Genomic DNA, 57,671 nt, shown 5'->3' on the forward strand with positions numbered 1-57,671 from the left:
GTGGTCGTCAAGGACGGCAAGCCCAGCTCCGAGAAGAAGTACGGCGGCCCCTGCTCCCAGGTCGTGGCCATCGACCTGAACAAGGGCGAGAAGCTCTGGCAGAAGACCGCCAAGGCGGGCGACCAGGACATCCGCTTCGACGAGGTCACCGTCGGCGGCGGCACCGTCGCCGCGGGCGGCACCAGCGGCGGCGCCGCCTGGGCGCTGGCCGACGGCAAGGAGCTGTGGAAGCCCAAGCCCGGCGAGGACTGCCGCGACGACGGCTACGGCGGCGGCGGCAAGCTCGTCGCGGTGCGCCGCTGCGGCGACTACTCCCGCCCCCAGATGCAGGTGCAGACGCTCAACCCGGAGTCGGGCGCGGTCAAGTCGGTCTACAAGGTCCCCGCCGGACTGCAGTACGTCCACATCGCCTCCACCGACCCGCTCGTCATCGCGGTCGACGCGGGCGGCTCCACCGGCAGCTCCGCCTCCGACTTCCTCGTGATCGACGACAGCGCCAAGGAAGGCAAGCTGCGCTCCAAGATCTCCACGGAGAACGGCAAGTTCACGCCGAGGTGTCCCTCCACGGACGTCGAGGGCTGCCTGAAACTGGCCATCACCAAGGACACGCTCTACCTGCCCTCCGAGGAGCACGCGAGCGGCAACACCCAGCAGGTCGGCCGCGTCAACGAGATCGTCGGCTTCGACCTGGCCACCGGCCAGTCCAAGGGCAAGGCCGAGGGCACCCCGGGCTCCACGCTGATCCCGCTGGGCGCCGACAAGGACGGCTACCCCATCGGCTACCAGGAACCCACCTACAAGGCGGGCGGCAAGGTGGTCCGGATCGATCCCAAGTCGTTCAAGACCGATGTGCTGCTGAAGAATCCGGCCGCCACGGCCGACAGCGAGCGCAGGCTCACGCCCGGCTCCCACTACGGCCTGTGGTCGCAGGGCCGGCTGTACCTGGGCAGCAGCTACGCCAACAAGGCCAGGTCGGTGAGCTTCGGCAAGGAGTATCTGGCGATGATCTTCGGCGGCAGCTGATAATGATCGTTTGACGAGCGCTCCAGCCCGTATCCCTGTCCGTCGCGCGTACATGCCTGAACGATCCGTTTCAGTCTCGAAGTACACGTGATTGGCAGGGATTTCGGCATTCCGGGGGACTTCTCACCGGTAAGGGGCGCGGAACGTCGAACAAGCGTGTAGCTTCCGGGGCAAGAGGGTGCCGGGGAGACCTGCGCGGGCGGCAGAGGGCGGCAGCGGGCGACAGGGGGGTTAGCGCATGGGCGTGCGGCTCATGGTGGTCGACGACCATCGGCTGCTGGCCGAGGCCCTCGCCTCGGCACTGAAGTTGCGCGGCCATCGCGTGCTGGCCGCGGCCGCGCCCAGCGCCGGGGCGGCGGAGCTGGTGATCAGCAGGGCCCCCGAGGTGTGCCTGCTGGGCACCGCGACCCCGGCCGAGCCGGGGGCCTTCGACCCGGTCGTACGGATCAAACGGGACCGCCCGCAGGTCGCGGTCGTGGTGCTCGGCCCGGTGCCCAGCCCGCTCGGCATCGCGGCCGCCTTCGCCGCCGGCGCCTCCGGCTACGTACGCCACAACGAACGCATCGAGGGCGTCGAGCGCGCCATGATGAAGGCCCGGGCGGGCGAGGCCGCGGTGGACCCGCAGCTGCTGCAGGGCGCCTTCGCCGAGCTGCTCAACCCCGCCGCCCAGCCGGACGACGAGGGGGCCCGGCTGCTGCAGCTGCTGACCCCGCGCGAGGTCGAGGTCCTGGTCCGGGTCGCCGAGGGCGAGGACACCCGCCTGATCGCGGCCGGCATGGGGATAGCGCCCAGCACGGCCCGTACGCACGTCCAGCGCGTCCTGATGAAGCTCGGCGTGGGCTCCCGCCTGGAGGCGGCCGCCCTCGCCGCGCGCACGGGCCTGCTCGACCGCGCCACGGGCGGCGCCACCGTTCCGCCCCAGGCCGCCGGCCCCTCCCGGGGCCCGGGCCCGGCGGGGCCGCCGGGTACGGCCGGCGGGCCGAGGCCGCCCACCGGCTGACGGGCGCGCCACCCTTCACGCACTGTTGACCCCATTGTGGGGTCATGGTTCCTTGTGTTCGGTTGTGTGCGGGGGTGTGTGAGGAGGGCGGCGTGAAGAAGACGGCGACTCGGCTCGCGGACGGCCGCGAGCTGTTCTACTACGACTCGCGGGACGACGCCGTACGTGACGACGTCGACCAGCGCCCCCTCGAACGGCCCACGACCACCGGCGAGATCCGCCACGACCGGCTGCTCGGCGACAGCGTCGCCATCGCCTCCCACCGCCAGTCGCGCACCTACCACCCGCCGCCCGGCCAGTGCCCGCTGTGCCCCTCCCGCGACGGCCGGCACACCGAGATCCCCGCCGCCGCCTACGAGGTCGTCGTCTTCGAGAATCGTTTCCCCTCGCTGACCGGCGACCACGGCCGCTGCGAGGTCGTCTGCTTCACCGACGACCACGACGCCTCCTTCGCCGCCCTCGACCCCGACCGGGCCGCCCTCGTCCTCGCCGCCTGGACCGACCGGACCGCCGAACTGGCCGCCCTGCCCGGCGTCGAGCAGGTGTTCTGCTTCGAGAACCGCGGCCGGGAGATCGGCGTCACCCTCGGCCACCCCCACGGACAGATCTACGCCTATCCCTTCGTCACCCCGCGCACCACCCGCATGCTCGCCTCGGCCGCCGCCCACCGCCAACGCGGCGCCACGCGCAACCTCTTCGACGACGTCGTCGCCGACGAGCGTGCCGACGGCCGGCGCATCGTCCTGGAGAGCGAGCACTGGACCGCCTTCGTGCCCTACGCCGCGCACTGGCCCTACGAGGCCCACCTCTACCCCCGACGCAGGGTGCCCGACCTGCTCGCCCTCGACGACGCCGCCCGCGCGGACTTCCCCCGGCTCTATCTGGAACTCCTCCGGCGCTTCGACCGCGTCTTCGGCGCGGCCGAGGGACCCACCCCGTACATCTCCGCCTGGCACCAGGCGCCCTTCCGCCACCCCCACAGGAGTGAATTCGCCCTCCACCTCGAGCTTTTCACCATTCGCCGCACCGCCGGAAAGCTGAAGTTCCTCGCCGGTTCGGAATCCGGCATGAACGTGTTCATCAACGACGTGCCGCCCGAGGACGCGGCGAAGCGACTGCGAGAGGTAGCGAGCGAATGAGCAGCACCATCAAGAAGTGCCTGGTCACCGGCGGCGCCGGCTACATCGGCAGCGTGGTCGCCGCGCACCTGCTGGCCGCCGGGCACACGGTGGACGTGCTCGACGACCTCTCCAGCGGGCACCGCGACGCCGTCCCCGACGGCGCCCGCTTCATCGAGGGCCGGGTCCAGGACGCGGCCCGCTGGCTGACGCCCTCCCACGACGCCGTCCTGCACTTCGCCGCCTTCTCCCAGGTCGGGCAGTCCGTCGCCCAGCCCGAGTCCTACTGGCGCAACAACGTCGGCGGCACCCTCGAACTGCTCGCCGCCATGCGCGCGACGGGCGTGCGCACGCTCGTCTTCTCCTCCACCGCCGCCACCTACGGCGAGCCCGCCACCGTCCCCGTCACCGAGGACGCCCCCACCGCCCCCACCAACCCCTACGGCGCCACCAAGCTCGCCGCCGACCACATGATCAGCGGCGAGTGCGCGGCCCACGGCCTGGCCGCCGTCTCCCTGCGCTACTTCAACGTCGCCGGAGCACACGGCCACTACGGCGAGCGCCACACCCCCGAATCGCACCTCATCCCCCTCGTCCTCCAGGTCGCGCTGGGCGAGCGCGAAGCCGTCCTCGTACACGGCGAGGACTACGCCACCCCCGACGGCACCTGCGTACGCGACTACATCCACGTCGCCGACCTCGCCGAGGCCCACCTGCTCGCCCTCGGCGCCGCGCGCCCCGGCGAGCACCTGATCTGCAACCTCGGCAACGGCAACGGCTTCTCCGTCCGCGAGGTCGTCGAGACCGCCCGCAAGGTCACCGGCCACGCCATCCCCGAGCGGAGCGCCGCCCGCCGCCCCGGGGACCCGGCCGTGCTCGTCGCCTCCGCCGAGCGGGCCGGGCGCCTGCTCGGCTGGCGGCCCGCCCGGCCCGACCTGGCCGCGATCATCGAGGACGCCTGGACGTTCGCACGCCAGCGCGCCAGGGCGCGGGGATGAGCGCTCAACGAGCCGCCCGGGCCTTCCACGCCGTCCACGGCGCCCCCTGCGCTGGGGTCTGGGCCGCTCCCGGCCGCGTCAACCTCATCGGCGAGTACACCGACGTCAACGACGGTTTCGTCATGCCGTTCGCGCTGCCCCACCTGACCTGGGTGGCCGCCCGCGCCCGCACCGACGGGCGGCTGCGCCTGCACTCGGCCGCCGCGGGCCCGGCCGCCGAGCTCGACGTCGGGCACCTCGCGCCCGGCACCGTGCCGGGCTGGGCCGCCTACCCCGCCGGTGTCGCCTGGGCCCTGCGCGCGGCCGGGCACGGCATCACCGGCGCCGACCTGCACGTCGAGAGCGAGGTGCCGGCCGGGGCGGGCCTGTCGTCGTCCGCCGCGCTGGAGGTCGCCACCGCCCTCGCCCTGGACGGGCTGTTCGGACTCGGCCTCGCCCGGCCCGAGCTGGCCCGGCTGGCCCAGCGGGCCGAGAACGCCTTCGTGGGCGTCCCCTGCGGGGCCATGGACCAGATCGCCTCGGCGTGCTGCACCGACGGCCATGTGCTGCGCCTGGACGCCCGCGACCTGTCCCGGCGGCAGATCCCCTTCGACCCGCAGGCGCACGGCCTGACCCTGCTGGTGGTCGACACCCGGGTCGCGCACGAGGTGGGCGACGGCGGATACGCGCGGCGGCGCGCGGGCTGCGAGGCGGCCGCCCGCGCGCTGGGCGTGCGCGCCCTGCGGGATGTGCCGTACGTGCAACTGTCCGCCGCGTTGGAGGAATTGGCCGGAATCGGCGGTGCGGGGGACCTGCCGGCGCTGGTGCGGCACGTCGTGACGGAGAACCACCGCGTCGAGGAGGTGACGGCCTGCCTGGAGGCCGGCGACGTCCGGGCCGCCGGGCCGCTGCTGAGCGCCGGGCACGCCTCGCTGCGCGACGACTTCGCCGTCTCCTGCCCCGAACTGGACCTGGCGGTCACGGCGGCGCTCGGCGCGGGCGCGCTCGGGGCCCGCATGACGGGGGCGGGGTTCGGGGGCTCGGCGGTGGTGCTGGCCGAGCGGACGGGGCCGGCGGGGGCGGCGGCGGTCGCGGAGGCGGTCACCAGGGCGTTCGCCGGGGCCGGGCACCGTGGGCCACGGGTCTTCGCGGCGGCACCGGGGGCGGGCGCGCGGCGGGTGGCCTAGCCCTGTGGCGGAAACGGCCGGTGTTCGGTCACGGCGGGGACCACATCGCGTCGTTCCGAGTCGTTCACCGTCCCAATACTGAACATAAAGCTCACGATAAACACCCGGGTCAAGCAGTTTTGCCAATCGGCTTCCGTTGTCGGACCCCGCCCGTACGCTGATGCACAGTGCCGGTGGGGGCCGGCGCTGATCAGGGGGCGAGACAGGCAGGTACGACGCCCGGGGTGGGGTAGTTGTCAGGGCACGGCGGCGGCCGTGCGCGTGTGGCGGCCCCGGGTCCGGGCGCCGTACCCGCACTGCCCTTGCCTACCGGGATATGGGGGTGGTTGTGGCACGTATTCGGGTATTGGTGGTCGACGACCACCGCATCTTCGCCGAGTCGCTCGCCGCCGCCCTCGCGGCCGAGCAGGACGTGGACGTCTCGGCGGCCGGCAGCGGGCCGGCGGCGCTGCGCGCACTGGAGCGCGCGGCGGGTGAGGGGCGGCGGTTCGACGTCCTGCTGATCGACGCCGACCTCGGCACGGTCGGCTCGGACGTCGCGCACGTGCCGGGCCAGCTCCGGGGCCAGGACGGCGGTCAGGCCCAGGGCGAGGGCACGGTCGACGGGATCTCGCTGGTGGCGAGGGTGCGCTCGGGTCATCCGGGGGTGCGGACGGTGGTGCTGGCCGAGCGCGACGACCCGCGCCGGGCCGCGGCCGCGCTGCAGGCGGGCGCGGGCGGCTGGGTCGCCAAGGACTGCTCCCTCTCGCGCCTGCTGTCGGTCATACGCGGTGTGCTGCGGGACGAGACGCACCTGCCGCCCGCCCTGCTGACGGGCGTGCTGCGGGAGCTGACGGCCGCGCGCAAGCACCGCACGGAGAGCGAGCGGCTGGTGGAGTCGCTCACCCCGCGCGAGCGCGAGGTGCTGCGCTGCATGGTGGCCGGGCTCGGCCGCAAGGCCGTCGCCGAGCGTCTCTTCCTCTCCCCGCACACGGTCCGCACCCATATGCAGAACGTCCTGGGCAAGCTGGGTGTGCACTCCACGCTGGCCGCCGTCGCGCTGGCCCGGCGGGCCGGGGTCGGCCCGGTGGACCTAGCCGGGGACGTTGTCGAACGGGGCGGTCAACTGGCGTAGCAGGGCGGCCAGTTCGCCGCGCTGGGCGGAGGACAGCTCGGCGAGGATGGCGCGCTCCTGCGCCAGCAGCCCGGCGAGTGCCTGGTCGGCGCGGTCCTGCCCCTCGGCGGTGAGCCGGACGAGCACGCCGCGCCGGTCGGTCGGGTCGGGCTCGCGCTCGACCAGGCCCTTCTTGGCGAGCCGGTCGATGCGGTTGGTCATGGTGCCCGAGGTGACCAGGGTCTGGGTCAGCAGCTGCCCCGGCGAGAGCTGGTAGGGCGCTCCGGCGCGGCGCAGGGCGGTCAGGACGTCGAATTCCCAGGGCTCGAGCTCGTGCTCGGCGAACGCGAGCCGCCGGGCGCGGTCGAGGTGCCGGGCCAGCCTGCTGACCCGACTGAGCACCTCGAGCGGCTCCACGTCGAGGTCCGGGCGCTCCCGGCGCCATGCTGCGACCAGCCGATCGACCTCGTCCTCCATGACGATCAGTGTAGATGGTGTGTCGACATGAAGTCTCTTGATGTCAAGACAAGACCGGATCGCTCATTCGGGTGAGCGGACGGCATCTCAGCTCTTGCGGTGGCCCACCAGGCGCGGCTTGGGCTCCAGACCGTCCAGGCCGTGCCAGGCCAGGTTCACCAGGTGCGCCGCCACCTCGGCCTTCCTCGGCTTGCGGACATCCAGCCACCACTGCCCCGTCAGCGCCACCATGCCCACCAGCGCCTGCGCGTACAGCGGGGCCAGCTTCGGATCGAAGCCACGGGCCTTGAACTCCAGGCCCAGGATGTCCTCCACCTGTGTGGCGATATCGCTGATCAGCGACGCGAAGGTGCCCGTCGACTGCGCCACCGGGGAATCACGGACCAGGATGCGGAAACCGTCCGTGGACTTCTCGATGTAGTCCAGCAGGGCGAACGCCGCCTGCTCCAGCAGCTCCCTCGGGTGCCCCGCCGTCAGGGCACCCGTCACCATGTCCAGCAACTGCCGCATCTCGCGGTCCACGACCACCGCGTACAGCCCCTCCTTGCCGCCGAAGTGCTCGTAGACCACCGGCTTGGACACCCCGGCCTTCGCCGCGATCTCCTCCACCGACGTGCCCTCGAACCCGCGCTCGGCGAAGAGCGTGCGACCGATGTCCAGCAGCTGCTCACGGCGCTCGGCGCCGGTCATCCGCACCCGGCGGGGCCGCGCGCGCCTGCCCCCCGACGTAGGGGGCAGGTCCTTGTCACCGGTGGTATTGCTATCGATCGCCACGCTGTCAATCATGCCTCCCCCGGCCACCGCCGGGGTCACCCCCGGGCGGAACCGCCCTCATGCCCCGGACTGCCGCCGGGACCGGATACGGTCCGCGTTCGGCCAGCGCACGTCGTACGCCCAGCCCGCCTTCTCAAACCAGCGGATGATGCGGGCGCTGGAATCCAGCTGCCCCCTGAGCACGCCGTGCCGCGCCGACGTCGGATCCGCGTGATGCAGGTTGTGCCACGACTCACCGCACGAGAGCACCGCCAGCCACCACACGTTGCCCGACCGGTCCCGCGACTTGAACGGCCGCTTCCCGACGGCGTGGCAGATCGAATTGATCGACCACGTCACATGGTGCAACAGCGCCACCCGAACCAGCGAACCCCAGAAGAACGCCGTCGCCGCGCCCTGCCACGACCACGTCACCAGCCCGCCCACCAGCGCCGGCAGCAGCAACGAGACCGTCGTCCACAGCACGAACTGCCGCGAGATCGTCCGGATGGCCGGATCCTTGATCAGATCCGGCGCGTACTTGTGCTGCGGCGTCTGCTCCTCGTCGAACATCCACCCCACATGCGCCCACCACAGGCCCTTCATCAGCGCCGGCACGCTCTCGCCGTACCGCCACGGCGAATGCGGGTCACCCTCGGCGTCGGAGAACTTGTGGTGCTTGCGGTGATCCGCCACCCAGCGCACCAGCGGCCCCTCGACCGCCAGCGACCCCATGACCGCCAGCGCGATCCGCAACGGCCGCTTGGCCTTGAACGCGCCGTGTGTGAAATACCGGTGGAAGCCGATCGTGATGCCGTGGCAGCCGATGTAGTACATCGCCACCAGCAGCCCGAGATCCAGCCAGCTCACGCCCCAGCCCCAGGCCAGCGGGACCGCCGCGAGCAGCGCGATGAACGGAACGGTGATGAAGAGCAGCAACGAGATCTGCTCGATCGAACGCTTGCTGTCACTGCCCAGCGTGCCGGCGGGCAGCTGGGCCTCCTGGGCCTTCGGCGCGTCTTCGATCACGTCGGGGCTTGCAGTCATGGGTTCCCTCATGGGGGTCGGAGCATGGCTACGGTTCCGTAACCTACGGCTTCGTAAGTATGACAGGGCGGAGGGGGTCGGCAAGAGGGCTGTGGACAACCGCGCGTCGTGCGGAGACCTATGCTGGGGACGTCGGACAGCGCGGTCCGCCACCCCTCCAGACGTGCTCGGAAACACCGCAAGGAGCCGCACCTGTGAGCAGTGCCGACAACACCAACGCCGCCCTGCGCGCCGACATCCGCCGCCTCGGTGACCTGCTCGGCGAGACACTCGTCCGCCAGGAGGGCGACGAGCTCCTCGACCTCGTCGAACGCGTCCGCGCCCTGACCCGCACGGACGGCGAGGCCGCCGCCGAGCTGCTCGGCACCACCGACCCGCAGACCGCCGCCAAGCTGGTGCGGGCCTTCTCCACCTACTTCCACCTGGCCAACGTCACCGAGCAGGTCCACCGCGGCCGCGAGCTGCGCGCCAAGCGCGACGCCGAGGGCTCGATCCTCGCCCGCACCGCCGACCAGCTCAAGGAAGCCGACCCCGAGCACCTGCGGCAGACCGTCCAGCACCTCGGCGTCCGCCCCGTCTTCACCGCCCACCCCACCGAGGCCGCCCGGCGCAGCGTCCTGAACAAGCTCCGCCGCATCGCCGAGCTCCTCGACACCACCGCCGCGGGCGCCGGCGACAAGCGCCGCACCGACCTGCGCCTCGCCGAGAACATCGACCTGCTCTGGCAGACCGACGAGCTGCGCGTGGCCCGCCCCGAGCCCACCGACGAGGCCCGCAACGCCATCTACTACCTCGACGAGCTGCACACGGGCGCCGTCGGCGACGTCCTGGAGGACCTCGCCGCCGAACTCGACCGCGTCGGCGTCCCCCTCCCCGCCACCACCCGCCCCCTGACCTTCGGCACCTGGATCGGCGGCGACCGCGACGGCAACCCCAACGTCACCCCCCAGGTCACCTGGGACGTGCTGATACTGCAGCACGAGCACGGCATCACCGACGCCCTCGAACTCGTCGACGTCCTGCGCGGCGCCCTGTCGAACTCCATCCGCAACAGCGGCGCGACCGAGGAACTGCTCACCTCCCTGCAGCGCGACCTCGAACTCCTGCCCGAGATCAGCCCCCGCTACAAGCGGCTCAACGCCGAAGAGCCCTACCGGCTCAAGGCCACCTGCATCCGCCAGAAGCTCGTCAACACCCGCGAACGCCTCGCGGCCGGCACCACCCACCAGGAAGGCCGCGACTACCTCGGCACCGGCGAGCTCCTCGCCGACCTCCAGCTCATCCAGGACTCCCTGCGCGCCCACCGCGGCCGCCTCATCGCCGACGGCCGCCTCGACCGCGTCCTGCGCACCCTCGCCGCCTTCGGCCTCCACCTGGCCACCATGGACGTCCGCGAACACGCCGACGCCCACCACAACGCCCTCGGCCAGCTCTTCGACCGCCTCGGCGAGGAATCCTGGCGCTACGCCGACATGCCGCGCGACTACCGGCGCAAGCTCCTCGCCAAGGAGCTGCGCTCACGCCGCCCGCTGGCCCCCAGCCCCGCCCCGCTCGACGCCGCCGGCGCCAAGACCCTCGGCGTCTTCCACACCATCCACGAAGCCCTCGAACGCTTCGGACCCGAGATCGTCGAGTCCTACATCATCTCGATGTGCCAGGGCGCCGACGACGTCTTCGCCGCCGCCGTCCTCGCCCGCGAGGCCGGACTCATCGACCTCCACGCCGGCTGGGCCAAGATCGGCATCGTCCCGCTCCTGGAGACCACCGACGAGCTCAAGGAAGCCGACCGCATCCTCGACGAGATGCTCGCCGACCCCTCCTACCGCCGCCTCGTCGCCCTGCGCGGCGACGTCCAGGAGGTCATGCTCGGCTACTCCGACTCCTCCAAGTTCGGCGGCATCACCACCTCCCAGTGGGAGATCCACCGCGCCCAGCGCCGCCTGCGCGACGTCGCCCACCGCTACGGCGTACGCCTGCGCCTCTTCCACGGCCGCGGCGGCACCGTCGGCCGCGGCGGCGGCCCCACCCACGACGCGATCCTCGCCCAGCCCTGGGGCACCCTCGAAGGCGAGATCAAGGTCACCGAGCAGGGCGAGGTCATCTCCGACAAGTACCTCATCCCCGCCCTCGCCCGCGAGAACCTCGAGCTGACCGTCGCCGCCACCCTCCAGGCCTCCGCACTGCACACCGCGCCCCGACAGTCCGACGAGGCCCTGGCCCGCTGGGACGCGGCCATGGACACCGTCTCGGACGCCGCGCACGGCGCGTACCGCCGCCTCGTCGAGGACCCCGACCTGCCGGCGTACTTCTTCGCCTCCACCCCCGTCGACCAGCTTGCCGAACTCCACCTCGGCTCCCGCCCCTCCCGCCGCCCCGACTCCGGCGCCGGCCTCGACGGCCTGCGCGCCATCCCGTGGGTCTTCGGCTGGACCCAGTCCCGCCAGATCGTCCCCGGCTGGTTCGGCGTCGGCTCCGGCCTCAAGGCCGCCCGCGAGGCGGGCCTGGACACCGTCCTGGACGAAATGCACACCCACTGGCACTTCTTCCAGAACTTCCTGTCCAACGTCGAGATGACCCTCGCCAAGACCGACCTGCGCATCGCCCAGCACTACGTCGACACCCTCGTCCCGGACGAGCTCAAGCACGTCTTCGACACCATCAAGGCCGAACACGAGCTCACCGTCCAGGAAGTCCTGCGCATCACCGGAGAGACCCAGCTCCTGGACTCCAACCCCGTCCTGCGCCAGACCTTCCACATCCGCGACGCCTACCTCGACCCCATCTCCTACCTGCAGGTCACCCTCCTGCACCGGCAGCGCGAGGCCGCCGCCCGCGGCGAGAGCCCGGACCCCCTGCTGGCCCGGGCCCTGCTGCTGACCGTCAACGGTGTCGCGGCCGGACTCCGCAACACCGGCTGACCACACGAAAAAGGGGCGCCCCCTCCGCCGAGCGGAAGGGGGCGCCCCTTCTTTCTGGTTTTTCTGGTTCTTCCGGGAGCCCGCTACGCGTTGTACGTGCTCTGGGCGCGCTCCAGCCCGTCCAGGATCAGCGTCTCGACCGCGTCCGCGGCCCGGTCCACCTCGAAGGCCAGCTCCTTGCGCTCGGCGGACGAGAAGTCCTTGAGCACGAAGTCCGCCACCTGCATCCGCCCCGGCGGCCGGCCGATGCCGAAACGCACCCGGCAGTAGTCCGGGCCCATCGCCTTGGTGAGCGACTTCAGACCGTTGTGGCCGTTGTCGCCGCCGCCCAGCTTCAGCCGCAGCTGACCGAAGTCGATGTCCAGCTCGTCATGGACGGCGACGATCCGCTCCACCGGCACCTTGTAGAAATCACGCAGCGCCGCCGTGGGGCCGCCCGACAGATTCATGAACGACATCGGCTTGGCGACGACCACCCGGCGGCCCGAAGGCCCCGGAGCGCCCAGCCGGCCCTCCACCACCTGCGCCCGCGCCTTGTGCGCCTTGAACTTCGCCCGCATCCGCTCGGCGAGCAGGTCGGCGACCATGAAGCCGACGTTGTGGCGGTTGCCCGCGTACTCGGGGCCGGGGTTGCCCAGGCCCACGATCAGCCAGGGGCTCGAGTCGTCCGTCATCTGCATATCTCCTTCATAGCCAACCGCCGCCCCGCTCCAGTGGAGCAGGACGGCGGTCGCAAAGAAAAACCCGTGAAGGGGCGAGGATCAGGCCTCGGCGCCCTCGGCCTCGGCGGCCGGGGCCTCGACCGAACCGGCGACGACGTGCAGCACGACGGCGTCGGCGTCGACGGCCAGCGCGACACCGGCCGGCAGGACGACGTCCTTGGCCAGGACGGAGGCGCCGGCCTCCAGGCCCGCGATGGAGACGGTGACGGCCTCAGGGATGTGGGTGGCCTCGGCCTCGACCGGCAGGGCGGTCAGGGTGTGCTCGAGCAGGTTGCCGCCGGGGGCCAGGTCGCCCTCGGTGTGGACCGGAATCTCGACGGTGACGGTCTCGCCGCGCTCGACGACCAGCAGGTCGACGTGCTCCAGGAAGCCCTTCAGCGGGTCACGCTGGACCTGCTTGGGGATGACGAGCTCGTTGCGGCCCTCGATGTCCAGGGAGAGCAGGACGTTCGGGGTCTTCAGCGCCATCATCAGGTCGTGGCCCGGCAGGGACACGTGGACCGGCTCGCCGCCGTGACCGTAGATGACGGCCGGAACCTGGTTGGCGCGACGGGTACGGCGGGCGGCGCCCTTGCCGAAGTCGGTACGGACGGCAGCGGTGAGCTTGACCTCAGCCATGGTGCACTCCTCGTGAGCAGTTCAAATGGGGCGGTTACCCGGCCCACGACAGGCCTGCTACGAAGAGCGCGTCGATAACGGACCGCCGCACACTGCGTCGTACAACGCGGTGCGGCCTCCCTCGCCGAGCAACTCGGGTGAGTCTACCCGGCGGGGAGGCCGCCCAGAAATCGATCAGTGAATGATCGTTACAGCAGGGGTGGAGGGATCAGCCCAGCTCGTCGAAGAGGCTGGTGACCGAACCGTCCTCGAACACCTCGCGCACGGCGCGGGCGATCGTCGGCGCGATGGAGAGCACCGTGATCTTGTCGAGCTCGAGCTCGTTCGGGGTGGGCAGGGTGTTCGTGAAGACGAACTCGCTCACCTTCGAGTTCTTCAGCCGGTCCGCGGCCGGACCCGACAGCACACCGTGCGTGGCCGTCACGATCACATCGGCAGCGCCGTGCGCGAACAGCGCGTCGGCGGCGGCGCAGATGGTGCCACCGGTGTCGATCATGTCGTCGACGAGTACACAGACGCGGCCCTTGACGTCACCGACGACCTCGTGGACCGTGACCTGGTTCGCCACGTCCTTGTCACGCCGCTTGTGCACGATCGCCAGCGGCGCGCCCAGCCGGTCGCACCAGCGGTCGGCCACCCGCACCCGGCCGGCGTCCGGGGAGACCACGGTCAGCTTGTCGCGGTCCACCTTCGCACCCACGTAGTCCGCGAGGATCGGCAGCGCGAACAGGTGGTCCACCGGGCCGTCGAAGAAGCCCTGGATCTGGTCCGTGTGCAGGTCGACCGTCAGGATGCGGTCGGCACCCGCGGTCTTCATCAGGTCCGCGATCAGACGGGCCGAGATGGGCTCACGGCCACGGTGCTTCTTGTCCTGACGGGCGTAGCCGTAGAACGGCAGGATCACGGTGATGCTCCGGGCCGAGGCCCGCTTCAGAGCATCGATCATGATCAGCTGTTCCATGACCCACTTGTTGATGGGAGCCGTGTGGCTCTGCATCAGGAAGCAGTCGGCGCCGCGCGCCGACTCCTGGAAGCGGACGTAGATCTCGCCGTTGGCGAAGTCGAAGGCCTTGGTCGGGACCAGGCCGACGCCCAGCTGGTGCGCGACCTCCTCGGCAAGCTCGGGGTGGGCGCGGCCGGAAAAGAGCATCAGCTTCTTCTCGCCGGTCGTCTTGAACCCGGTCACAGCACAGTCTCCTTGGATGTCGCTTTGGGTGCGCTTATCACGGTACGCCCCAGACGGCGTCCCGCGTCACGGTCACTGCTCGTCGTCGGCTTCCCGGCGAGCTGCGGAAGCGGCCTGAGCGGCGGCGCTTCCCGGGCGCTTACGAGCCACCCAACCCTCGATATTCCGCTGCTGGCCACGGGCGACAGCGAGCGAACCCGGGGGCACATCCTTGGTGATGACCGAGCCGGCGGCGGTGTAGGCGCCGTCCCCGATCGTGACCGGAGCCACAAACATGTTGTCCGATCCGGTCCGGCAGTGGGAGCCGATCGTCGTGTGGTGCTTGTTCACGCCGTCGTAGTTCACGAAGACGCTCGCGGCGCCGATGTTCGTGTACTCCCCGATCGTGGCGTCGCCCACGTACGACAGGTGCGGCACCTTGGTGCCCTCGCCGATCTCGGCGTTCTTCATCTCGACGTACGCCCCCGCCTTCGCCTTCGCGCCGAGCCGCGTACCGGGCCGCAGATAGGCGTACGGGCCCACGGTCGCGCTCGCGCCGATCAGCGCGGAGTCCGCGACGGTGTTGTCGACCCGGGCGCCCTCGCCCACCGTGGTGTCCGTCAGGCGGCTGTTCGGGCCCACCTCGGAGCCGGTGGCCAGGTGGGTGGCGCCCAGCAGCTGGGTGCCCGGCTGGACGACCGCGTCCGGCTCGAACGTCACCGTCACGTCCACCCAGGTCGTCGCCGGGTCCACGACCGTCACACCGCTCATCATCGCGGCGTGCAGCAGCCGCTCGTTGAGCAGCCGGCGGGCCTCGGCGAGCTGCACGCGGTTGTTGATCCCGAGGATCTCCCGGTGATCGCCGGCGACAGCGGCGCCCACCCGGTGACCGGCCTCGCGCAGGATGCCCAGGACGTCGGTGAGGTACTCCTCACCCTGGCTGTTGTCGGTGCGCACCTTGCCGAGCGCGTCCGCCAGCAGCTGCGCGTCGAACGCGAACACCCCGGAGTTGATCTCACGGATGGCGCGCTGCGCGTCGGTGGCGTCCTTGTGCTCGACGATCTCGGTGACCGCGCCGGTCGCCTCGTCACGCACGATGCGGCCGTAGCCGGTGGAGTCGGGCACCTCGGCGGTGAGCACGGTCACGGCGTTGCCGTCGGCGGCGTGGGTGCTCGACAGGCGCCGCAGCGTCTCACCGGTCAGCAGCGGGGTGTCGCCGCAGACGACCACCACGGTGCCGTCCAGGACGACGCCGCCGTTCGACAGCTCCTCCAGGCCCATGCGCACGGCGTGGCCGGTGCCGTTCTGCTCGTACTGGACGGCGGTACGGACGCCGGGGTCGATCTCGGCCAGGTGTGCGGAGACCTGCTCGCGGGCGTGCCCGACGATGACGACGAGGTGCTCGGGGTCGAGCTCGCGGGCGGCGGCGACGACATGCCCGACGAGGGAACGGCCGCAGATCGCGTGCAGGACCTTGGGGGTAGCCGACTTCATGCGGGTGCCCTCACCCGCTGCGAGGACGACGACGGCTGCCGGGCGGTTGGCGCTCACGGGTGTGCCCTTCGGCTTCGAGGGGGTGGACACCCGCAGGATACCGGGGCGTAAGAGGGGGGAAACGCGCAAGGGTCCTGACCTGGGAGGTCAGGACCCTCGGACGACGAACTTCGAGCTCCCGGGGAAGGAATCGAACCCTCATTCAATGGACCAAAACCATTTGTCCTGCCATTAGACGACCCGGGATGGTTCGCCCCGCTATGTCCAATTTTCTTGATCGGACAAGCGCGCAGAGACCACTATGCCGTACCACCGGCCTTCGACGCGACGGTACAGCTCGGCTCCGGCCGGAACCCGGCCGGCGAGGCATGCCTGGTAGTCGTCGTACGAGCGGGAAAACGGGTGGCCCCCGCCCGTAGTCTGGGTGGTATGAGCACAACGGGGGCAATCGCGGAGGAGGGCGCGCGGGGCGCGCCGGTGGGGCCGTGGTGGTGGGCGCGGCGGCGGAGCATGGTGCTGGATGTGGCGCTGGCTCTGGCGTCGGTTCTGGAGTGTGTGCTGGAGGGGGTCGCGTTCGCGCACGACGTGGGGATTCCCGCCGTGCTCGGCGGGCTCATAGGCGTGCCGGCGGGCGCCTCGCTGGTGTTGCGGCGGCGGTGGCCGGTCGCGGTGGTGCTGGTGTCGATCGCGACCACGCCGGCGGAGATGGGATTCCTGCTCAGCATCGTGGGCCTGTACACGCTGGCGGCCTCGGAGGTGCCGCGCCGGATCATCGTGGTGCTGTCGGGGGCGTCGCTGGCGGGCACGCTGGTGGTGGCGATCGCGCGGTTCCACCGGGACATGGCGGAGGACGGCTACACGCCGGGGCTGTGGCCGATGATCGCGTTCTCGGTCGTGATGGCCCTGGGGCTGACGGCTCCGCCGGTACTGACCGGTCTGTACGTGGGGGCGAGACGCCGGCTGGTGGAGAGCCTGCGGGAGCGGGCGGACGGGCTGGAGCGGGAGCTGTCGCTGCTGGCGGACCGGGCCGAGGAGCGGGCCGTGTGGGCCCGTAACGAGGAGCGGACCCGGATCGCGCGGGAGATGCACGACGTGGTGGCGCACCGGGTGTCGTTGATGGTCGTGCACGCGGCGGCGTTGCAGGCGGTGGCGCTGAAGGACCCGGAGAAGGCGTCGAGGAACGCGGGTCTGGTCGGTGACATGGGCCGGCAGGCGCTGACGGAGCTGCGGGAGATGCTGGGTGTGCTGCGGAGCACTCCCGAGGCGGCGGCGCAGCCGTCGGCGTCCGCGCAGTCCGAGCGGCTGGCGGCGGTGGCCGCGGCGGCTTCGGCGCGGGTGCGCTTCCCGGCGGCCGGTGCCGCGGCGGACGCGGGGGACGGCGGGCCGTGTCTGGACGGGCTGGAGGATCTGGTCGGTCAGTCGCGGGAGGCCGGGATGGCCGTGGAGCTGACGGTGATGGGGGAGGAGCGTGCGTATGCCCCCGAGGTGGAGCAGACCGCGTACCGGGTGGTGCAGGAGGCGCTGACGAACGTCCACAAGCACGCTCCGGGCGCCAAGGCGCTGGTGCGCCTGGCGCACCGGGATGCGGAGGTGGCGCTGCAGGTGGAGAACGGTCCCTCGGATGCCGGCGCGGACGCGGGGCCGGGGCTGCCGAGCGGGGGGAACGGCCTGGTCGGCATGCGTGAGCGGGTGGGTGCGCTGGGTGGTGTGTTCGTGTCGGGGCCGACGGATGCCGGGGGGTTCCGGGTGTCGGCGGTGATTCCCGACCGTTCGTGACCGTCGGTGACCGGGGGCGCGTCAGCGGGCGGGGGCGGCGGCCGAGAGGCGGGAGGGCCGGGTTCCGGTGATGAGTGCGCCGATGGCGTGATCGATGTCGGAACCGAGGTACCAGTCTCCGGTGTGGTCCAGGCTGTAGACGCGGCCGTGGGCGTCGATGGCGAGGAGTGCCTGGCCGTCCAGTTCCTGGCCGAGGGGGCAGACCTCGGTGCCCAGCGCGCGGCCGAGGTCGGCGACGGTGCGGGCGAGGTGGAGGCCGTGCAGGGGGTCGATGTGGAACGGCGTGGGGGCCATGTGGCGGCCGGTGCCGGACGGGGTGATGTGGAGTCCGCCGAATTCGGCCCAGGCTTCGACGGCGGCGGGGAAGACGGTGTGCCGGTGACCGGCGGGGGAGGTGTGAGCGCGCAGGGCGTCGGCCCAGTTCTCGGCGGCCTTGATGTCCCAGCGGCCGGGTTGCCAGCCGGCTTCGCGCAGGGCCGCGTCGACGTTGACGGGGAAGCGGGTGGCTGCGGTGCGGTCGAATGCGCGCATGGGTGGTGGTCAGTTCCTGCCGTTGGTCGTGGTGCCGGGGTCGACGGGCCGTACGCCGAAGTGGGCCAGGAGCTCGGTGCAGGAGCGGCAGGGCGGGGCGTAGGCACCGTGGCGGGGGTCGCCGTCCTCGCGGATGTGGCGGGCGGTCAGTTTGGACTGCTTGAGGGCGCGGCGGGCCTCGCCGTGGGTGAGGGGTTTGCGGGCGGCGCGTTTGCTGCGGCCGGTTTCGAAGCCGGTGAGGTAGCGGGTGAGGAGTACGGCTTCGGGGCAGCGGCCGGTGAAGCGTTCGCGGCGTTCGTTGGTGAGGGTGTCGAGGAAGTCCTGGACGAGTGGGTGGAGTCTGGGCGGTTGGTCGGATTTGCCCGCTGTGCAGGTGAGGGTTTCGCCGCGTACGGACAGGGCGGCGGCCACGGCGGGCAGGATGCCGTCGCGGCGGTGGAGCAGGACGGGCGGCCGGTCGGCGTCCTCGGTGGAGCTCCAGGTGAGCCGGGGATCGCCGGGTGCGGCGGCGCCTTCGTCGGCGGGCCGGCGGTCCTTGGTCGTGTGCATGGCGGTTCTTCCCTCCCGTGCAATCCCCCTGTTGCGGGGATCAGCCTGCCAAATGGGGTGGCGGGTACGGAAGGCAGGTCGGCGTTGCGTGCGCCTGGTGTGTCGAATGATCACTGTGGGGTCACGAGTTGTCGCGGGACGACGTCGGACGACGCCGGAACGACAACCGTTGGTGCGGGTTCGTACGCACCTGCAAGCGTGTGCGCACGGCCCGGCGGGGCCCGGCCGCCCGTTGCCGGGGACACCCTTCTCACGGCACCGCATAGGCTGTCGTCCACGAGTGTTCCCGGCGTCCGCCGCATGTCCGGGTCTTCAGTAGTCCTGTAGGAGACACAGTCAGCAGGGGGCTTCCGCCATGACGACAGGTCGGCTCGGGCAGCACGCCGCGCCACCGAACGCGGCCTACGCCGGGCAGGTCGTGCACTTCCCGGACCCGGTGCGGCGCGGCCGCCACCCCAAGGGGGTGCGGATCGACGACGAGGGTTTCCCGGACTTCTCGCCGTACGCCCGGGCCGCCGCGGAGATCGCCGAACCCCCGGAGGGGTTCGGCGTCGACGAGTTGCGGCTGACCGACTACGTGTCGGCCAACGCCGCCCAGCACGCCGCCGGCCACGAGCTGTGGGCCAGCCTGCCGCCGGTGGCGACGCCGCACGGCTGGACCTGGCACCACGTGCCCCGCACGCGCCGGCTGGAGCTGGTCCCGGCGGAGGTCAAGGCGCTGCTGCGGCACCACGGCGGGCTCGCGACGGCGGCCGTGGACCACGCCAAGCGCGGCACGCGTCCGCTGCAGGAGACCCGGCCGGTGCACTTCGCGCTGCCGCAGCGGGACCTGGCGGTCACCGAGGAACAGGTCCAGGGCGTCGAGGAGGACCTCGGCTATCGGCTGCCCGGCGCGTACCGCGCCTTCCTGAAGGCGGCCGGCGGCTGCGCCCCGGTGGGCGCCGCGCTCGACGCGGAGCTGGGGCTGCTGGTGGACCAGCCGTTCTTCACGGTGCGCGACGAGGCGGCGGTCAACGACCTCGTCTATGTGAACAAGTGTCTGCGCGACCACTTCACCAAGGACTACCTGGGCGTCGGCTTCGTGCAGGGCGGCGTCCTCGCGGTGAAGGTGCGGGGCGAGGCCATCGGTTCGGTCTGGTTCTGCCCGTACGACGACGCCCGTGACCAGGACGGCTGGACGGTGAACGAGCGCGTGGAGCGGCTGATGCTGCCCTGCGGCGAGGACTTCGACGCGTTCCTGTCCCGCCTGGCGGGCGGCCCGCCGGAGCTGGAGACCGTGGCGAACCTGATGGTGGACGGCGGCTTCGCGTACGCCGTCGCGGTGGAGGGATGAGCGGCGCAATGGTGACGTTCGCGCAGGCGCAGGAGCGCGCGGAGCGCTGGGTCAACGGCGATGTGCCGGCCTATCTCCAACGCGAGGTACGGGTACGGGAGTTCGGCCTGGGCTTCGTCGCCTGGGCCGAGGACCGCGAGGACGGCCCGACGGGCGACGGCGCCCGCGTCCGGCTGGTCATCGCCCGGGACAGTGGCGAGACGACGCTGTGGCCGGGACTGCCGGTGGGCGAGGTGATCCGGCGGTACGAGGAGGAGTACGGGTCCGTGGACGAACCGGAACCGGCCCCGGCGGACGAGGCCCCGCCACGGCGCGTGGACCTGAACGCGACGTCGTTCCTGCTGAGCCCGCCGCAGTGGTTGCAGGACGCGGCGGACGCGATCGGGATCCCCGACCGGCGGTCGGACTCCGCGAAGTCGGCGCCGGAGGCGCCGGAGGCGCCGGCGACGGATGGCGGGGTGGACGTACCGTCCGGCGTGCCGTCCGACGTGCCGTCGGCGTCAGGGGACACGTCCGAGCCCGTGTCCGTGGCGTCGCCGGCGGCGGACGCACGGTCGGACGCGACGTCCGACGTGCCGTCGGCGCCCGAGGGCGTGTCCGGGGCGCGGGACGGTGCGGATGTGCCCTCCGGCGTGCCGTCGACGCCCGAGGCCGCGCCGTGGGCCGGGGCTGACGTGCCGTCGTCCGAGGCTCCGGCCGAGCCGTGGGCCGGTGCGGATGCGCCGGCGCCTGAGGCTTCGGCCGAGCCGTGGGCCGGTGCGGATGTGGGGGCGGCGGACGACGACCGTTCCGTCGGCCTGCCCGCCACCGTGCTGGCCCCCGCCCTGTCGGGCTCGGACGCCGACGACACCCCGCCGCCGGGGGTTCGCCCCGACGCCAAGACCGAACTGATGCCGAAGGGCAGCGCGCTGCCCCGGACGGCGATCGCACCGGCGATCGACGACCCGGCCGCGGCGGCCGTCATACCGCCGGCCGAACCCACGGCTCCGCCCGCGGGCCGGTACGTGCGCACCCAGCTGGTCTCCCAGCTGGACGAGGCAAGCCTCGGCGCGGGCATGCCGGGCGCTGCCGCGATGCCGCCTGCGCCGCCTGCGGCTCCGGGTGCGCCGGGTCAGCCGCACGCGCCGGGTGCGCCCGGTGCTCAGGTGCCGGGTTCCGCCATCCCGGGTGCCCCGGGTCAGCCGCCGGCTGCCGGTCAGCCCGGTGTCCAGGTGCCGGGTGCCCCCGGTGCGCCGGGTCAGCCGCACGTGCCGGGTGCGCCTGGTGCCCCCGGTGCGCCGCACGCGCCTGGTGCTCAGGTGCCGGGTTCCGCTTTCCCGGGTGCCCCGGGCCAGCCGCAGGGGCCCGGTGCGCCGCACGCGCCCGCTGCCCCGGCCCAGCCCCCCGCTTCCGCCGCTCCCGGCGGCCCGCAGGTTCCCGGTCAGCCCGGGGCCCCCGCCTCCCCGGGTGCCGCGGGCGCCGCTCCCGGTGCCCCGCGGCCCCCGCAGGCTCCCGGCGCCCCCGGTGCCCCGCAGGGCCCCGGCGGTGGGGTGCATGCCGCCGCGACGATGCTGGCCGGGCCCGGGACTCCGGGCATGCCTGGCGCACCCGGCGCCCCCGGGGCCCCGCGGCCCCCGCAGGCGCCCGGGGCTCCCGGGCAGCCTCCCGGGGCCCCGCAGGGCCCCGGTGGTGGGGTGCACGCCGCCGCCACGATGCTGGCCGGGCCCGGGACTCCGGGCATGCCCGGAGCGCCCGGTACCCCGCCGGGGCCGGCGCCGGCGCCCGCTTACGGGTATCCGCCGGCGGCTCCCACCGGTGTGCCCACCGTGGGGCCCGGGTACATGGCCGTGCTCCGGTACCGGGCGCAGGACGGGTCCGAGCAGCAGGTCATCCGGCGCAGCGCGCCGGGGACGCCGCATCCGGAGTGGCAGATCCTGCATGAGCTGCGGGCCATGAACGTGCCGCCGCAGCAGGTGCTGGAGCTGCACACGGAGCTGGAGTCGTGTGATCTGCCGGGCGGGTACTGCGCGCGGATGATCCGTGAGACGTGGCCGCAGGTGAGGATCAGTCACACGGCCGCGTACGGGCGGGACCATGCCACCCGGCAGCAGGGTGTGCGCCACCTGGTGGAGCACCAGGGCGAGCTGCACCAGGTGGCGGACGGGCCTGCGCGGCCGGCGCCGAACCGGGTGCCGCTGCCGCATCCGGGCAGCGTGCAGCCGGCGCCGCCGGTGGGGCCGGACGTGATCGGGCGGGAGCTCGTGGAGGCGTTCGGTCCGCAGGGGGTGTTCCGGTTCGACCAGCGGGCGGTGTCGCGGCAGGGCGTGCCGGACATCGTCGCGCAGACGCTCGTGTGGGCCGGTCTGCCGGTCGACTTCGGGCCGTTCTTCTGGGGCCAGGCCCAGCCGGGCCGTCCGGTGCCGACGCTGGCGGAGCTGGCGGCGGAGCGGGGGGTGCGGGCGGCGTCGGACGCCGGTTCGTACCTCGTGATGGGCAGCGACTACGGCCGTCAGCTGTGTGTGCAGTACGGCACGGCGCACATCGTGGCGGTGCCGGTGGAGGCCGGGCCGGACGGCCACCCCGTGCCACCGCAGTTCGTCAACACGAGCCTCCCTCAGTTCGTTCGCTCTTTGGCGCTGCTCGGAAAGATGTGGCGCTGGCGTTACGGGCTGACGCCGGAGCAGGCCGGGCGCTGGACCGTGGACTTTCAGAGTCAGCTGGCCGCGCTCGACCCGGCGGCACTGGCCTCGCCGGAGAACTGGTGGGCCGTGTTGCTGGAGCAGATGTGGGACGGTCTCTTCTAGCGGCCGGCTTGGTGTGCGTGGACGGCGCAGGGGGCCCCGGCCCCGTCCATGGGAAGGGTCGGGGGCCGGGCGCCCCGCGCCCGCGCTGCGGAGTGTCGCGTCATGGGCGCTTCGCTTGTCCGGGAATGATGTACGCCAGACCTGTCGCATACCGGATTTCCGGATATAAGGGGCTACAAGGATGAGTTCATCGGTGTCTCCTGACGGTTTCGCTGTCGTACGAGGCCGCGGTTACCGGCCGGAGCAGGTCGACAGCGCGATGGCGGAGTGCGCCCGGCAGCGGGATTCCGCTTGGGAGCGGGCCGCGCGCCTGACCGTCCTCGCGCGCGAGATGGAGGACGAGGTACGGCGTCTGGCGCAGGTGGTGGCGAAGCTTCCGCCGCAGACGTACGAGACCCTGGGGCCGCGCGCCCAGGGCCTGGTGACCACGGCCGAGCTGGAGGCCGCGGGGCTGCGGGAGCGCGCCGAGGCCGAGGTGGCCGCCGTGCAGGAGGCTTCCCAGACGCACACCCGTGAGCTGCGGGACGCGGCGCACGAGTACGCGGTGGCGGTGCGGGCGGAGGCGGAGGAGTGGGCGCGGCAGGCACTGCTCGCGGCGCAGACCGTCGCCGACGACCTGCGGGCGACGGTGAGCCGGGAGGTCAAGGAGCGGGGCGAGGAGGCCCTCGCGGCGCTGAAGGACATGCGGCAGCGCTGCGCGCATGTGCTGGCCGAGCAGGAGAAGGAGCACGCCGAGCGCTGGGACGCGGCGGGCCGTGAGATCGCCGAGCGCGAGGCGGCGATGGACGCCCGGGTGGCGGCGCTGGAGGAGTACGCGCGGACCGCCCTCGGTGAGGCGCGGCGGCGCTACGCCGACACGGAGGAGGCCGCCCGGCACGGCCAGGAGGACGCCGAGGCGCAGGCGGCGGCGGTCATCGCGCAGGCGCGGGTGCGTGAGGAGCGCATCGCGCGGGACACCGAGCGGGTGCTGCGCGAGCACGAGGAGCGGCGCGAGGAGCTCAAGTCGCACATGGCGCACGTCCGGCACAGCCTGGCGGCCCTGACGGGCAAGCCGGTGGCGGAGGACGCGGACGCCGGCTGACGGGACGTCGGCCGGGCGGCGTCGCCCCGCCCGCGCGCGGCGGGCGGGGCGACGCCGTCGCTCACTGGACGGGCTTGGCGGCGCCGGAGGGCGCCGGGCTGCCGGAGGGCTCCGCGGCGGGCGGGGCCGTGACGGTCAGTTCCAGGGTGAGGGTCGTGCCGTCGGCGGTGGCCAGGCGCAGGACGAACGTGCCGGCCTGCTCGTCGGTGAACAGTTCCGGCAGGGTGACGGTGCCGTCCTTGCCGGTCTTGGGGAGGGCGAGCGTGCGCAGCTGCTTGCCGTCCGTGTCCTTGAAGTACGGGCCGGTCTTGGCGGGCGTCTTGCCGTCCTTGGCGAGCACGGTGGCCGTGATCGCGGTTTCGGCGATGGGCTGGTCCTTGCCGAGCGCCTTGATCTGGATCTTCTGGGCGAAGGTGCTCTTCGGCGTGGCCTTGAGCGGGTCCTCGCCGACGCGTACGAGCGTGTCCGCGCGCCGGGCGGGTGCGGTCTTGACGTTCGCGTGGAAGTCGACGGGGGTGATGTCGCGGCCCTCGACGGTGGCGCGGACGGTGAACTGACCGGGCCAGTCGCCCGCGTGGATCTCCGGTGCGGTGGCCAGCCCGCTCCTGTCGGTGGGGACGGTGACCGAGAGGGCGGAGCCGAGGAAGCGCGCGTGGGTGTCGCCGATGATCTCGAAGCGCACGCGGGTGCGCTCCGGGGCCGGCCTGCCGGTGGCGTCCAGGGCCCGTACGCGTGCCCGTTCGGTGAAGGTCTCGTTGGCGGTGGCCTCCAGCGTCCCGTCGCCCACGCGGTCGAGGCGGGTGACGGGGGCGGGCGTGGGCGTGGGCGGGGTGGGCTTGGTCTCCCCACCGTTGCCATTGCCGCCCGGCTTGTCCGCGTTGCCCGGGTTGTTGGGCTTCTCGGGCTTGGTCGGGCTCGGCTTGGCGGGCGGGTTCTGCTTGCCCGGGGTGCCGCCTCGGCCGGTCTCGGCGGGCCTGGCCGGCGAGGTGCTGCCGGGCTTCGACGGCCGGGACGACGGGGGCGTGGGGGTGTTCCAGGACGGGGTCCCGGGCCGGGAGGGCGAGGGGTCGGGCACCGCGCCGACGTTGCTGTTCTTGTACGCGCGCATCCAGGCGAGCACGGCGTTGACGTACTCGCGGGACTGGTTGTAGCTGAGGATGGCCCGGTCGAGGTCGCCCGGGTTGTTCATGTCCTTGCCGCCCGAGCACAGGTAGCGCGCGGTGGCGGCCGTGGCGTCGAAGATGTTGTTGGGGTCCTGCTTGCCGTCGCCGTTGCCGTCGGCGCCGAAGCTCTCCCACGTCGAGGGGATGAACTGGGTGGGGCCGACGGCCCGGTCGTACTCCTTGTCCCCGTCCCAGCGGCCGCCGTCGGTGTCCTTTATGACGGCGAACTGTCCGCCGGTCAGCCGCGGCCCGCGGATCGGTCTGTCGGTCAGCCCGTCCGAACGCAGCCCGTAGGCCGCGGCGTGCTCGGACTCCACCTTGCCGATGCCCGCGACGAGCTGCCAGGGGATGTGGCAGCTCGGGTAGCGCTCCTTGGCGAGCTTCTCGGCGTTCTTGTACGCGGCGAGGGCGGTCGCGGGGATGCCGGTGGCGCCGTCGGGGGTGTCGCCGCGGGTGGCGTTGGGGTCCGGCTTGCCCGTGCCGGGGCGGGGCACCAGGTCGGGCAGGGTCAGGTTGGGCACGCCGTGCGGGCGGCTCTGCGGGTTGTCCGGACCGGGCGAGGGGTCGCCCTGTCCGGCCCGGTGCGGCGGGCTGGCGCCTACCGCGGCCGTGGTCAGGCCGGCGACGAGCAGGGCAGCGCACAGTCCCTGTCGGGAGACGCTCGCAGCGCGAGTTCGAAGTATCTTCACGGGGGCTGCTTCCTTGGGAGACCTGCGGCCGTACGAAGGGGGTCGCACGTCTCCCCCCTCGGCCATAGACCCGAACACTAATTCCCTCAAGCCCCAATTGTCTTGCCCGGGGACCGGCTTCACGGTTTCTTCGCCGTTCGTTACCCCACTTGAGGCGCTCTCTCCGCTGTTGTGCGTATCGGAGGCGTCCGACCCTGAGTCCCCGCCGCCCCGAGGGGCCGCGTCCCTTAGGGGTCCCTCCGTACGTTCCCCTCCCCGCGGTTCGTACCGCAGCAGGAGGAGGGAGACCCCCGGCGCTGCCTAGATTCATGGGGACGGCCGGGGGGCCGGGGTGGGGCTGTCCCCACCCCGAAGACACATACGAGCACCATCGCGGCCGCGGCCCTGCTCCAGCAGGCTTTGACCCATTACTTCAGCAGCTCGGCAGACTTACTAGGAGAGCCCACCGTGACAACGGCTGTATCGATTCCCCGGGCCGGGGGCAGCGAAAGGCATGCGGCCGTCGCGGCGAAGGCGCGTCAGGTCCTGAAGGCCTACGGCTCGGGGGAGACCCGCGTCGTCGCGCTCGACCACGTGGACGTGGACATCGCCCGCGGGCAGTTCACGGCCATCATGGGCCCCTCCGGCTCCGGCAAGTCGACGCTGATGCACTGCCTGGCCGGCCTCGACACCGTCACCTCGGGGCAGATATTCATCGACGAGACCGAGATCACCGGCCTGAAGGACAAGAAGCTCACGCGGCTGCGCCGGGACCGGATCGGTTTCATCTTCCAGGCCTTCAACCTGCTGCCGACGCTCAACGCCATCGAGAACATCACCCTCCCCATGGACATCGCCGGCCGCAAGCCGGACCGGCAGTGGCTGGAGCGGGTCGTGGAGACCGTGGGTCTGGCGGGCCGCCTCAAGCACCGGCCCAACCAGCTCTCCGGCGGCCAGCAGCAGCGCGTCGCGGTGGCCCGCGCCCTCGCCGCCCGGCCCGAGATCATCTTCGGTGACGAGCCGACCGGAAACCTGGACTCGCGCGCCGGCGCCGAGGTCCTCGGCTTCCTGCGCCGCTCCGTGGACGAGCTGGGCCAGACCATCGTGATGGTGACCCACGACGCCGTTGCCGCCTCCTACGCGGACCGGGTGCTCTACCTGGCCGACGGCCGCATCGTCGACGAGATGTACAGTCCGACCGCCGAGGCGGTCTTCGAGCGCATGAAGAACTTCGACGCCCGGGGACGGGTGTCGTGACCGTCCTCAAGACCTCCTTCCGCAACTTCCTCGCGCACAAGGGACGCATGGCGCTGTCCGCCATCGCCGTCCTGCTGTCGGTGGCGTTCGTGTGCGGCACGCTCGTCTTCACCGACACCATGAACGCCACGTTCGACAAGCTCTTCGCCTCCACCGCCTCCGACGTCGCCGTCTCGCCCAAGAAGAACGACGACGCCCAGGAGACCGGAAGGCCGCAGACCCTCCCGGCGTCCCTTCAGGCGAAGCTGGCCACGGTGCCCGGCGTCGCCAAGGTCGAACCGCACGCCACCAGCCAGCAGATCACCGTCGCCACCGCGAAGAACAAGAGCATCAGCCCCAGCTCCGGCGCCCCCACCGTGGGCACCAACTGGGACGAGAGCCAGAAGAAGTCCGTCGAGATCACCAGCGGCCACGAGCCGCGCGGCGCCGGCGAGGCCGTCCTCGACGCCGACACGGCGGACAAGCACGGCGTGAAGAAGGGCGACACGCTGCGGGTCATCGCCACCCCCGGCGACTTCACCGTCCGCGTCGTCGGCATCGCCACGTACCGGACGACCAACCCCGGCGCGGCCGTCCTCTACTTCGACACCCCCACCGCCCAGGCCAAGCTGCTCGGCAGCACCGGCGTCTACAGCGGCTACGGGCTGACCGCCGCCTCCGGCGTCAGCGACGAGCAGCTGAAGAAGGGCGTCACCGCCGCCGTGGGCACGGACTACGCCGTGCGCACCGCCGCCGAGACCAAGGCCGAGAACAAGAAGGACGTCGGCTCCTTCCTCGACGTCATGAAGTACGCGCTGCTCGGCTTCGCCGGCATCGCCGTCCTCGTCGGCATCTTCCTGATCGTCAACACCTTCTCCATGCTGGTCGCCCAGCGCACCCGCGAGATCGGCCTGATGCGGGCCATCGGCTCCAGCCGCCGGCAGGTCAACCGGTCGGTGCTGGTGGAGGCCCTGATGCTGGGCGTCGTCGGCTCGGTGCTGGGCATCGGCGGCGGCATCGCGCTCGCCGTCGGGCTGATGGAGCTCATGGGCGCCACAGGCATGAAGCTCGACACCTCCGAGCTCACGATCAAGGCCACCACGCCCGCCGTGGGCCTGGCCATCGGCGTCGTCGTCACCGTCCTGGCCGCCTACCTGCCCGCCCGCCGGGCCGGGAAGATCTCCCCGATGGCCGCCCTGCGCGACGCCGGCAACCCCGCCGACGCCAAGGCCGGCCGGGTACGGGCCGCCCTCGGCCTGCTGCTGTCCGGCGCGGGCGCGGCCGCCCTGGTGGCCGCCGCGAAGTCCGACGACGCCTCGGCCGGATCGGGGATGCTGGGCCTGGGCGTGCTGCTGAGCCTCGTCGGCCTCGTGGTCGTCGGCCCGCTGCTCGCCGGCTTCGTCGTCCGCGTCCTGAGCACCGTCGTCCTGCGGGCCTTCGGCCCCGTGGGCCGCCTCGCCGAGCGCAACGCCCTGCGCAACCCGCGCCGTACCGGAGCCACCGCTTCGGCCCTGATGATCGGCCTCGCGCTGGTCGCCGCCCTGTCGGTGGTCGGCTCCTCCATGGTCGCCTCGGCCACGGACCAGCTCGACAAGTCGGTCGGCGCGGACTTCATCATCCAGAGCGAGAACGGGCCGCTGAGCCCGGCCGCGGTCAAGGCCCTGAAGTCCGCGCGCCACGTCGCGCACTTCACCGACTACACCGTCGTCAACGCCAGGATCACCGCCCCCGACGGCAGCACCGCCACCCACCGCCTGTCCGCCGTGAGCCCCACCTACGCCGACGACGTGCGCGCGGAGACGGTGGGCGGCAGGCTGGCCGACGCCTACGCCAAGGACGCCATGTCGGTGCCCGAGGGCTACGCCAAGGACCACGGCGTCAAGGTCGGCGACCGTCTGACCGTCGCCATGACCGACGGCCGCACCGCGAAGCTCAAGGTCAACGCCATCACCTCGGATGACACCAGCATCGACCAGGGTGCGATGTACACGAACATCGCCACCGCCCGCGGCTACCTCGCGGCCGACAACATGCCCCTGAACGCGATGGTCCTCGCCAAGGCCGCCGACGGCCAGGAGAAGGAGGCCGCAGCCTCCCTCAAGGCCGCCGTCGCCGACTACCCGCAGATCAAGGTCCGCGACCAGGCCGACTACAAGGCGCTCATCAAGGACCAGGTCGGCCAGCTCCTCAACATGATCTACGGCCTGCTGGCCCTGGCGATCATCGTCGCGGTGCTGGGTGTGGTGAACACCCTCGCCCTCTCCGTCGTCGAGCGCACCCGCGAGATCGGCCTGCTGCGCGCCATCGGCCTCTCCAGCCGCCAGATGCGCCGCATGATCCGCCTGGAGTCGGTCGTCATCGCCCTCTTCGGCGCCCTGCTCGGCCTCGGCCTGGGCATGGCCTGGGGCACGGCCTCCCAGCAGCTGCTGGCCCTGCAGGGCCTGGGGGTCCTGGACATCCCCTGGCCGACGATCACCGCGGTCTTCGCCGGCTCGGCGGTGGTGGGCCTGCTTGCCGCGCTGGTCCCGGCGTTCCGGGCGGGGCGGATGAACGTGCTGAACGCGATCGCGACGGACTGACGGCCGCCGCGATCGGCGGATGCCGGCCCGGACGCGACACGGGGGTGCGCGTCCGGGCCGGGTGCCGTTGCCCGTGCCCGGGGTCGGTTCGCCGGGTGCGGGCCGGTGGCCGGTTTGTGCCCACCCGTTCCGCCCTGCGGAACGACTGCCCACAAACCGGGGGTCCGGGGGCTTGCCCCCGGGAAACGGTGAAAGGGCGGGGCCGGGGCTCCCCTCCCGCCGCGACGGAGATCAGCCCGCCGCTGGGCGGCCGGCGGTGCCGAACCGGCCCCGCCCCTCCCGCGACGCACCGGCGGGTGTCAGCCTGCCGTCGTAGGCTGGAGGCCCCCGGCTCGGCCTGAACAGCCCGTGTCGGGCCGTTCGCGTTGTCCACCCCCGGGACGGAAAAGCCTTCATGAGCCTGCACGGTCTGCTCGACGCCGTCGTCAACGATCCGGCGCTCGCCGAAGCGGTGAGGGCCGCGGGCGACGGCAACCGGCCGCACGTCGACCTGGTCGGCCCGCCCGCCGCCCGGCCCTTCGCCATCGCCGCGCTCGCGCGGGGCGCGGGGCGGCCCGTGCTGGCCGTGACCGCCACCGGCCGGGAGGCGGAGGACCTGGCGGCCGCGCTGCGCTCCCTGCTCCCCGCCGACGGCGTCGTCGACTACCCGTCGTGGGAGACGCTGCCGCACGAGCGGCTCTCGCCGCGCTCGGACACCGTCGGCCGGCGCCTGGCCGTGCTGCGCCGCCTGGCGCACCCCAGCAAGGACGACCCGGCGGCGGGTCCCGTCTCCGTCGTCGTGGCGCCCATCCGCTCCGTGCTGCAGCCGCAGGTCAAGGGCCTGGGCGACCTGGAGCCCGTCAGCCTGCGCAGCGGGCAGAGCGCCGACCTGGGCGAGGTCACCGAGGCGCTCGCCGCGGCCGCGTACGCCCGGGTCGAACTGGTCGAGAAGCGCGGCGAGTTCGCGGTGCGCGGCGGCATCCTGGACGTGTTCCCGCCGACCGAGGAACACCCGCTGCGGATCGAGTTCTGGGGCGACGACGTCGAGGAGATCCGCTACTTCAAGGTGGCCGACCAGCGGTCCCTGGAGGTCTCCGAGCACGGCCTGTGGGCCCCGCCCTGCCGGGAGCTGCTGCTGACCGACTCCGTGCGGGAGCGCGCCGCGGCCCTGGCCAAGGAACACCCCGAGCTGGGCGAACTGCTCGGCAAGATCGCCGAGGGCATCGCGGTCGAGGGCATGGAGTCCCTCGCCCCCGTCCTGGTGGACGACATGGAGCTGCTGCTGGACGTGCTGCCGGCCGGCAGCATGGCGGTCGTCTGCGACCCGGAGCGGGTCCGGACCAGGGCCGCCGACCTCGTCGCGACGAGCCAGGAGTTCCTGCAGGCGTCCTGGGCCGCCTCCGCCGGTGGCGGCGAGGCGCCCATCGACGTGAACGCCGCCTCCCTGTGGGGCATCGCCGACGTCCGCGACCGGGCCCGCGAGCTCGGCATGATGTGGTGGTCCGTCAGCCCCTTCGCCGCCGGCGAGGACCTCGACGGCGACACCCTCACGCTCGGCATGCACGCCCCCGAGACCTACCGCGGCGACACCGCCCGCGCCCTGGCCGACACCAAGGGCTGGGTGGCCGACGGCTGGCGCACCGTCTTCCTCACCGAGGGCCACGGCCCCGCGGCCCGTACGGTCGAGGTGCTCGGCGGCGAGGGCATCCCCGCCCGCCTCGACGGGGACCTGGCGCAGCTGTCCCCCTCCGTCGTGCACGTCTCCTGCGCGAGCGTCGACAGCGGGTTCATCGACCCCGCGCTGAAGATCGCGGTGCTGACCGAGGCCGACCTCACCGGCCAGAAGTCCGCCAGCAAGGACCTGGGCCGGATGCCGGTCCGCCGCCGCAAGACCATCGACCCGCTCACCCTGCAGGCCGGCGACTACATCGTCCACGAGCAGCACGGCGTGGGCCGCTACCTCGAGATGGTCCAGCGCACCGTCCAGGGCGCCACCCGCGAGTACCTGCTCGTGGAGTACGCGCCGGCCAAGCGCGGCCAGCCCGGCGACCGCCTCTACATCCCCACCGACCAGCTGGAGCAGGTCACCAAGTACGTCGGTGGCGAGGCCCCCACCCTGCACCGGCTCGGCGGCGCGGACTGGACGAAGACGAAGGCGCGCGCGAAGAAGGCCGTCAAGGAGATCGCCGCCGACCTGATCAAGCTGTACTCCGCCCGTATGGCCGCCCCCGGCCACACCTTCGGCCCGGACACCCCCTGGCAGCGGGAGCTGGAGGACGCCTTCCCCTACGCGGAGACGCCCGACCAGCTCACCACCATCGCCGAGGTCAAGGAGGACATGGAGAAGTCCGTCCCCATGGACCGCCTGGTCTGCGGCGACGTCGGCTACGGCAAGACGGAGATCGCGGTCCGCGCGGCCTTCAAGGCGGTGCAGGACGGCAAGCAGGTGGCGGTGCTGGTGCCCACCACCCTCCTCGTCCAGCAGCACTTCGGCACGTTCTCCGAGCGGTACTCGCAGTTCCCGGTCGTCACGAAGGCGCTGTCCCGCTTCCAGACGGACGCCGAGGCCAAGGCGGTGCTGGAGGGGCTGCGCGACGGCTCGGTCGACATCGTCATCGGCACCCACCGCCTGTTCTCGTCCGAGACCAAGTTCAAGGACCTGGGCCTGGTCATCGTCGACGAGGAGCAGCGCTTCGGCGTCGAGCACAAGGAACAGCTGAAGAAGCTGCGCGCCAACGTGGACGTGCTGACGATGTCCGCCACGCCCATCCCCCGTACGCTCGAGATGGCCGTGACCGGCATCCGCGAGATGTCGACGATCACCACGCCGCCGGAGGAGCGCCACCCGGTGCTGACCTTCGTCGGGCCGTACGACCAGAAGCAGATCGGCGCCGCGATCCGCCGTGAGCTGCTGCGCGAGGGCCAGGTCTTCTACATCCACAACCGGGTCGAGTCCATCGACCGGGCGGCGGCGAAGCTGCGCGAGATCGTGCCCGAGGCGCGGATCGCGACGGCGCACGGCCAGATGGGCGAGTCGGCGCTGGAGCAGGTCGTCGTCGACTTCTGGGAGAAGAAGTTCGACGTGCTGGTCTCGACGACGATCGTCGAGTCGGGCATCGACATCTCCAACGCCAACACCCTCATCGTCGAGCGCGGCGACAACTTCGGCCTCTCCCAGCTGCACCAGCTGCGCGGCCGGGTGGGCCGCAGCCGCGAGCGCGGCTACGCCTACTTCCTCTACCCGCCGGAGAAGCCGCTCACCGAGACCGCCCACGAGCGCCTGGCCACGATCGCCCAGCACACGGAGATGGGCGCGGGCATGTACGTGGCGATGAAGGACCTGGAGATCCGTGGCGCGGGCAATCTCCTCGGCGGCGAGCAGTCCGGGCACATCGCGGGCGTCGGCTTCGACCTCTACATCCGCATGGTCGGCGAGGCGGTCGCCGACTACCGCGCGTCCCTGGAGGGCGGCGCGGAGGAGATGGAGGCACCGCTCGAGGTGAAGATCGAGCTGCCGGTCGACGCGCACGTCCCGCACGACTACGCGCCGGGCGAGCGACTGCGCCTGCAGGCGTACCGGGCCATCGCCTCCGCCAACAGCGAGGAGGACATCAAGGCCGTCCGCGAGGAGCTCACCGACCGCTACGGCAAGCTGCCGGAGCCGGTGGAGAACCTGCTGCTGGTCGCGGGCCTGCGCATGCTCGCCCGCTCCTGCGGCGTCTCGGACATCACCCTGCAGGGCCCCAACGTCCGCTTCGGCCCGGTGGACCTGCGCGAGTCCCAGGAACTGCGCCTCAAGCGCCTGTACCCGCGTACGGTCATGAAGCCGGCCACCCAGCAGATCCTGGTACCCCGCCCGGCGACCCGCCCCATCGGCGGCAAGCCCCTGGTCGGCCGCGAACTGCTGGCCTGGACCGGGGAGTTCCTCACGACGATCCTGGCCTAGCGGTACGCCCGGCCGAAGTGCCGGGATCCGCTTGTCGGCCCCGGGGCGGACGGCCATGATGCTGCGGTGGCACTCTCACAGCACGCGAAGTGGTGGCTCGGCGGCCTGCTGTCGGGCCTGGCCCTGATCGGACTCGGAGTGTTCCTGGTGGTCCAGGGGCTGGACCGGGCGGATCAGATCGCCAGCGTCCTGGGTCTGTTCGTGGGGCTCGCGGGGCTGGGCCTGGCGGCCTACGGGGCGTTCGCGGTGGGCCGGCCCGGCCCACCGCCCGCCGGCGGCCAGGGCGAGGGCGTGCACGGCAATGTCTTCCACGGCCCGGCCGTGATCCAGAACGGCGACAACAACCGCCTGGACACCCACCGGTTCGACTCGTAGGCGGAGGCTCTTCCCACGTGCGCGGCAAGGACGGCAAGGGCAGCGGGGTCCACGGCAACGACTTCGGCGGGGACGCGGTCGTGCAGAACGGCACGGGCAACGAGCTGCACACCGGGGACCGCTACGTCCAGGTCCTGAACGTCTTCCCGGCCGCCGATCCGCCGGCGCCGCACGCCGCGCCCGCCGCCCGCGACCCGTGGGAGGGCCTGGCCGACGGCAGCGAGGCATGGTCCCACGTCGACGAGGGACACGACCCGGAGCCGCTGCGGCAGGCGGCCCGGGCCATCGCCCGTCGGCTGGCGAGCGCCCGGGACGAAGCCTTCGCCGTACTGGCCGACGACCCCTGGCGGGACGACGGACTGGCCGAGCGGATCGCCCTGCGCACCGACTGGCTCTTCGACAACATCTGGTCGGACGAGCAGGTCACGGTCTCGCCGGCCGAAGCGGCACTGCTCAGCCTGCTGCCCCTGTTCCACCACACCCGGGCATTACGCAGGGCGGCCGCCCACCGGAAGCTCGACGCCGCCGCCGACCGCAAGCGCTACGAGCTGTTCCTGCGCCGGCACGACCGCCTCGCGCGGCGGATGGCGAAGCTGGACCCCGACGACCCGGGCAGCGGGCACCGGGAGATCAGCTCCTGGCTCTTCCACCGCTGGGTGGCACACGACCCGGACGTGGCCCAGGAGCCCTGGGCCGCCGACCTCCTGGCCGTGTCGGGTACCGCGGACACGGCCCTGGGCGGGATTCTCGACGGCCCGCGACTCCACCGGCTGCTCACGGCCCCCGACGCCTCCCCGCACGAGCTGTGCGGCATCGACGGGCTGCCCCACCTGCCGGGCGAGCGCCGGGTCACACCGGGCCGGTCCCGGGAGCAGCGGCTGCGCGAGCAACTGGCCGGGGTCGCCTTCACGCTCGCCCGGGGGCTCGCCATCGAGCTCACCGAGCTCCCGCCCACGATCGTCAACCACCTCGGTGTCTCCCGCGCCGTCGACCTGGCCGAGCTGCGCGACGCCGTCGACAAGGCCAGGTGGGACCACCGCGCCAACGGCAGGGAACGCCGGCTCTGGGCCCGCTGCCGGCACAACGCCGTCGCCGCCGCGCTGCGCGAGCACGCGACCCGCGTCGACGCCCTGCTGCGCGCGGTCCACCGCGCCGGCGAACACGCCGCCTGGCCGCCCGAGCTCCGTCTGCTGCCGGTCTACGCGGGTGGTGACGCCGTGGTCCAGCTCGACGTCCACGGCGGCGAACTGCCACCCCGGGAGGCGGTGCGGTTCCGCTTCGACGAGAACGCGGTGCAGGAGCTGCTCGTCGGTGAGCGGCTGTACCGGAACCCGTCGCTGGCCATCCGCGAGCTGTACCAGAACGCGCTGGACGCGTGCCGCTACAGCCGGGCCCGGATGCGGGCCCACGCCCAGCGGCTGCGGCTCCCCGCCGACGCGTTCGGGTACCAAGGGGACATCACCTTCCGCCAGGGCGTGGACGCGTGCGGCCGTGCGTACCTCTCCTGCACCGACAACGGCGTCGGCATGGGCGAGGAACAGCTCACCGGCGTCTTCACCGAGGCGGGCGCCCGCTTCGTGGACCAGCCCAAGTACCTCGCCGAGCAGGCCGAGTGGTCGCAGCTGCCCGAGCCGGTGACGCTGCATCCCAACAGCCGGTTCGGCATCGGTGTGCTGAGCTACTTCATGCTGGCCGACGAGATCGAGGTCACCACCTGCCGCCTGGACAGGGAGTGCAGGGTCGGGCGTCGGCTGAGGGTCCGCATCTCCGGGCCCGGCCAGTTCTTCCACATCGAGGAGATCGAGGAGTGCGACGACGAGGGGCCCGGGACCGGCCCCGGGACGACGGTGAAGCTCTACCTGCGCGAGGACAGCCGCGACCGCTCGGCCGCGGAGACGCTGCGTGCGCTGCTGGGGGTGGCGGAGTTCCGTACGCGCGTGGTGTGCGAGGGGGAGGGCGGGACGGAGGAGACGTGGGAGCCGCTGGAACTGTCGCCCAGGCGTCGTCCCTCCTGGGAATCGGAGGGGCTCGACGCGTACGGCACCTTGGTGCCCTGGAAGGGCGAGGGCGGGCAGGTCGTCTGGTGTGAGGACGGGGGTGGCCTGCTGGTCGACGGATTGCTGGTTCAGCCGTCGCGGGCCGGCGTCCTGGGCGGAACCCTGCGCGGTGCGGTGGTGAATCTGACCGGGAAGCAGGAGGCGGAGCTGTCGGTCGACCGGACCCAGGTGCTGAACGACGTGGGGCCGCAGGTGCGGCGTCTGCTGGAGGCGGCGGCCGAAGAACTGGTCCGGTCGGATTCCGGGTTGCTGACCTTCTCATGGGTCTGCTCGGTGGCTGACAGGAACCCCTTGGTCGCGGACATCATCACGCGTGCGGCCCTCGATGCCGGGGTGAAACTGCCCCTGGACCGGCACGGTGGTGCGTCGGAAGCGGTGGGCTGCTTCCCCGCTGATATCAGCCTGATGGAGAGAGCGGAATTCCCCAGCGGCATCGCGGCGTTGTACGGGGAGCCGCCGGATCATCTGCTGTTGTGGAGAATCCTTGCGCAGCGGTGGTCGCGGGAAGTGGCCGCCTTGTCGGCCGCGGTTCCCGAGATCACCACCGACCGGGCCGTGCTGCCCGCGTTACCGACGGACGTCCTGGTGGCCTCCGACGGAGGTGACGTGGTCCGTTCCTGGCTGCCGGCCGATGTCCGGGCGGCGGTGCCGGGGCAGGTCTTGAGAGCAGCCTCAAAGGCCGGGACCACCCCGCGCGCGTTCGCGCGGCGGTCGGTGGAACTCGGCTTCCGCCATCTCGTTCCCGAGCGCTACCCGGACGTGGCCGATCCCGACCCGCTCGACCTGACCGTGCTCAGCCAGGGGCTGGACGGCCAGTCACCCTGGCTCTCCACTGATGAGCCGGTCCCCGTGATGCATCTGCTCTACGCCAGGCTGCGGCGGGGTATCGACAGGGAAGAGGCGCGTCGGCGACTCACCCGTTACGGCTTCACGGTGCCGGATGCGGCGGGGTTTCCCACGCGGCCGACGCATGCCGAGACCGTCCTCCTGAGCGCTCGTCAATCGGATGGCCCGCCGTGGCTCGACGGGGACCGTCCTGTCCCACCGGCTCACCTCGCCGCATGCGCGAGGCTGCTGGACCTCACCGTCACCGAGGTCTGTGAACGGCTGGCGGACTTCGGATTCACAGCCGATCGGGCGGGACTGCCGGACCGTCCCACACAGGAGGAGGCGGAGCTCCTCAAGAACCTGATCGGTTCCGTAACGGAGCCGATCGCACCGGGCTCGCTGCTTGCCTTCGCGAAGCGCAAGCGCCGGTCGCCGGCGGAGGTGGCCGCACAGCTGTCCGGCCTTGGTCTCACCGTTCCGCCCATGCCGCCCGGCGACCCGGACCACGATGTGCTGTCGCTGTTGAGTCATGACCTGCTCGGGGGCTATCCCTGGGCTTCTCCTGCCTTCGACGTCCCCCGGGGGCATGTGATGGCAGCCGCCAAGACGCTGGGATGGAGCCCCTCGGCTGTGGCGGAGTGTCTCTCGAGCTTCGGCTTCACCGTCCCGGCGGCATCGGTCGACCATGAACCCGGCGACCTCGAACTGATCAGCCACAATCAGAGTGGCCGAGGCCACTGGCTCAGGTGGCAGGACCAAGTCCCCCTCTCCCGCCTCCTAGAGGCGGCCCTCCACCTGAACCGCCCCCTCCGCGACGTCGCCGACCGCCTCCGTTACCTCGGCTACAACGTCCCCGACGTCGCCGACACGATCCGCGCCGCCCTCGCCCGCGTCCCCTTCGCCGACGTCACGGCACCCGCTTGAGCACGGCGTGCCCGCCGCCGCTGCCCAGGACGGCGTACTTCACGCCGGGGTGCAGGCGCTGGCCCTCGCCGGCCAGGTCCTGCGGGGTCCTGCCGTCGGTCAGGCGCAGGGCGATGTAGTCGGGGACGACGCCGCGGGTGTCGCCTATCCAGAAGACCCGGCACCGGCTCACGAGGCGGCTTATCGGGGCGATGTCGGCCTCGACGGTGGCGTCGTCGGGGATGCGGTCCAGGAGGCGCTCGGTGTCCTTGACGCTCTGCGGGACGCGGTAGGTCTCGGGCAGGGTCAGGCCGTACAGGGGCAGGGAGGCGGTCATCGCGAGGGCCGCGGCGGCGACGGCCGCCGGCAGGTGGTGGGTGTACGAGCGCAGCCACGGGCGCCGGCTGCGGCGGGCCCGGTCGAGGGCGTCGGTGAGGGCGATGAAGACGACGGGCATCAGGACGGCGCTGTAGTGCCAGTCGGTGCCCCAGTAGTGGTCGTCGTGGGAGACGAAGCGCCAGCCCAGGGTCGGCAGGGCGGCCAGCAGCACCGGTGAGCGCAGGGCCAGCAGTCCGGTGGTGGGCAGCAGCGTCCACGCCAGGGTGCGCAGTGCGGTGTCGACGGGGATGACGGGGGCGGGTCCGTCGCCGCCGCTGAGCTTGTTCCAGTAGTCGTAGCCGCCGCCGCTGTTGAAGCCAGGGATGATCACGCCGAGGGCCAGGGCGGTGCCGGCGAGCCCGAAGGCCACCAGCCCGGCCGCCCAGGCCGTGGCCTGCCGGGTGCGTCCGGCGCCGCGCAGCCGCCAGAGCATGAGGACGCCGATGGCCGCGGCCGTGACGCCCAGGTCCTCCTTGACCAGCACCAGGGGCGCCGCCCACAGGGCGGCGGTCCGCCAGCGGCCGCGCACCACGGCCTCCAGGGAGAAGGCCAGCAGGGGCATGGCGAAGGCGATCTCGTGGAAGTCGAAGTCGACCGCCCGCTGGACGCCCCAGGACAGTCCGTAGGCGATCGCGACGGCGAGGCCGCGGCGGCGGCCGAGGAGGTGGGCGGCGAGCCGGGCGACCGGCACGGCGGACAGGGCGAAGAGCGCGGCCTGGACGACGAGGAGCGTCACCGGGGTCGGGAAGACGCGGTAGAAGGGGGCGATCAGCGCGGTGACGGGGCTGAAGTGGTCCCCGAGGATGTTGGTGCCGGGGCCCTTGAGGTCGGCTATGGGCGTCTGGAGCCGGGAGTAGGCCCGTATGGCCTGTTCGAAGATGCCCAGGTCCCACGACATGGTCAGCATCCGCCGGTGCCGGCAGACGGAGAGCGTGGTGTAGAGGACGAACAGGACGCCGCCCACCCAGTACGGGTCCAGTCGCGGCGCGCGCAGCCGGGCGCCGCGGAGGCGCGGTGCGGGCGCGTTCTCGGCCCTGCTCCTGTCCTGTGCCGCGACGGGGGCGGTGGCCGAGTCCATGGGCGGCTTCTCCTCGGGCTGATTTGCGGGGGTCGGTCTGAAGTATGCGTCCTCGACCGTGATCGTTACGACGCCCCCTCGGACATCCCCCTCGGACACGGCGGCGAAGGCGCGCATCCCGACGCCCCGCGAATCGTTGGCCGAATCAGTGGCCTGGGCCACGCGGACTCCCTACCATCGATCAACGCCGGACCATCGCTCCATGCCAGGCCGTCGCCCGCCCTTCGCCCGACCACGCCCCTCGTGCCAGGGGCACCGCCCGCACCTGTTTGATTGCGATCTCCGCCGGGAGGCTCCATGATCCGCCGCAGGACAGCGCTCTCCGTCTCCGCCGCCACCGTGCTCGCCGCGGCGCCCCTGCTCACCGGCTGCGGTTCCGCACCGCATCCGGGTGCGGCGGCGGTCGTGGGCAAGGAGCGGATCACCGTCTCCCAGCTGCAGAGCCAGGTGGCGGACGTCCGCGAGGCGCAGCGGTCCTCGCCGGAGGGGGAGCAGCTGCTGGCGGGCAGCGCGCAGCTCGGCCAGGACACCCTCGTCCGGCTGATCCAGTACCGGATCATCGAGCAGGCCGGCCGGGACAACGGCGTGGACGTCACCCGGCGGGAGCTGCAGGAGCGGCGCGGACAGGTCGAGCGGGTGCTCGGCGGTGCCGACGCCGTCGAGGCCCGGTTCCTGGCGGCCGGCATCGCGCCGGGCCAGATCGACCGGGAGCTGTCGGTGGGCCTGGTCCGCTCCAAGCTGGAGGACAAGCTCGGCAAGGCCCGCACCGGCGAGGTCCTGATGAAGACCTCCGACGCGCTGCGCGTGGACGTCAATCCCCGCTACGGCACATGGGACGCCAAGCGCGGTACGGCCCGGGCCGCGCTGGAGCCGTGGCTGCGGCCGGCCGCCGCGGCCGGCCCCGAACAGCCGGCGTGAGCCCGCGCGGGCCCGGTCGCCTAGGCTCGGTCGCGTGAACGACCGCGTGAACGACTCCTTTGGCCGCATCGTCCTGCTCACCACCAGCCACCGGGTCGCACCCGGCCTGCTGTCCTGGCCCGCGTGGCAGACGCTGCGCGGCGCCGGGCGGGTGCTGTGCGCCGACGCCGGCCATCCGCAGCTGCCGTACCTGCGGGAGGCCGGCGTCGAGGTCGAACACGCCTCGCCGACCGCCCGCGAGCTCGTCGACTACTGCGCGGACGGGCAGCGCACCGCCGTGGTGATCACTTCCGCGGAAGGGGAGTCGGCCCTCACCGACGGCCTGGCCCGGCTGGCCGGCTCGGGCCGCGAGTCGATGCCGGCGCTGGAGCTGCTGCCCGGCTCCTACGACCTGCCCGGTGCCCGGCTGCTGGACCTGGTGCAGGTCATGGACCGGATCCGGCTGGCCTGCCCGTGGAGCGGCATCCGCACCCACCAGGACCTGGCGAAGTACGGCCTGGAGGAGATGTACGAGCTGCTGGAGGCCATCGAGACCGGCGACCGGGAGGCGCTGCGCGAGGAGCTGGGCGACGTTCTGCTCCAGGTCGTCTTCCACGCCCGGATCGCGCAGGACGACGCGGACGAGCCGTTCTCCGTCGACGACGTCGCCGCCACCATCGTCGACAAGCTCATCCACCGCCACCCGCACGTCTTCGGCGAGGAGAGCGCGCGGACGCCGGAGGACGTGCGGGCGCACTGGATGCGCACGAAGGCCGCCGAGAAGGGCCGCGACTCCGTCACCGAGGGTGTCCCGCTGGGCCAGCCGGCCCTCGCGCTCGCCGCGAAGCTCGCCTCCCGGGCCCGTTCCGGGGGCCTGGAGGTGGCCCCGCCGGCCGGGGAGGGCATCGGCTACGAGCTGCTGGCCCTGGCCGTACGGGCCGAGGCGGCCGGCACCGAGCCGGAGACGGCGCTGCGGGCGGCCGCCCGTACCTACCGGGACGCGATCCTCGCCGCGGAGGCGGCGGCGGGGGAACGGCCGGGGGAGTAGCGCCCCGCCACCCGTTCGGCCCAGGCGCGGTCTTGACCCGGCGCCCGGCGGGTACCCGACATCCATGCGCACTGACCACATGGACCTCGCACTGCCGCACTGGGTCGGCGGCATCGCCCCCTTCATCGTGGGGCTGTGCGTCTGCGCCCTGCTGATCCTGGCCTTCTACTTCGGGCAGCGCTGGCGCGACCGGGAGCCGCCGCCCCCCGCCCAGCCGCAGCGCCGCCAGGGCTCCTGGCAGACGCGGCAGGAACACGACAGGGGACCCGCCTCGCCCGACCACGGCCCCGGGCACAACGACGACGAGGAGAGCGCGGTCGGCTACGTCGTCGAGCACCGGGAGTCGGACCGCCTGCAGACCGAGGCCAACGGGGAGCGGGTGCTGCCGCACGAGATCAACAACCCCGGCAGCCACCCCGAGGAGCTCTCCGAGGACCGCAAGAAGTGGGACCCGGGCAGCAGCGGCGCCTTCGGCAGCGGCGGCGGCGGGCACCACTAGCGGGGCCGCGGGTAGCGTCGGGGCGTGCACGACACGAACGACCGTATGCCCACGCCCCCCGCCCCACCCCTGTTCACCTGGGAGTTCGCGGCCGACCCCTACCCGGCGTACGCCTGGCTGCGCGAGCACGCCCCCGTGCACCGCACCGCCCTGCCCAGCGGTGTCGAGGCATGGCTGGTCACCCGGTACGCCGACGCCCGGCAGGCACTCGCCGACCAGCGGCTGTCGAAGAACCCCGTGCACCACGCCGAGGGCGCCCACGGCAAGGGCAAGGTCGGCATCCCCGGCGAGCGCAGCGCCAACCTGATGACGCACCTGCTCAACATCGACCCGCCGGACCACACCCGGCTGCGCCGGCTGGTCTCCAAGGCGTTCACCCCGCGCCGGGTCGCGGAGTTCGCGCCCCGGGTGCGGGAGCTGACGGATCAGCTCATCGACGCCTTCGCCGGCAAGGGGGAGGCCGACCTCATCCACGAGTTCGCCTTCCCCCTCCCCATCTATGCCATCTGCGACATGCTCGGGGTGCCGCGCGAGGACCAGGACGACTTCCGCGACTGGGCGGGAATGATGATCCGCCACGGCGGCGGCCCACGCGGCGGAGTGGCCCGTTCCGTGAAGAAGATGCGGGGCTATCTCACGGAACTGATCCACCGTAAGCGGGAGGATCTCGGTGAAGACCTCATTTCCGGACTGATCCGGGCGAGTGACCACGGCGAGCACCTCACCGAGGACGAGGCCGCGGCCATGGCCTTCATCCTGTTGTTCGCCGGTTTTGAAACAACTGTGAACCTGATCGGTAACGGAACCTACGCCCTGCTGCGCAACCCCGGGCAGCGCGAGCGCCTCCAGCGCGCGCTGCGCGAGGGCGAGGAGAGCCTGCTGGCCACCGGCGTGGAGGAGCTGCTGCGCTACGACGGGCCGGTGGAGCTGGCGACCTGGCGGTTCGCCACCCGGGACCTGACCCTCGGCGGACAGCGCATCGCCGAGGGCGATCCCGTACTCGTCGTCCTGGCCGCCGCGGACCGCGACCCCGAGCGGTTCGCCGACCCCGACACCCTTGACCTGGCCCGGCGCGACAACCAGCACCTGGGCTACGGACACGGCATCCACTACTGCCTGGGCGCCCCCCTGGCGCGCCTGGAGGGCCAGGTGGCGCTCGCGACTTTGCTGCGCCGGCTGCCCGATCTCCACCTGGCCGCGGAGCCGGAGGACCTGCGCTGGCGAGGGGGTCTGATCATGCGCGGATTGCGCACTTTGCCCGTCGCGTTCACCCCTGCTCCGCCCGCCGCATGACGACCGGTCACCTCGCGTGACCTTCGCGTGACCTCGGCTACACCGGCTTGTGACGACCCGGACCCGTCGCTATGTTCGACGACCACATCAGCCGCCACACGAGAGGCCAGCCCATGCGTTTCGGGAACGGAAGACATCGCCGCCCCCGTCAGATACCCGCCATCGTGCTCGCGGCGGGGGTGACGGGGGCGGGCATCGCCATGCCGCTGATGGCGGCCACCGCGGCCACGGCCGCGGACACGGGCACCTGGGACAAGGTCGCCCAGTGCGAGAGCGGCAGGCTGTGGAGCGCCAACACCGGCAACGGTTTCTTCGGCGGCCTCCAGCTCACCCAGCAGATGTGGGAGAACAACGGCGGCATCTCCTACGCGCCGCGCCCGGACCTGGCCAGCAGGTCCCAGCAGATCGCCGTCGCCGAGCGGATCCTGGCCGCCGAGGGCCCCGACGCCTGGCGCAGTTGCGCCGTCAGTTCGGGTCTGTCGAAGGACGCCCCGGCGCCCGACGTGAACCCCGGACGCACCCAGAGCCCCGAGCCGGAGCCGACCCGCGAGCCGGCGCCCGAGCGCACCGCTCCCGCCACGCCGGAGCCCACGAAGTCCGCGCCCGCCGACCGCGCCCCCGGCACCACCGAACCCGCGCCCGGCGCATCGAAGTCGCCCGGCACGCCGAGCCCGTCCACCGACCCCTCCGCCCCCGCGGGCGAGACCTCCGGAAAGCCGGACGGCAAGCACCGCAAGGACCCCTCGGCCGAACCGTCCACCACGCCGTCCCCCTCCACCACGCCCTCGGGCACGCCCACCGACCACGCGCCCACCGACCCCGCGCCGACCGCCCCGCGCACGCCGGGCGACGACGCGGCCGGGGAGCCGGGCACGGGCAAGCACCGCGCCGAGCCGCCGCGTTCGGACGAGCCCCAGCGCCCCTCGCGCGACGGCGCCGACGCCCGGACGGGCGTACCCGGCGCGACCGACTACACCGTCAAGCCCGGTGACAACCTGTCAGCGATCGCGGAGGACCACTCGGTCACCGGCGGCTGGCAGACGATCTATCAGAAGAACGAAAAAGTTGTCGGATCCGATCCGGATCTCATTCAGCCTGGTCAGCGGCTCGATATCCGTCCCTAGCCGGGGGGTTCGGGGCGAATGTCCGTTCCAGTCGAAAGTGAGACATGGGTCTCGTTGACTTTGGGCTGGACGGAGCTCGTCCGTTCTGCTCAAACCCCCTCCCACCTGCGGAAACAGGAGGTTCCTGCGGGTAACTTCCAGCAACTGTGGCTGAAAAGTGGGGTTTGAACCCGTCGGCCGCCTGTGTTTAACGTCGTCACCGCTCGCCACCGCGAGCACCACGGTCGCCACGCCGAATCCTGCCGGCGGCCGGGGGAGTCGTCGCGCAAGCGCCGTTGGCAGGAGCGGGGGAACCAAGGTAAGGCGCCGGACCGGTCCGACGGCCTCACGGTCGAGGGAGCGGGACGGCTTGGGGTGAAGCCCGGAGCGCAGCCGCGCACCGGGCCGGGCAAACTCACAGCCCGAACCCGACAGCTCACCTCGTAGGCGTCGGTGAGGAAACCGACTTATGTCCAAGGGCAAGCACCGTCGTCCGTCCAAGGCCGTCCGCATCGTCACGCTCGCCGGCGTCACCGGCGTCGCCGTGGCCGCCCCGCTGATGGTCGCGACCTCCGCCAACGCCGCCTCCGTTTCGACCTGGGACAAGGTCGCCCAGTGCGAGTCCAGCGGGAACTGGTCCATCAACACCGGCAACGGCTACTACGGTGGCCTGCAGTTCTCGCAGTCCTCCTGGAAGGCCGCCGGCGGCACGCAGTACGCCCCGCGCGCCGACCTGGCCACCAAGGCCCAGCAGATCGCCACCGCCGAGCGTCTCCTCGCCATGCAGGGCCCGGGCGCCTGGGGCTGCGCCGGTGCCGGCGGCCTGACCGCCGGTGGCGCGAAGGCCAACGTCGACACCTCCGGCTCCGGCTCCGTGGTCAAGAAGAAGTCCACGAAGTCCTCCTCCGCCGCCGCGGGCGAGACCTCCACCAAGAGCCGCGCCGACCGTGCCGAGCGCCCCTCCGCGCCCAAGCACGCCAAGCCGCAGGCGGAGACCGCCGAGGAGGCCCCGGCCCCCAAGCAGACCGCCCCGAAGCACGCCGCCCCCAAGACGGTCAAGCAGGGTGACGGCGAGTACGAGGTCAAGGAAGGCGACACCCTCGGCTCCATCGCCGACGCCAAGAAGGTCGACGGCGGCTGGCAGAAGCTGTTCGACCGCAACAAGGACATCATCGACAACGCGGACCTGATCTTCCCGGGTCAGAAGCTGCACCTCAGCTGATCACCGGCTGAGCGCCGCGCTCATCCGCGGGACCGCCCCGCTCCGATGCGTCTTCCCCCCGAGCCGCATCGGAGCGGGGCTCCGCCGTTTTCCGGGGCCGCCACGGGCCCCGGTGCGGCCGGTCGTCTTTCCCGTTGAGCGAACACACCGACCATTCATCCGGTGATCTCGGCTTTTGTGCCAATTTTCGGTCCGGTGGCCGGTCCAAGGGCGGGCGCAGCCTCCGGGGCCCGTTAGGCTCGTGCTGCAGAACTCCAGACACACCACGAAGGAGACCCTCGTGCCGTCCATCGACGTCGTCGTAGCTCGCGAGATCCTCGACTCGCGAGGCAACCCCACGGTCGAGGTCGAGGTCGGCCTCGACGACGGCTCCACGGGCCGTGCCGCCGTGCCGTCCGGCGCCTCCACCGGTGCCTTCGAGGCCATCGAGCTGCGTGACGGTGACCCGAACCGCTACCTGGGCAAGGGCGTCGAGAAGGCCGTCCTGGCCGTCATCGAGCAGATCGGCCCGGAGCTCGTCGGCTACGACGCCACCGAGCAGCGCCTGATCGACCAGGCGATGTTCGACCTGGACGCCACCGACAACAAGGGCTCGCTCGGCGCCAACGCCATCCTGGGCGTCTCCCTGGCCGTCGCGCACGCCGCCTCCGAGGCCTCCGACCTGCCGCTCTTCCGCTACCTGGGCGGCCCGAACGCGCACCTGCTGCCCGTTCCGATGATGAACATCCTCAACGGCGGCTCGCACGCCGACTCCAACGTGGACATCCAGGAGTTCATGATCGCGCCGATCGGCGCGGAGTCCTTCTCCGAGGCCCTGCGCTGGGGCACCGAGGTCTACCACACCCTCAAGAAGGTGCTGAAGGCCAAGGGCCTGGCCACCGGCCTGGGCGACGAGGGCGGCTTCGCCCCGAACCTCGGCTCCAACCGCGAGGCCCTCGACCTCATCCTCGAGGCCATCAAGGAGGCCGGCTACACCCCCGGCCAGGACATCGCCCTGGCGCTCGACGTCGCCGCCTCCGAGTTCTACAAGGACGGCGTCTACACGTTCGAGGGCAAGGACCGCTCCGCCGCCGAGATGACGGAGTACTACGCCGAGCTCGTCGAGGCGTACCCGCTGGTCTCCATCGAGGACCCGCTGTTCGAGGACGACTGGGCCGGCTGGAAGACCATCACCGAGAAGCTCGGCGACAAGGTCCAGCTCGTCGGTGACGACCTGTTCGTCACCAACCCCGAGCGCCTGGCCCGCGGCATCGAGGAGAACTCCGCGAACGCCCTGCTGGTCAAGGTCAACCAGATCGGCTCGCTCACCGAGACCCTGGACGCCGTCGAGCTGGCCCAGCGCAACGGCTTCAAGTGCATGATGTCCCACCGCTCCGGCGAGACCGAGGACGTCACCATCGCCGACCTGGCCGTAGCCACCAACTGCGGCCAGATCAAGACCGGCGCCCCGGCCCGCTCCGAGCGCGTCGCCAAGTACAACCAGCTGCTGCGCATCGAGGAGATCCTCGACGACGCCGCGGTCTACGCCGGCCGCAGCGCCTTCCCGCGGTTCCGCTCCGCGAACCAGTAAGCACCGCAAGGGCTGACCTTCTCGCCAGTCTCCGTACGTCCCCGGCCGCGGTCCCGTACCGTGTCCGGGGACGTACGTTCGTAGCGGACTCTCCAGGGGAGGCGACGTGGGCGCGGACCGGTTCTCCACCGCGACCAGGCTCAAGGCGCTGGGCACGGCGCTCGTGCAGGGGCCGTCCGCGGCCCGGGTCTACCGTGCCGGGCCCCCGCGGCGCAGCCGGCTCACCGGCCGGGCGGCGCTGCTCGCGCTCGTCGTCTGCTCCCTCGTCGTCGCCCTCGCCTACCCCATGCGCCAGTGGGTCACCCAGCGTTCGGACATCGCCGAGCAGCGGCACCGCACCGAGCAGGCGCGGGAGCAGGTCAAGCGGCTGCGCGACGAGAAGGCCCGGCTCGAGGACCCGGCGTACGTGGAGCAGCAGGCGCGCGAGCACCTGCACTTCGTACGGCCCGGGGAGACCGGCTACACCGTGGCGGACGGCAGCGGCGGCACCAGGCAGCGCAGGGACGAGGGCGCCGCCGACCGGCCCTGGTACAGCAACCTCTTCGACGGCGTGGACACCTCCGACGGCCACCGCTGACCCTGCACATTCCTTCGACACGACCGAGCGAGCACGAGCGAGCACATGGACACCCCTCCTCCGAAGACCGAGCCCACCGAGCCGACCGACGCGGACATCGCCGCGTTCAAGGAGCAGCTGGGGCGCCCGCCGCGCGGGCTGCGCGCCATCGCGCACCGCTGCCCCTGCGGTCAGCCGGACGTGGTCGAGACGGCCCCCCGGCTGCCGGACGGCACGCCGTTCCCGACGACGTACTACCTGACCTGCCCGCGTGCCGCGTCCGCGATCGGCACGCTCGAGGGCTCGGGGCTGATGAAGGAGATGCAGGACCGGCTGGCGACCGACCCGGAGCTGGCCGCCGCCTACCGGGCCGCGCACGAGGACTACCTCGCCCGCCGCGACGCGATCGAGGTGCTGGAGGGCTTCCCGAGCGCCGGCGGCATGCCGGACCGGGTCAAGTGCCTGCACGTGCTGGTCGGGCACTCGCTGGTGGCCGGCCCCGGCGTGAACCCCTTCGGTGACGAGGCGCTGGCGCTGCTGCCGGAGTGGTGGGCCAAGGGCCCGTGCGTGAGCCCGTGCGGCGACTCGGGCGAGGGATGCGCATGACGCGCGTCGCCGCCGTCGACTGCGGTACCAACTCCATCCGCCTGCTCGTCGCGGACGCCGATCCGGCCACCGGTGAACTCAAGGAGCTCGACCGGCGGATGACGATCGTCCGGCTCGGCCAGGGCGTGGACCGTACGGGCCGCCTGGCGCCGGAGGCGCTGGAGCGCACGTTCGCCGCGTGCCGCGAGTACGCCGAGGTCATCGCGGCGCACGGCGTGCGGCGGGTGCGCTTCGTGGCGACGTCCGCCTCGCGGGACGCGGAGAACCGCGAGGACTTCGTGCGTGGCGTCGTGGAGATCCTGGGCGTGGAGCCCGAGGTGATCAGCGGTGACCAGGAGGCGGAGTTCTCCTTCACCGGCGCCACCCGGGAGCTGGCCGGGCGCGACGATCTGGCCAAGCCGTTCCTGGTCGTGGACATCGGCGGCGGCTCGACCGAGTTCGTGGTCGGCGAGGAGCACGTGCGCGCGGCGCGCAGCGTGGACGTGGGCTGCGTGCGCATGACGGAACGTCACCTCGTGGTCGACGGCGTCGTCACCGACCCGCCCTCGCCCGCCCAGATCGCGGCGATACGCGCCGACGTCGAGGCCGCGCTGGACGTCGCCGAGCAGACGGTGCCGCTGACCGAGGCCCGTACGCTCGTCGGCCTGGCCGGCTCGGTCACCACGGTCGCGGCGATCGCGCTGGGGCTGCGGGAGTACGACTCCGCCGCCATCCACCACTCACGCGTCTCCCTGGAGCGGGTCCGGGAGATCACCCACGAGCTGATCGGCTCCACCCACGAGCAGCGGGCGGCGATCTCCGTGATGCACCCGGGCCGCGTCGACGTCATCGCCGCGGGGGCGCTCGTGCTGCTGTGCGTGATGGAGCGGACCGGCGCCCACGAGGTCGTCGTCAGCGAGCACGACATCCTGGATGGCATCGCCTTCAAAACGGCAGAACAGGCCGAGGCGGCGAAAAAGAAGCCCTGACCTGCGGTGCTGCGGAGATCGTAGACGCGAATGGCCCCGGCCCGCTGCACGCGGACCGGGGCCACCACGTCGCTTCACACCGGCCAGGAGTCGCCCGGCGTGTCGAGCCACACCTCTTGTCTATCCGGTGTCACGGTGAGCCCGAACCGGTCATGTGTGGGTCTGCCCTGCTTCTGCCACCACCGAAAGGCAGCTTCCACGTCATCCCACAGTCGGCGCGGACCCGACTGCCAAACACGCGTTTCCTCCCCGTCGCGGAACATCACACAGGCCCAGGAACGGTCACCCAGCCCGTAGAACCACACGGGGCGCGCGCCATCGCGTGCGTCGGCCACGGCCTGGACGCAGTTCCGCACGCGGAGGCCCAGAGCGAACGGCAGGGCGGTGTACCGCCCGGTGACGAACTCGGACTCGGTAACGGCTGTGGCGGAGGTCTCCGCCTTGTTGAACGTGCCCGCCGGAACGTATTCCGCGTGCGGCCGCCGGGGTGAACGCTGGGCTCGGATCTTCATGAACTCCACCGGGCGTGTGAAGCGGCCGAGCGCGATTCCGTCATTCGCCCTCAGGCGGACCACGGCGTCCGCGTTGCTGTAGTGCGTGCCCCATGGGGCGACGATGATCCCGCCCTTGCGGATCTGCGGCAGCCACACCCCGGGGGATTCCCGGAGCCCCACAGTGGCGAGGATGCGGTCGTACGGTCCGTGGTCCGCGTAGCCCTTGAACCCATCGCCCTCGACCACGTCCGGGTACAGCCCGGCCGCACACAGCCGCTCGCGGGCCCGCATGGACACCGTGCGGTCGATCTCGATTGTGGTGACGCGCCCACGTCCGCGTGGGCCCACACAGCGGTGATACAGGGCCCCGGCGGTCTCACCCGTCCCGGTGGCCACGTCCAGCACTTTCATGCCCTCGTCAGCGCCCAGATCCTGAAACAGTCCGTAGTTCACGGATGGCGCGGACGACGAGCTTGTCGATACGCGCCCCGGCGCGGTGCCGGAGTGCTTGCCGTCGTCCCACTGGGTCACGATGGGTTGGTCGCTGTCCACGGCCGCGTACCAGCCGTCGGGGTCAGTGGTCCGGTCCACGGCGACGCTCGTACCGGTCTCCATGTCCCACGGCCAGATCAGATCGGGCAGGAAGGCGGCCCGGTCCACTGCGGCGAAGGTCGACGCCCAGTCCGACGACATTGCCTTCGTCTCGAAGAGGACACGCCCCAGCTCATTTCGGCTGGGGCGCTCCACCTGCGGGTCGAACGTCACTTGCGGTGGTCCCCGTCGCCCTCGGGGCTACCGCCGTCAGGGGACGGGGGCTCGGACGGCGGCGTCCAGGGCTGCCCGGGGTATCCGTCCCCCTCGCCTTCGTCCTTGCCACGCCCGCCGTCAACGGCGGTGACGAACTGAACGTTCATTTTGTACCCCTTTCACTCATTTCGGATGGGCACTTGCGCCTGCCCGGCCGCAGATCGTCCTCGCGTTGCGAGGCGGCGACCGGGCAGGGGGCTAGGGGTGGTGCGCGCGAACCCGCTCGTACGCCGTGCGTGAGCGGCCCTCGGGCACCGGCTGAGAGGCGGGTGTGGGGTGCAGCACGGGAGCGTAGTAGGCGCGGGTCGATGCGGACATGTGGGGAGTCGGCATGGCAGGCGGGCCGGAGGTGTGGGGAAGCGAAATGACCTGGCTCCGGGCCGGTCCGAAGACCGGTGCTCCGGGGCTTGTTTCGCGGCCTTCCGCAACGCGAGGAATCGTCGGCACCGATGGTGCGATGCGCCGCAGTCGGCGAAGAAGGCGCCAAAGCCAACTCATGGGTGCATCACCCGCAGGTGGCGACACATGGCCCCGGTGAGCACGTGGGCGGCGTTGGTGCGGCCCGCCTCCACCGCCTCCCTACGCTCGATCTCGAGTCTGGCGATGTACTTACACCGCAGCGGGGTGACGACTTCGAGGGAGCCGATGTGGCCTGGATCGTCGGACCGGTGGTGCTCAGGCGTCTGCGGGAGCGGATGCGAATGCGTGATCGCCATGCAAAATCCCCTCTGGGCAGCACTGACCAACGCCGATTGTCGTCAGAGCGTGATCGTGCGGCGACGTTTCGTGTACGACAGGGTGCTCTCAACTCCCGCCTGCCGCAAGCCATCTCACGCGCGAATGAGAATTTGCATATGTCGGTGCGAGCGGCGAAGGTCAAATGATCAACACAGATGACATGGCCAACGGACAGGCGGCAGACTGGCCGACAGAACGCGATGATGGAGGGCAAGTTGAGCGCACCAACCGTGCGTCGCCGCAGGCTGGGGGCGAAGTTGCGGGCACTCCGCGAGGGTCTGGGGCTCACGCTCGAGGACGTCGCCGTGAGAGCTGACGGCAGGATCACCGTTGCGAAACTGAGCCGCCTTGAGACGGCGCGTACGCCGGCGAAATCTGCCGACGTCAAGATGTTGCTTGGCCTCTACGGTGTTGACGGCGGCGAGCTCTGTGCGGCGTTGCTCGCCCTCGCCAACGAAGGTGCCGCTCGTGGCTGGTGGCATTCCTACCGGGGCGTGCTGTCACCCGTGTACGAGGATTTGATCTCTCTGGAGGCCGAGGCGGCTTCGGTGCGGTCGTGGCAGATGGGCGCGATCCCGGGCCTGCTCCAGACCGCGGAGTACGCTCGCGAGATCATCAGCAGTACCGCCATGTCGGCGGCCATCGAAGACAAGGTCGATGCGCTCGTGGAGGTACGCCTGGCTCCTCAGTCGGTGCTCACCTCGCGCGAGCGCCCGCTCGACCTGCGCGTCGTCGTCGGCGAAAGCGCACTCCACACGAAGTGCTCCGATGACGGCGTGATGCACGACCAGCTCACGCGCCTGCTCACGGTGAGTCGTCGGCCGAACATCACCATTCAAGTGTTGCCAGCTGACGTATCGCCGCACATGGGGCAGATGGGTTCGTTTTCCCTGCTGGGGTTCGCCGATCACAGCGACCTTGACGTCGTCCATATCGAGAGTCTGACGTCTGGCCTTTACGTCGAGGACGGCCAAGAGGTAGCCGTGTATCAGAGCGCTTTCGAACGGCTGAGCGTTGCGGCGCTTACGCCGGAAGCGTCCGCCGAGCGCATCGCAGAGATAAGGAAGACGGCATGACTCATGTTGATGACGCCTCGATACTTCCCGTGAGGTGGTGGAAGTCGAGCGCGTCCGGCGCGGTGTCCGACTGTGTCGAGGTCGGGATCATAGGCGATGATGGGGAAGTGATCGCCGTGCGGGACAGCAAACGCCCCACGGGCCCCGCGCTCCTCTTCGACTACGGGCAGATGCGCGGCCTTGTCGCGGCGATTCGCAGCGGCGGACTCGGGCAAGGCGTGGCCGTTTGAACCGCGCAGAACCGTGGCGACTGACCTGTGCCGGAGAGGGTGTCCGGCCGGGGGTCCGGGGGTTGTCCCCCGGGAGAAGCAGTCTGGACGGCATCGCCTGGAGCGTTGCGTAAAGGGGCGTTCCGGACCCTTCGGGGGGCCGACGGGCCCCTCTCCGGGGAATGTTCGTGAAATCCTTCACATGAAAAAGTGGTCCTAGGACCCCGGAATGAGGGCTTCAGACCCCCTTCCGGGGTCCACGCGGCTCACGCGCCCGGAAACGGTCCGGTTTCAGGCGTCTTAAAGAAACGCTTATGCGGGCCGTCCACAGGCTGTGGTCCAGTCGTCCCGTGTGCCGCAAGCCCAGTTCAGCAGGGGTGATCAACGCCCCTGCGGACGGCTTGGTTCCCTTACGGCGCCATGGCGTCGGTCACAGGGGCGGCGGAGTGTAGCAGACAGGCCCCGGAGCCTTGTGAAGGGGCTCACGAGCACCCCTCCCGAGAGTGCTGGATACTCGAAACATGAGCACCACGGAGCGTCCACGGATCCTCGTAGTAGGCGGTGGGTACGTCGGCCTGTACGCGGCGCGCCGCATCCTCAAGAAGATGCGGTACGGCGAGGCGACCGTCACGGTCGTCGACCCGCGCTCGTACATGACGTACCAGCCCTTCCTTCCTGAAGCAGCCGCCGGCAGCATTTCCCCCCGCCACGTCGTGGTGCCGCTGCGACGCGTGCTCCCGAAGGCGGAAGTCCTGACCGGCCGTGTCACGACCATCGACCAGGACCGCAAGGTAGCCACCATCGCGCCGCTCGTCGGCGAGGCGTACGAGCTGCCCTTCGACTACCTGGTCATCGCGATGGGCGCCGTCTCGCGCACCTTCCCGATCCCCGGCCTTGCCGAGAACGGCATCGGCATGAAGGGCATCGAGGAGTCCATCGGCCTGCGCAACCACGTTCTCGAGCAGCTCGACAAGGCCGACTCGACCAAGGACGAGGAGATCCGCCGCAAGGCGCTCACCTTCGTCTTCATCGGCGGTGGCTTCGCGGGCGCGGAGACCATCGGCGAGGTCGAGGACATGGCGCGCGACGCCGCCAAGTACTACCCCAACGTGAAGCGCGAGGACATGCGCTTCATCCTCGTCGACGCCGCCGACAAGATCCTCCCCGAGGTCGGCCCCAAGCTCGGCGAGTACGGCAAGAAGCACCTGGAGAGCCGCGGCGTCGAGATCTACCTCTCGACCTCCATGGACTCCTGCGTCGACGGCCACGTCGTGCTGAAGAACGGCCTCGAGGTCGACTCCAACACCATCGTGTGGACCGCGGGCGTCAAGCCCAACCCGGCCCTGGCCCGCTTCGGCCTGCCGCTGGGCCCGCGCGGCCACGTCGACACCTCCGAGACCCTCCAGGTCCAGGGCACCGACTACATCTGGGCCGCCGGCGACAACGCCCAGATCCCGGACGTCGTCGGCCGCAAGGCCGGCAACGAGAACGCCTGGTGCCCGCCCAACGCCCAGCACGCGCTGCGCCAGGCCAAGGTCCTCGGCGACAACGTCCTGTCCGGCATGCGCGGCTTCCCGCAGAAGACGTACTCGCACGCCAACAAGGGCGCGGTGGCCGGCCTCGGCCTCCACAAGGGCGTCGCGATGATCGTCCTGGGCAAGACGAAGATCAAGCTCAAGGGCCGTCTCGCCTGGTACATGCACCGTGGCTACCACGGCATGGCCATGCCCACCTGGAACCGCAAGATCCGCATCTTCGCGGACTGGACCCTGGGCATGTTCCTCAAGCGCGAGGTCGTCTCCCTGCGTGCCATGGAGAACCCGCGCGAGGAGTTCTACGAGGCCGCGAAGCCGGCCCCGCAGGCCGCCGCGTCCGACGCGGGGCAGAAGGCCAAGGCTTCCTGACCGGCGAAGATTTTTCTCCTAGGGCGTCCACCAATCCGTGGGGTGGGCGCCCTCGGCGTTTTCGTTGACCTACCCTGTCCGAAGAAGGACTACAGCACGGCCTGTTGGTGTTTAGGTGTCAGGTGAATCTATCTCCTGACACTTCATCATGGAGGTGTGCGACATGGCCGAGGCCGCTCGACGGCTGACCACACTCGCGGAACAGGTTCTGGGGGCCCCGCTCCCGGTCCGGGTGCGCGCCTGGGACCGCAGCGAATCCGGGCCGCCCGGCACGCCCGTCCTGATCGTCCGCCGCCGCCGCGCCCTGCGCCGCCTGCTGTGGAAGCCGGGGGAGCTCGGGCTGGCCCGCGCCTGGGTCGCCGGGGACCTCGACGTCGAAGGCGACCTCTACGAGGCCATGGACCTGCTCACGGGGCACCTGTGGGAGCGCGGCGAGGACTCCGTCCGCCGCAGCCGCCCCGCCGCCCTCCTGAGCGCCCTGCGCGACCCCGCCCTGCGCGCCGCGTGCCGGGAGCTGCTCCTGTTGGCCGGGCCCCTGCCGCCGCCCGCACCGCCGCGCGAGGAGGCCCGCACCGGCGGCGGCCCGCTGCACACCGTCCGCCGCGACAAGCAGGCCATCAGCCACCACTACGACGTGGGCAACACCTTCTACGAGCGCGTCCTGGGCCCCTCGATGGTCTACTCCTGCGCCTACTGGGGCACCGATGAGGACAGAGCCGCCACCCTGGAGGACGCCCAGCGCGCCAAGCTCGACCTCGTCTGCCGCAAGCTGGCCCTGAAACCCGGCCAACGCCTGCTGGACGTCGGCTGCGGCTGGGGCTCGATGGCACTGCACGCGGCCCGGGAGTACGAGGTGCGCGTGGTCGGCATCACCCTCTCCGAGGAACAGGCCGCCTATGCCCGTAAACGGGTCGCCGAGGCCGGTCTGACGGACCGTGTGGAGATCCGGGTCCAGGACTACCGCGAGGTCCACGACGGGCCGTTCGACGCCATCTCCTCCATCGGCATGGCCGAGCACGTCGGCTCCGCCCGCTACGCCGAGTACGCCCGCGATCTGTACGCCCTGCTCGAGCCCGGCGGCCGGCTGCTCAACCACCAGATCGCCCGCCGCCCGCTGCGGGACGAGGCGGACTACCGCGTCGACGAGTTCATCGACCGCTACGTCTTCCCCGACGGGGAGCTGGCGCCCATCGGCCGGACCGTGGCCCAGCTCGAGCAGGCCGGGTTCGAGGTGCGGGACGTGGAGGCGCTGCGCGAGCACTACGCGCTGACCCTGCGCGCCTGGGTGGCCAACCTGGAGGCCCACTGGGACGAGGCCGTGCGGCTGACCTCGCCGGGCCGGGCCCGGGTGTGGCGGCTGTACATGGCCGCCTCCGCGCTGTCCTTCGAGCGCAACCGCATCGGCGTCAACCAGGTCCTGGCGATCCGCACCCCGCCGGGCGGCGAGTCGGGGCTCGCGCTGCGCACCCGCGACTGGCGCTGAGTGCGGGCGAAGGGCCCGGTCCGCCTGGACCGGGCCCTTCGCCTTTCGTCGTTCTTCGCCGTTCTGCGCGGCCGCTACTCGGCCTTGATGGCCGAGAGCATGTTCAGCTTGGCCGCCCGGCGGGCGGGCCACAGCGCGGCCAGCACGCCGACCAGGGCTGCCAGCAGCAGGAACAGGCCCATCCGGCCCCAGGGGAGCACCAGCTCGTAGGTGGCCAGGCCCGCGGCGATCTGCTCACCGGCCGCCCAGCCGAAGAACACACCGAGGCCGATGCCGAGCACCCCGCCGAAGAGCGAGATGACCAGCGACTCCAGCCGCACCATCCGCTTGATGCCCTTGCGGTCCAGGCCGATGGCCCGCAGCATCCCGATCTCCTGCTGACGCTCGAAGACGGACATCGCGAGGGTGTTGACGACGCCGAGCACCGCGACGATCACGGCCATGGCCAGCAGCCCGTAGAGCATGTTCAGCATCAGGCTGATGAACTTGGCGATGGACTCGGAGATGTCCTCCTTGTCCTGGATCTGGATGGCGGGGTTGTCGCCCAGGGTCTTGCGCAGGGAGTCCTTGGTCGACTCCGAGACGCCCTTGTCGGTCTTGACCATGACCTGCTGGTCGGTGATCTCGCTCTGGTGCGGGGCGATGGTCTTGGTGTCGACCATGATGCCGCGCATCAGCTCGTTGCCCTTGTAGACGCCCGAGACCGTGAGCGTGCCGCGCTTGCCGTCCTCGAAGGTGACGTCGACGGCGGAGCCGAGCTTCCAGCCGTGGCTCTTGGCGGTCTCGGAGTCGACGACGGCCTTGCCGTCCGTCAGCCCGGCGAAGGAGCCGGCCGTGAAGTCGAGCTTGGTGAGGCCGGCGATGGTCCGGCCGTCGACACCGGCCAGCATCTCGTGGTCGCCGGCTATCCGGGACGGGGACTGGCGCAGCGGGCTGATCGCGGTCACACCGGGGGCGGCGGCCAGCTTCCGGGCGACGTCCGGGGAGAGCGGGGTCTGGCTCGCCATGGAGACGATGTAGTCGGCCTTGATGGCGTCGGTGGCCATCTTGTCGATGGCCTTCTGCACGCTGCCGGCGATGACCGTCAGACCGGTGATCAGGGTGAGGCCGATCATCAGCGCGGAGGCGGTCGCGGCGGTGCGGCGCGGGTTGCGGACCGCGTTCTGCCGGGCGAGCTTGCCGGGCATCCCGAACAGGCGCAGCACGGGGTCGGCGGCGGCGATCAGCGGGCGGGACAGCAGCGGGGTGAGCACGAAGACGCCGATGAGCAGCAGACCCGCACCCATGCCCAGCGTGGACTCGCTGTCGCCGGTGAGGGCGAGCGCGGTGCCGGCGGCGGCCAGCACCCCACCGATGGAGTTGCGCACGACCAGGGAGCGGGTGGTGGCCACGGCGTGGACGCTGTTCATCGCGGCGACCGGCGGGATCTTCGCGGCGCGGCGGCCGGGCAGCCAGGCGGCGAGCATCGTGACGAGGATGCCGACGCCCAGCGAGGTGAGGATCGTGGTCGGGGAGATGACGAGCGGGCCGTCGGGGACGGTCGCGCCGGCGCCGTTCATCAGGGCGCGCAGTCCGGCGCCGATGCCGATGCCGGCGAGCAGGCCGGTGACGCCGGCGACCGTGCCGACGACGAACGCCTCGATGAGCACCGAGCGGGTGATCTGGCGGCGGCTCGCGCCGACCGCGCGCAGCAGCGCCAGCTCCTTGGTGCGCTGGGCCACCAGCATGGTGAAGGTGTTGGCGATGATGAAGATGCCGACGAAGAGGGAGATGCCGGCGAAGACGAGCAGGCTGGTCTTCATGCCGTCCATGCTCTGGGCGATGAGCTCGGCCTGGTCGTCGGCGAGCTTCTTGCCCGTGGTGGCCTCGGCGTCGGCGGGCAGGATCTTGTCCACCGCGGACTTCAGGGCGGCCTGGGACGTGCCGGGCGCGGCCTTCACGTCGATCTGGCTGAACTCACCGGGCTTGCCGTAGAGCTTCTGCGCGGTGGGGGTGTCGAAGAGGGCGAGGCTGCCGCCGGCGGAGACGCTGCCGTCGTCCGTGGTGAAGATGCCGGCGAGCTTCTTCTCCAGGACCGGGCCGTCGACGGAGACGCGGACGGTGTCGCCGACCTTGTAGCCCGCGCGGTCGGCGGTCTTGGCGTCCAGGGCGATCTCGCCGGGGCCCTGGGGCGCGCGGCCGGACTTCACCGGGTAGCGGGCGTCCTTGCCGCCGCTGCCGGGGTAGTAGTTGGCGCCGGAGGAGCCGAAGCCCTCACCGACGAGCTTGCCCTTCTTGTCGGCGATCGCGGCGAAGCCGCTGACCGAGCCGGTCGCGGAGGCGGCGCCGGGGATCCTGGCGGCCTGGTCGAGCAGGCTCTGGGT

45 protein-coding genes, 1 tRNA gene and 1 riboswitch (2 of these 47 cut by a window edge) are annotated in these 57,671 nt (G+C 71.8%); of the genes, 30 read left to right on the forward strand and 16 right to left on the reverse strand.

The window, feature by feature from the left end:
* The 6 genes from ABZ956_RS14630 to ABZ956_RS14655 form a co-directional block, all read left to right on the forward strand.
* Nucleotides 1–1,023, forward strand: the 3' portion of a protein-coding gene (locus ABZ956_RS14630) for a PQQ-binding-like beta-propeller repeat protein (RefSeq protein ID WP_361892161.1). It extends 825 nt beyond the left edge of the window; only the last 1,023 of its 1,848 coding nucleotides appear in the window; its start codon lies off the left edge, out of view; the stop codon is at nt 1,021–1,023.
* A gap of 238 nt (nt 1,024–1,261) precedes the next feature.
* Complete coding sequence (locus ABZ956_RS14635) at nt 1,262–2,023, forward strand: LuxR C-terminal-related transcriptional regulator (RefSeq protein WP_361892164.1); 762 nt, start codon at nt 1,262–1,264, stop codon at nt 2,021–2,023.
* Nucleotides 2,024–2,115: 92 nt separating this feature from the next.
* A complete protein-coding gene (galT, locus tag ABZ956_RS14640) occupies nt 2,116–3,162 on the forward strand; it encodes a galactose-1-phosphate uridylyltransferase (RefSeq protein ID WP_361892167.1) in 1,047 nt (348 codons plus the stop codon).
* Nucleotides 3,159–4,139 (forward strand): UDP-glucose 4-epimerase GalE, encoded by a 981-nt coding sequence (gene galE, locus ABZ956_RS14645; RefSeq protein ID WP_361892170.1) that lies wholly within the window; start codon nt 3,159–3,161, stop codon nt 4,137–4,139. Before galT ends, galE begins: the two co-directional genes overlap by 4 nt.
* Nucleotides 4,136–5,305, forward strand: a complete 1,170-nt coding sequence (galK, locus tag ABZ956_RS14650; RefSeq protein ID WP_361892173.1) for a galactokinase — start codon at nt 4,136–4,138, stop codon at nt 5,303–5,305. Before galE ends, galK begins: the two co-directional genes overlap by 4 nt.
* 328 nt (nt 5,306–5,633) lie before the next feature.
* Nucleotides 5,634–6,419, forward strand: a complete 786-nt coding sequence (locus ABZ956_RS14655) for a response regulator transcription factor (RefSeq protein ID WP_361892176.1) — start codon at nt 5,634–5,636, stop codon at nt 6,417–6,419.
* On the opposite strand, the gene ABZ956_RS14660 is transcribed toward ABZ956_RS14655, so the two are convergent.
* The 3 genes from ABZ956_RS14660 to ABZ956_RS14670 form a co-directional block, all read right to left on the reverse strand.
* Complete coding sequence (locus tag ABZ956_RS14660) at nt 6,378–6,875, reverse strand: MarR family transcriptional regulator (RefSeq protein WP_361892178.1); 498 nt, start codon at nt 6,873–6,875, stop codon at nt 6,378–6,380. The genes ABZ956_RS14655 and ABZ956_RS14660 overlap by 42 nt on opposite strands.
* An 87-nt stretch (nt 6,876–6,962) precedes the next feature.
* On the reverse strand, nt 6,963–7,661 hold the full coding sequence (locus ABZ956_RS14665) for a TetR/AcrR family transcriptional regulator (protein WP_361892181.1): 699 nt from the start codon (nt 7,659–7,661) through the stop codon (nt 6,963–6,965).
* A 45-nt stretch (nt 7,662–7,706) separates the two neighbouring features.
* Nucleotides 7,707–8,675, reverse strand: coding sequence for a fatty acid desaturase (locus tag ABZ956_RS14670; protein WP_361892184.1), 969 nt, complete (start codon nt 8,673–8,675; stop codon nt 7,707–7,709).
* A gap of 194 nt (nt 8,676–8,869) precedes the next feature.
* On the opposite strand from ABZ956_RS14670, the gene ppc reads away from it, so the two are divergent.
* Entirely contained in the window at nt 8,870–11,593 is a 2,724-nt protein-coding gene (ppc, locus tag ABZ956_RS14675; protein ID WP_361892187.1) for a phosphoenolpyruvate carboxylase, read from the forward strand.
* Between the two features lie 83 nt (nt 11,594–11,676).
* Here the strand turns inward: ppc and pth are convergent, their stop codons facing one another.
* The 5 genes from pth to ABZ956_RS14700 all read right to left on the reverse strand — a co-directional run bounded on the left by pth (nt 11,677) and on the right by ABZ956_RS14700 (nt 15,838).
* Complete coding sequence (pth, locus tag ABZ956_RS14680) at nt 11,677–12,267, reverse strand: aminoacyl-tRNA hydrolase (RefSeq protein ID WP_361892189.1); 591 nt, start codon at nt 12,265–12,267, stop codon at nt 11,677–11,679.
* Nucleotides 12,268–12,354: 87 nt separating this feature from the next.
* Nucleotides 12,355–12,933, reverse strand: a complete 579-nt coding sequence (locus tag ABZ956_RS14685; RefSeq protein ID WP_361892192.1) for a 50S ribosomal protein L25/general stress protein Ctc — start codon at nt 12,931–12,933, stop codon at nt 12,355–12,357.
* A 208-nt stretch (nt 12,934–13,141) separates the two neighbouring features.
* Nucleotides 13,142–14,119: a ribose-phosphate diphosphokinase gene (locus ABZ956_RS14690; protein WP_361892195.1), complete on the reverse strand. Its 978-nt coding sequence runs from the start codon at nt 14,117–14,119 to the stop codon at nt 13,142–13,144.
* A 72-nt stretch (nt 14,120–14,191) separates the two neighbouring features.
* Nucleotides 14,192–15,649 carry a bifunctional UDP-N-acetylglucosamine diphosphorylase/glucosamine-1-phosphate N-acetyltransferase GlmU gene (glmU, locus tag ABZ956_RS14695; protein ID WP_361892198.1) on the reverse strand — a complete coding sequence of 486 codons (1,458 nt, stop codon included), beginning with the start codon at nt 15,647–15,649 and terminating at the stop codon, nt 14,192–14,194.
* A gap of 118 nt (nt 15,650–15,767) precedes the next feature.
* Nucleotides 15,768–15,838 (reverse strand) — tRNA-Gln (locus ABZ956_RS14700).
* 183 nt (nt 15,839–16,021) lie between these two features.
* On the opposite strand from ABZ956_RS14700, the gene ABZ956_RS14705 reads away from it, so the two are divergent.
* Nucleotides 16,022–17,368, forward strand: a complete 1,347-nt coding sequence (locus ABZ956_RS14705; protein ID WP_361892201.1) for a histidine kinase — start codon at nt 16,022–16,024, stop codon at nt 17,366–17,368.
* A gap of 21 nt (nt 17,369–17,389) precedes the next feature.
* Here ABZ956_RS14705 and ABZ956_RS14710 read toward each other — a convergent pair whose 3' ends face one another.
* Nucleotides 17,390–17,899: an SUKH-3 domain-containing protein gene (locus ABZ956_RS14710; RefSeq protein ID WP_361892204.1), complete on the reverse strand. Its 510-nt coding sequence runs from the start codon at nt 17,897–17,899 to the stop codon at nt 17,390–17,392.
* A 9-nt stretch (nt 17,900–17,908) separates the two neighbouring features.
* On the reverse strand, nt 17,909–18,448 hold the full coding sequence (locus tag ABZ956_RS14715; protein ID WP_361892207.1) for a YwqJ-related putative deaminase: 540 nt from the start codon (nt 18,446–18,448) through the stop codon (nt 17,909–17,911).
* Nucleotides 18,449–18,803: 355 nt separating this feature from the next.
* Between ABZ956_RS14715 and ABZ956_RS14720 the strand changes: the two genes are divergently transcribed.
* The 3 genes from ABZ956_RS14720 (at nt 18,804) to ABZ956_RS14730 (ending at nt 23,645) form a co-directional block, all read left to right on the forward strand.
* Nucleotides 18,804–19,781 (forward strand): SMI1/KNR4 family protein, encoded by a 978-nt coding sequence (locus tag ABZ956_RS14720; protein ID WP_361892209.1) that lies wholly within the window; start codon nt 18,804–18,806, stop codon nt 19,779–19,781.
* An 8-nt stretch (nt 19,782–19,789) separates the two neighbouring features.
* Nucleotides 19,790–22,564, forward strand: a complete 2,775-nt coding sequence (locus ABZ956_RS14725) for an SUKH-4 family immunity protein (protein ID WP_361892474.1) — start codon at nt 19,790–19,792, stop codon at nt 22,562–22,564.
* A gap of 193 nt (nt 22,565–22,757) precedes the next feature.
* Nucleotides 22,758–23,645 (forward strand): cellulose-binding protein, encoded by an 888-nt coding sequence (locus ABZ956_RS14730; RefSeq protein ID WP_361892211.1) that lies wholly within the window; start codon nt 22,758–22,760, stop codon nt 23,643–23,645.
* Nucleotides 23,646–23,706: 61 nt separating this feature from the next.
* Here ABZ956_RS14730 and ABZ956_RS14735 read toward each other — a convergent pair whose 3' ends face one another.
* Entirely contained in the window at nt 23,707–25,497 is a 1,791-nt protein-coding gene (locus ABZ956_RS14735; protein ID WP_361892214.1) for a lytic murein transglycosylase, read from the reverse strand.
* A gap of 447 nt (nt 25,498–25,944) precedes the next feature.
* On the opposite strand from ABZ956_RS14735, the gene ABZ956_RS14740 reads away from it, so the two are divergent.
* The 5 genes from ABZ956_RS14740 (at nt 25,945) to ABZ956_RS14760 (ending at nt 37,400) form a co-directional block, all read left to right on the forward strand.
* Nucleotides 25,945–26,733, forward strand: coding sequence for an ABC transporter ATP-binding protein (locus tag ABZ956_RS14740; RefSeq protein ID WP_361892216.1), 789 nt, complete (start codon nt 25,945–25,947; stop codon nt 26,731–26,733).
* Nucleotides 26,730–29,291, forward strand: coding sequence for an FtsX-like permease family protein (locus ABZ956_RS14745; protein ID WP_361892218.1), 2,562 nt, complete (start codon nt 26,730–26,732; stop codon nt 29,289–29,291). Before ABZ956_RS14740 ends, ABZ956_RS14745 begins: the two co-directional genes overlap by 4 nt.
* Nucleotides 29,292–29,685: 394 nt before the next feature.
* Nucleotides 29,686–33,216, forward strand: a complete 3,531-nt coding sequence (gene mfd, locus ABZ956_RS14750; RefSeq protein ID WP_361892221.1) for a transcription-repair coupling factor — start codon at nt 29,686–29,688, stop codon at nt 33,214–33,216.
* Between the two features lie 66 nt (nt 33,217–33,282).
* On the forward strand, nt 33,283–33,591 hold the full coding sequence (locus tag ABZ956_RS14755) for a hypothetical protein (protein ID WP_361892224.1): 309 nt from the start codon (nt 33,283–33,285) through the stop codon (nt 33,589–33,591).
* Between the two features lie 17 nt (nt 33,592–33,608).
* The gene (locus ABZ956_RS14760) at nt 33,609–37,400 is read left to right on the forward strand and encodes a hypothetical protein (RefSeq protein WP_361892227.1); all 3,792 of its coding nucleotides are present in this window, start codon (nt 33,609–33,611) and stop codon (nt 37,398–37,400) included.
* Here ABZ956_RS14760 and ABZ956_RS14765 read toward each other — a convergent pair.
* On the reverse strand, nt 37,384–38,835 hold the full coding sequence (locus ABZ956_RS14765; RefSeq protein WP_361892230.1) for a DUF2079 domain-containing protein: 1,452 nt from the start codon (nt 38,833–38,835) through the stop codon (nt 37,384–37,386). The two genes, ABZ956_RS14760 and ABZ956_RS14765, sit on opposite strands and share 17 nt — an antisense overlap.
* A gap of 297 nt (nt 38,836–39,132) precedes the next feature.
* Here ABZ956_RS14765 and ABZ956_RS14770 point away from each other — a divergent pair, with 297 nt between their 5' ends.
* The 10 genes from ABZ956_RS14770 (at nt 39,133) to ABZ956_RS14815 (ending at nt 48,597) form a co-directional block, all read left to right on the forward strand.
* Nucleotides 39,133–39,753 carry a SurA N-terminal domain-containing protein gene (locus ABZ956_RS14770; protein WP_361892232.1) on the forward strand — a complete coding sequence of 207 codons (621 nt, stop codon included), beginning with the start codon at nt 39,133–39,135 and terminating at the stop codon, nt 39,751–39,753.
* Nucleotides 39,754–39,787: 34 nt separating this feature from the next.
* Nucleotides 39,788–40,780 carry a nucleoside triphosphate pyrophosphohydrolase gene (locus tag ABZ956_RS14775; protein WP_361892235.1) on the forward strand — a complete coding sequence of 331 codons (993 nt, stop codon included), beginning with the start codon at nt 39,788–39,790 and terminating at the stop codon, nt 40,778–40,780.
* A gap of 64 nt (nt 40,781–40,844) precedes the next feature.
* Nucleotides 40,845–41,279, forward strand: coding sequence for a DUF6479 family protein (locus ABZ956_RS14780; protein ID WP_361892238.1), 435 nt, complete (start codon nt 40,845–40,847; stop codon nt 41,277–41,279).
* A 45-nt stretch (nt 41,280–41,324) separates the two neighbouring features.
* Nucleotides 41,325–42,572: a cytochrome P450 gene (locus tag ABZ956_RS14785; RefSeq protein ID WP_361892477.1), complete on the forward strand. Its 1,248-nt coding sequence runs from the start codon at nt 41,325–41,327 to the stop codon at nt 42,570–42,572.
* 164 nt (nt 42,573–42,736) lie between these two features.
* Complete coding sequence (locus tag ABZ956_RS14790; protein ID WP_361892241.1) at nt 42,737–43,696, forward strand: transglycosylase family protein; 960 nt, start codon at nt 42,737–42,739, stop codon at nt 43,694–43,696.
* Between the two features lie 294 nt (nt 43,697–43,990).
* Nucleotides 43,991–44,140, forward strand: a riboswitch (cyclic di-AMP (ydaO/yuaA leader).
* Nucleotides 44,141–44,144: 4 nt separating this feature from the next.
* On the forward strand, nt 44,145–44,897 hold the full coding sequence (locus ABZ956_RS14795; RefSeq protein ID WP_361892244.1) for a transglycosylase family protein: 753 nt from the start codon (nt 44,145–44,147) through the stop codon (nt 44,895–44,897).
* A gap of 280 nt (nt 44,898–45,177) precedes the next feature.
* Nucleotides 45,178–46,467, forward strand: a complete 1,290-nt coding sequence (gene eno, locus ABZ956_RS14800) for a phosphopyruvate hydratase (protein WP_361892246.1) — start codon at nt 45,178–45,180, stop codon at nt 46,465–46,467.
* A gap of 106 nt (nt 46,468–46,573) precedes the next feature.
* Nucleotides 46,574–47,044, forward strand: coding sequence for a septum formation initiator family protein (locus ABZ956_RS14805; RefSeq protein WP_361892249.1), 471 nt, complete (start codon nt 46,574–46,576; stop codon nt 47,042–47,044).
* A 45-nt stretch (nt 47,045–47,089) separates the two neighbouring features.
* The gene (locus ABZ956_RS14810) at nt 47,090–47,629 is read left to right on the forward strand and encodes a DUF501 domain-containing protein (RefSeq protein WP_190066487.1); all 540 of its coding nucleotides are present in this window, start codon (nt 47,090–47,092) and stop codon (nt 47,627–47,629) included.
* On the forward strand, nt 47,626–48,597 hold the full coding sequence (locus ABZ956_RS14815; RefSeq protein ID WP_361892253.1) for a Ppx/GppA phosphatase family protein: 972 nt from the start codon (nt 47,626–47,628) through the stop codon (nt 48,595–48,597). The genes ABZ956_RS14810 and ABZ956_RS14815 overlap by 4 nt, the downstream gene beginning before the upstream one ends.
* Before the next feature lie 74 nt (nt 48,598–48,671).
* Here ABZ956_RS14815 and ABZ956_RS14820 read toward each other — a convergent pair whose 3' ends face one another.
* The 3 genes from ABZ956_RS14820 to ABZ956_RS14830 all read right to left on the reverse strand — a co-directional run bounded on the left by ABZ956_RS14820 (nt 48,672) and on the right by ABZ956_RS14830 (nt 50,614).
* Complete coding sequence (locus tag ABZ956_RS14820) at nt 48,672–49,856, reverse strand: protein-L-isoaspartate(D-aspartate) O-methyltransferase (RefSeq protein WP_361892256.1); 1,185 nt, start codon at nt 49,854–49,856, stop codon at nt 48,672–48,674.
* On the reverse strand, nt 49,853–50,005 hold the full coding sequence (locus ABZ956_RS14825) for a hypothetical protein (protein WP_361892259.1): 153 nt from the start codon (nt 50,003–50,005) through the stop codon (nt 49,853–49,855). The genes ABZ956_RS14820 and ABZ956_RS14825 overlap by 4 nt, the downstream gene beginning before the upstream one ends.
* A gap of 387 nt (nt 50,006–50,392) precedes the next feature.
* The gene (locus tag ABZ956_RS14830) at nt 50,393–50,614 is read right to left on the reverse strand and encodes a hypothetical protein (protein WP_361892262.1); all 222 of its coding nucleotides are present in this window, start codon (nt 50,612–50,614) and stop codon (nt 50,393–50,395) included.
* A gap of 237 nt (nt 50,615–50,851) precedes the next feature.
* Between ABZ956_RS14830 and ABZ956_RS14835 the strand changes: the two genes are divergently transcribed.
* The 4 genes from ABZ956_RS14835 (at nt 50,852) to ABZ956_RS14850 (ending at nt 55,308) form a co-directional block, all read left to right on the forward strand.
* Nucleotides 50,852–51,712: a helix-turn-helix transcriptional regulator gene (locus ABZ956_RS14835; RefSeq protein ID WP_361892264.1), complete on the forward strand. Its 861-nt coding sequence runs from the start codon at nt 50,852–50,854 to the stop codon at nt 51,710–51,712.
* Nucleotides 51,709–51,942: a DUF397 domain-containing protein gene (locus tag ABZ956_RS14840; protein WP_361892267.1), complete on the forward strand. Its 234-nt coding sequence runs from the start codon at nt 51,709–51,711 to the stop codon at nt 51,940–51,942. The genes ABZ956_RS14835 and ABZ956_RS14840 overlap by 4 nt, the downstream gene beginning before the upstream one ends.
* A gap of 500 nt (nt 51,943–52,442) precedes the next feature.
* Nucleotides 52,443–53,825: an NAD(P)/FAD-dependent oxidoreductase gene (locus ABZ956_RS14845; RefSeq protein ID WP_361892270.1), complete on the forward strand. Its 1,383-nt coding sequence runs from the start codon at nt 52,443–52,445 to the stop codon at nt 53,823–53,825.
* Between the two features lie 163 nt (nt 53,826–53,988).
* A complete protein-coding gene (locus ABZ956_RS14850; RefSeq protein ID WP_361892273.1) occupies nt 53,989–55,308 on the forward strand; it encodes a cyclopropane-fatty-acyl-phospholipid synthase family protein in 1,320 nt (439 codons plus the stop codon).
* 74 nt (nt 55,309–55,382) lie between these two features.
* On the opposite strand, the gene ABZ956_RS14855 is transcribed toward ABZ956_RS14850, so the two are convergent.
* Nucleotides 55,383–57,671 carry the 3' portion of an ABC transporter permease gene (locus tag ABZ956_RS14855; protein WP_361892276.1) on the reverse strand. The gene runs 231 nt beyond the window's last position, so the window shows 2,289 of its 2,520 coding nt (coding positions 232–2,520); its start codon lies beyond the right edge, outside the window; its stop codon occupies nt 55,383–55,385.

Origin of the sequence: Streptomyces sp. NPDC046261 (assembly GCF_040646235.1) — a bacterium.
GTDB lineage: Bacteria > Actinomycetota > Actinomycetes > Streptomycetales > Streptomycetaceae > Streptomyces.

Excerpts from the sequence above, each read along its gene's own strand:
- ABZ956_RS14635 (WP_361892164.1), top strand. The coding sequence starts at position 1,262 with ATGGGCGTGCGGCTCATGGTGGTCGACGACCATCGGCTGCTGGCCGAG.
- galE (WP_361892170.1), top strand. The coding sequence starts at position 3,159 with ATGAGCAGCACCATCAAGAAGTGCCTGGTCACCGGCGGCGCCGGCTAC.
- galK (WP_361892173.1), top strand. The coding sequence starts at position 4,136 with ATGAGCGCTCAACGAGCCGCCCGGGCCTTCCACGCCGTCCACGGCGCC.
- ABZ956_RS14660 (WP_361892178.1), bottom strand. The coding sequence starts at position 6,875 with ATGGAGGACGAGGTCGATCGGCTGGTCGCAGCATGGCGCCGGGAGCGC.
- ABZ956_RS14665 (WP_361892181.1), bottom strand. The coding sequence starts at position 7,661 with ATGATTGACAGCGTGGCGATCGATAGCAATACCACCGGTGACAAGGAC.
- ABZ956_RS14670 (WP_361892184.1), bottom strand. The coding sequence starts at position 8,675 with ATGACTGCAAGCCCCGACGTGATCGAAGACGCGCCGAAGGCCCAGGAG.
- pth (WP_361892189.1), bottom strand. The coding sequence starts at position 12,267 with ATGACGGACGACTCGAGCCCCTGGCTGATCGTGGGCCTGGGCAACCCC.
- ABZ956_RS14685 (WP_361892192.1), bottom strand. The coding sequence starts at position 12,933 with ATGGCTGAGGTCAAGCTCACCGCTGCCGTCCGTACCGACTTCGGCAAG.
- ABZ956_RS14705 (WP_361892201.1), top strand. The coding sequence starts at position 16,022 with ATGAGCACAACGGGGGCAATCGCGGAGGAGGGCGCGCGGGGCGCGCCG.
- ABZ956_RS14710 (WP_361892204.1), bottom strand. The coding sequence starts at position 17,899 with ATGCGCGCATTCGACCGCACCGCAGCCACCCGCTTCCCCGTCAACGTC.
- ABZ956_RS14715 (WP_361892207.1), bottom strand. The coding sequence starts at position 18,448 with ATGCACACGACCAAGGACCGCCGGCCCGCCGACGAAGGCGCCGCCGCA.
- ABZ956_RS14720 (WP_361892209.1), top strand. The coding sequence starts at position 18,804 with ATGACGACAGGTCGGCTCGGGCAGCACGCCGCGCCACCGAACGCGGCC.
- ABZ956_RS14725 (WP_361892474.1), top strand. The coding sequence starts at position 19,790 with ATGGTGACGTTCGCGCAGGCGCAGGAGCGCGCGGAGCGCTGGGTCAAC.
- mfd (WP_361892221.1), top strand. The coding sequence starts at position 29,686 with ATGAGCCTGCACGGTCTGCTCGACGCCGTCGTCAACGATCCGGCGCTC.
- ABZ956_RS14765 (WP_361892230.1), bottom strand. The coding sequence starts at position 38,835 with ATGGACTCGGCCACCGCCCCCGTCGCGGCACAGGACAGGAGCAGGGCC.
- ABZ956_RS14770 (WP_361892232.1), top strand. The coding sequence starts at position 39,133 with ATGATCCGCCGCAGGACAGCGCTCTCCGTCTCCGCCGCCACCGTGCTC.
- ABZ956_RS14780 (WP_361892238.1), top strand. The coding sequence starts at position 40,845 with ATGCGCACTGACCACATGGACCTCGCACTGCCGCACTGGGTCGGCGGC.
- ABZ956_RS14785 (WP_361892477.1), top strand. The coding sequence starts at position 41,325 with ATGCCCACGCCCCCCGCCCCACCCCTGTTCACCTGGGAGTTCGCGGCC.
- ABZ956_RS14795 (WP_361892244.1), top strand. The coding sequence starts at position 44,145 with ATGTCCAAGGGCAAGCACCGTCGTCCGTCCAAGGCCGTCCGCATCGTC.
- ABZ956_RS14810 (WP_190066487.1), top strand. The coding sequence starts at position 47,090 with ATGGACACCCCTCCTCCGAAGACCGAGCCCACCGAGCCGACCGACGCG.
- ABZ956_RS14815 (WP_361892253.1), top strand. The coding sequence starts at position 47,626 with ATGACGCGCGTCGCCGCCGTCGACTGCGGTACCAACTCCATCCGCCTG.
- ABZ956_RS14825 (WP_361892259.1), bottom strand. The coding sequence starts at position 50,005 with ATGAACGTTCAGTTCGTCACCGCCGTTGACGGCGGGCGTGGCAAGGAC.
- ABZ956_RS14830 (WP_361892262.1), bottom strand. The coding sequence starts at position 50,614 with ATGGCGATCACGCATTCGCATCCGCTCCCGCAGACGCCTGAGCACCAC.
- ABZ956_RS14840 (WP_361892267.1), top strand. The coding sequence starts at position 51,709 with ATGACTCATGTTGATGACGCCTCGATACTTCCCGTGAGGTGGTGGAAG.
- ABZ956_RS14845 (WP_361892270.1), top strand. The coding sequence starts at position 52,443 with ATGAGCACCACGGAGCGTCCACGGATCCTCGTAGTAGGCGGTGGGTAC.
- ABZ956_RS14850 (WP_361892273.1), top strand. The coding sequence starts at position 53,989 with ATGGCCGAGGCCGCTCGACGGCTGACCACACTCGCGGAACAGGTTCTG.